Source organism: Microbacterium xanthum (genome assembly GCF_034531355.1).
Lineage (GTDB): Bacteria > Actinomycetota > Actinomycetes > Actinomycetales > Microbacteriaceae > Microbacterium > Microbacterium xanthum.
This window is the reverse complement of record NZ_JAWHUE010000002.1, coordinates 345873-403543: the sequence shown is the minus strand read 5'-3', so window position 1 is coordinate 403543 and position 57671 is coordinate 345873. Positions and strand designations below refer to the sequence as shown.

49 protein-coding genes (2 of these 49 cut by a window edge) are annotated in these 57671 nt (G+C 68.7%); 16 read left to right on the top strand and 33 right to left on the bottom strand.

From position 1 onward, the window contains the following. Positions 1 to 6389, bottom strand: partial view of a DUF5979 domain-containing protein gene (locus RZO50_RS07490; protein WP_322599091.1) — the 5' portion only. It extends 1543 nt beyond the left edge of the window; the window shows 6389 of its 7932 coding nt (coding positions 1-6389); it begins with the start codon at positions 6387 to 6389; the stop codon falls past the left edge of the window. Positions 6390 to 6632: 243 nt separating this feature from the next. Then, entirely contained in the window at positions 6633 to 12212 is a 5580-nt protein-coding gene (locus tag RZO50_RS07485) for an SdrD B-like domain-containing protein (RefSeq protein ID WP_322599090.1), read from the bottom strand. Positions 12213 to 12594: 382 nt separating this feature from the next. Here RZO50_RS07485 and RZO50_RS07480 point away from each other — a divergent pair, with 382 nt between their 5' ends. After that, the gene (locus tag RZO50_RS07480) at positions 12595 to 13311 is read left to right on the top strand and encodes a TetR/AcrR family transcriptional regulator (RefSeq protein WP_322599089.1); all 717 of its coding nucleotides are present in this window, start codon (positions 12595 to 12597) and stop codon (positions 13309 to 13311) included. 20 nt (positions 13312 to 13331) lie between these two features. On the opposite strand, the gene glmM is transcribed toward RZO50_RS07480, so the two are convergent. The 6 genes from glmM to RZO50_RS07450 all read right to left on the bottom strand — a co-directional run bounded on the left by glmM (position 13332) and on the right by RZO50_RS07450 (position 18395). Beyond that, on the bottom strand, positions 13332 to 14687 hold the full coding sequence (gene glmM, locus RZO50_RS07475) for a phosphoglucosamine mutase (RefSeq protein ID WP_322599088.1): 1356 nt from the start codon (positions 14685 to 14687) through the stop codon (positions 13332 to 13334). 17 nt (positions 14688 to 14704) lie between these two features. Continuing rightward, a complete protein-coding gene (rpsI, locus tag RZO50_RS07470) occupies positions 14705 to 15187 on the bottom strand; it encodes a 30S ribosomal protein S9 (protein ID WP_322599087.1) in 483 nt (160 codons plus the stop codon). Positions 15188 to 15213: 26 nt separating this feature from the next. Beyond that, positions 15214 to 15660 carry a 50S ribosomal protein L13 gene (gene rplM, locus RZO50_RS07465; protein ID WP_322599086.1) on the bottom strand — a complete coding sequence of 149 codons (447 nt, stop codon included), beginning with the start codon at positions 15658 to 15660 and terminating at the stop codon, positions 15214 to 15216. Positions 15661 to 16074: 414 nt separating this feature from the next. Then, positions 16075 to 16815: a CPBP family intramembrane glutamic endopeptidase gene (locus RZO50_RS07460; RefSeq protein WP_322599085.1), complete on the bottom strand. Its 741-nt coding sequence runs from the start codon at positions 16813 to 16815 to the stop codon at positions 16075 to 16077. A 27-nt stretch (positions 16816 to 16842) separates the two neighbouring features. After that, the gene (locus tag RZO50_RS07455) at positions 16843 to 17367 is read right to left on the bottom strand and encodes an LPXTG cell wall anchor domain-containing protein (RefSeq protein ID WP_322599084.1); all 525 of its coding nucleotides are present in this window, start codon (positions 17365 to 17367) and stop codon (positions 16843 to 16845) included. A 221-nt stretch (positions 17368 to 17588) separates the two neighbouring features. Then, complete coding sequence (locus tag RZO50_RS07450) at positions 17589 to 18395, bottom strand: CPBP family intramembrane glutamic endopeptidase (protein WP_322599083.1); 807 nt, start codon at positions 18393 to 18395, stop codon at positions 17589 to 17591. Positions 18396 to 18447: 52 nt separating this feature from the next. On the opposite strand from RZO50_RS07450, the gene RZO50_RS07445 reads away from it, so the two are divergent. The 3 genes from RZO50_RS07445 (at position 18448) to RZO50_RS07435 (ending at position 21700) form a co-directional block, all read left to right on the top strand. Next, positions 18448 to 19047 carry a low molecular weight phosphatase family protein gene (locus RZO50_RS07445; RefSeq protein ID WP_322599082.1) on the top strand — a complete coding sequence of 200 codons (600 nt, stop codon included), beginning with the start codon at positions 18448 to 18450 and terminating at the stop codon, positions 19045 to 19047. An 89-nt stretch (positions 19048 to 19136) separates the two neighbouring features. Continuing rightward, positions 19137 to 20780 carry a tyrosine-protein kinase domain-containing protein gene (locus tag RZO50_RS07440; RefSeq protein WP_322599081.1) on the top strand — a complete coding sequence of 548 codons (1644 nt, stop codon included), beginning with the start codon at positions 19137 to 19139 and terminating at the stop codon, positions 20778 to 20780. 5 nt (positions 20781 to 20785) lie between these two features. Then, positions 20786 to 21700 (top strand): hypothetical protein, encoded by a 915-nt coding sequence (locus tag RZO50_RS07435; protein ID WP_322599080.1) that lies wholly within the window; start codon positions 20786 to 20788, stop codon positions 21698 to 21700. A gap of 31 nt (positions 21701 to 21731) precedes the next feature. Here the strand turns inward: RZO50_RS07435 and RZO50_RS07430 are convergent, their stop codons facing one another. Next, positions 21732 to 22730 (bottom strand): NADP-dependent oxidoreductase, encoded by a 999-nt coding sequence (locus RZO50_RS07430; RefSeq protein ID WP_322599079.1) that lies wholly within the window; start codon positions 22728 to 22730, stop codon positions 21732 to 21734. Positions 22731 to 22922: 192 nt separating this feature from the next. On the opposite strand from RZO50_RS07430, the gene RZO50_RS07425 reads away from it, so the two are divergent. Next, complete coding sequence (locus RZO50_RS07425) at positions 22923 to 23927, top strand: TerC family protein (RefSeq protein WP_322599078.1); 1005 nt, start codon at positions 22923 to 22925, stop codon at positions 23925 to 23927. Positions 23928 to 23950: 23 nt separating this feature from the next. On the opposite strand, the gene RZO50_RS07420 is transcribed toward RZO50_RS07425, so the two are convergent. Both RZO50_RS07420 and RZO50_RS07415 read right to left on the bottom strand, forming a co-directional pair. Continuing rightward, on the bottom strand, positions 23951 to 24127 hold the full coding sequence (locus RZO50_RS07420) for a hypothetical protein (RefSeq protein WP_322599077.1): 177 nt from the start codon (positions 24125 to 24127) through the stop codon (positions 23951 to 23953). Further along, on the bottom strand, positions 24124 to 24693 hold the full coding sequence (locus tag RZO50_RS07415) for a MarR family winged helix-turn-helix transcriptional regulator (RefSeq protein WP_322599076.1): 570 nt from the start codon (positions 24691 to 24693) through the stop codon (positions 24124 to 24126). Before RZO50_RS07415 ends, RZO50_RS07420 begins: the two co-directional genes overlap by 4 nt. A gap of 122 nt (positions 24694 to 24815) precedes the next feature. Between RZO50_RS07415 and RZO50_RS07410 the strand changes: the two genes are divergently transcribed. Next, positions 24816 to 25205, top strand: a complete 390-nt coding sequence (locus RZO50_RS07410) for a DUF7882 family protein (RefSeq protein WP_322599075.1) — start codon at positions 24816 to 24818, stop codon at positions 25203 to 25205. 115 nt (positions 25206 to 25320) lie between these two features. Here the strand turns inward: RZO50_RS07410 and RZO50_RS07405 are convergent, their stop codons facing one another. Then, positions 25321 to 26631 (bottom strand): FAD-dependent oxidoreductase, encoded by a 1311-nt coding sequence (locus RZO50_RS07405; protein WP_322599074.1) that lies wholly within the window; start codon positions 26629 to 26631, stop codon positions 25321 to 25323. An 83-nt stretch (positions 26632 to 26714) separates the two neighbouring features. On the opposite strand from RZO50_RS07405, the gene RZO50_RS07400 reads away from it, so the two are divergent. The 3 genes from RZO50_RS07400 (at position 26715) to RZO50_RS07390 (ending at position 28701) form a co-directional block, all read left to right on the top strand. After that, positions 26715 to 27068 (top strand): ArsR/SmtB family transcription factor, encoded by a 354-nt coding sequence (locus RZO50_RS07400; protein ID WP_322599073.1) that lies wholly within the window; start codon positions 26715 to 26717, stop codon positions 27066 to 27068. 365 nt (positions 27069 to 27433) lie between these two features. After that, the gene (locus tag RZO50_RS07395; protein WP_322599072.1) at positions 27434 to 27754 is read left to right on the top strand and encodes an ArsR/SmtB family transcription factor; all 321 of its coding nucleotides are present in this window, start codon (positions 27434 to 27436) and stop codon (positions 27752 to 27754) included. After that, on the top strand, positions 27751 to 28701 hold the full coding sequence (locus tag RZO50_RS07390) for an arsenate reductase ArsC (RefSeq protein ID WP_322599071.1): 951 nt from the start codon (positions 27751 to 27753) through the stop codon (positions 28699 to 28701). Before RZO50_RS07395 ends, RZO50_RS07390 begins: the two co-directional genes overlap by 4 nt. Before the next feature lie 14 nt (positions 28702 to 28715). Here the strand turns inward: RZO50_RS07390 and RZO50_RS07385 are convergent, their stop codons facing one another. The 6 genes from RZO50_RS07385 to RZO50_RS07360 all read right to left on the bottom strand — a co-directional run bounded on the left by RZO50_RS07385 (position 28716) and on the right by RZO50_RS07360 (position 33479). Next, on the bottom strand, positions 28716 to 29438 hold the full coding sequence (locus tag RZO50_RS07385; RefSeq protein ID WP_322599070.1) for a winged helix-turn-helix domain-containing protein: 723 nt from the start codon (positions 29436 to 29438) through the stop codon (positions 28716 to 28718). Beyond that, positions 29435 to 30229, bottom strand: a complete 795-nt coding sequence (gene pstB / locus RZO50_RS07380) for a phosphate ABC transporter ATP-binding protein PstB (RefSeq protein ID WP_416211587.1) — start codon at positions 30227 to 30229, stop codon at positions 29435 to 29437. Before pstB ends, RZO50_RS07385 begins: the two co-directional genes overlap by 4 nt. Positions 30230 to 30300: 71 nt before the next feature. Further along, positions 30301 to 31218 carry a phosphate ABC transporter permease PstA gene (pstA, locus tag RZO50_RS07375; RefSeq protein ID WP_322599069.1) on the bottom strand — a complete coding sequence of 306 codons (918 nt, stop codon included), beginning with the start codon at positions 31216 to 31218 and terminating at the stop codon, positions 30301 to 30303. Further along, entirely contained in the window at positions 31218 to 32174 is a 957-nt protein-coding gene (gene pstC, locus RZO50_RS07370) for a phosphate ABC transporter permease subunit PstC (protein WP_322599068.1), read from the bottom strand. The genes pstA and pstC overlap by 1 nt, the downstream gene beginning before the upstream one ends. A gap of 29 nt (positions 32175 to 32203) precedes the next feature. After that, on the bottom strand, positions 32204 to 33151 hold the full coding sequence (locus RZO50_RS07365) for a PstS family phosphate ABC transporter substrate-binding protein (RefSeq protein WP_322599067.1): 948 nt from the start codon (positions 33149 to 33151) through the stop codon (positions 32204 to 32206). 190 nt (positions 33152 to 33341) lie between these two features. After that, positions 33342 to 33479: a hypothetical protein gene (locus tag RZO50_RS07360; RefSeq protein ID WP_322599066.1), complete on the bottom strand. Its 138-nt coding sequence runs from the start codon at positions 33477 to 33479 to the stop codon at positions 33342 to 33344. Positions 33480 to 33633: 154 nt separating this feature from the next. Here RZO50_RS07360 and RZO50_RS07355 point away from each other — a divergent pair, with 154 nt between their 5' ends. Continuing rightward, the gene (locus RZO50_RS07355) at positions 33634 to 34557 is read left to right on the top strand and encodes an alpha/beta hydrolase (RefSeq protein WP_322599065.1); all 924 of its coding nucleotides are present in this window, start codon (positions 33634 to 33636) and stop codon (positions 34555 to 34557) included. A 9-nt stretch (positions 34558 to 34566) separates the two neighbouring features. Here RZO50_RS07355 and RZO50_RS07350 read toward each other — a convergent pair whose 3' ends face one another. From RZO50_RS07350 to RZO50_RS07305, 10 genes are all read right to left on the bottom strand, one after another. Beyond that, positions 34567 to 34965, bottom strand: a complete 399-nt coding sequence (locus RZO50_RS07350) for an SdpI family protein (RefSeq protein WP_322599064.1) — start codon at positions 34963 to 34965, stop codon at positions 34567 to 34569. 123 nt (positions 34966 to 35088) lie between these two features. Next, on the bottom strand, positions 35089 to 35919 hold the full coding sequence (locus RZO50_RS07345) for an HAD-IIA family hydrolase (protein ID WP_322599063.1): 831 nt from the start codon (positions 35917 to 35919) through the stop codon (positions 35089 to 35091). Beyond that, positions 35900 to 36652 (bottom strand): triose-phosphate isomerase family protein, encoded by a 753-nt coding sequence (locus tag RZO50_RS07340; protein WP_322599062.1) that lies wholly within the window; start codon positions 36650 to 36652, stop codon positions 35900 to 35902. Before RZO50_RS07340 ends, RZO50_RS07345 begins: the two co-directional genes overlap by 20 nt. After that, on the bottom strand, positions 36649 to 37719 hold the full coding sequence (locus RZO50_RS07335; RefSeq protein ID WP_322599061.1) for an ABC transporter permease: 1071 nt from the start codon (positions 37717 to 37719) through the stop codon (positions 36649 to 36651). Before RZO50_RS07335 ends, RZO50_RS07340 begins: the two co-directional genes overlap by 4 nt. An 11-nt stretch (positions 37720 to 37730) precedes the next feature. Beyond that, complete coding sequence (locus tag RZO50_RS07330; protein ID WP_322599060.1) at positions 37731 to 38759, bottom strand: ABC transporter permease; 1029 nt, start codon at positions 38757 to 38759, stop codon at positions 37731 to 37733. Further along, complete coding sequence (locus tag RZO50_RS07325) at positions 38756 to 40318, bottom strand: sugar ABC transporter ATP-binding protein (RefSeq protein WP_322599059.1); 1563 nt, start codon at positions 40316 to 40318, stop codon at positions 38756 to 38758. Before RZO50_RS07325 ends, RZO50_RS07330 begins: the two co-directional genes overlap by 4 nt. A 60-nt stretch (positions 40319 to 40378) precedes the next feature. Continuing rightward, a complete protein-coding gene (locus RZO50_RS07320; protein ID WP_322599058.1) occupies positions 40379 to 41434 on the bottom strand; it encodes a substrate-binding domain-containing protein in 1056 nt (351 codons plus the stop codon). Positions 41435 to 41562: 128 nt separating this feature from the next. Beyond that, the gene (locus RZO50_RS07315; RefSeq protein ID WP_322599057.1) at positions 41563 to 42885 is read right to left on the bottom strand and encodes a dihydrolipoamide acetyltransferase family protein; all 1323 of its coding nucleotides are present in this window, start codon (positions 42883 to 42885) and stop codon (positions 41563 to 41565) included. Continuing rightward, positions 42885 to 45077: an alpha-ketoacid dehydrogenase subunit alpha/beta gene (locus RZO50_RS07310; RefSeq protein ID WP_322599056.1), complete on the bottom strand. Its 2193-nt coding sequence runs from the start codon at positions 45075 to 45077 to the stop codon at positions 42885 to 42887. The genes RZO50_RS07315 and RZO50_RS07310 overlap by 1 nt, the downstream gene beginning before the upstream one ends. Before the next feature lie 137 nt (positions 45078 to 45214). Then, on the bottom strand, positions 45215 to 46207 hold the full coding sequence (locus RZO50_RS07305) for a 6-phosphofructokinase (protein WP_322599055.1): 993 nt from the start codon (positions 46205 to 46207) through the stop codon (positions 45215 to 45217). A gap of 171 nt (positions 46208 to 46378) precedes the next feature. Between RZO50_RS07305 and RZO50_RS07300 the strand changes: the two genes are divergently transcribed. The 6 genes from RZO50_RS07300 to RZO50_RS07275 all read left to right on the top strand — a co-directional run bounded on the left by RZO50_RS07300 (position 46379) and on the right by RZO50_RS07275 (position 53365). Further along, a complete protein-coding gene (locus RZO50_RS07300; protein ID WP_322599054.1) occupies positions 46379 to 48220 on the top strand; it encodes a GAF domain-containing protein in 1842 nt (613 codons plus the stop codon). A 99-nt stretch (positions 48221 to 48319) separates the two neighbouring features. Continuing rightward, a complete protein-coding gene (locus tag RZO50_RS07295; protein ID WP_322599053.1) occupies positions 48320 to 49180 on the top strand; it encodes a class II fructose-bisphosphate aldolase in 861 nt (286 codons plus the stop codon). A gap of 1 nt (position 49181) precedes the next feature. Beyond that, positions 49182 to 49961: an HAD-IA family hydrolase gene (locus RZO50_RS07290; RefSeq protein WP_322599052.1), complete on the top strand. Its 780-nt coding sequence runs from the start codon at positions 49182 to 49184 to the stop codon at positions 49959 to 49961. A gap of 65 nt (positions 49962 to 50026) precedes the next feature. Further along, positions 50027 to 51760 carry a dihydroxyacetone kinase family protein gene (locus RZO50_RS07285; protein WP_322599051.1) on the top strand — a complete coding sequence of 578 codons (1734 nt, stop codon included), beginning with the start codon at positions 50027 to 50029 and terminating at the stop codon, positions 51758 to 51760. A 27-nt stretch (positions 51761 to 51787) separates the two neighbouring features. Continuing rightward, a complete protein-coding gene (locus tag RZO50_RS07280; protein ID WP_322599050.1) occupies positions 51788 to 52342 on the top strand; it encodes a VOC family protein in 555 nt (184 codons plus the stop codon). A 39-nt stretch (positions 52343 to 52381) separates the two neighbouring features. After that, positions 52382 to 53365: a zinc-binding dehydrogenase gene (locus RZO50_RS07275; RefSeq protein WP_322599049.1), complete on the top strand. Its 984-nt coding sequence runs from the start codon at positions 52382 to 52384 to the stop codon at positions 53363 to 53365. On the opposite strand, the gene RZO50_RS07270 is transcribed toward RZO50_RS07275, so the two are convergent. The 5 genes from RZO50_RS07270 to RZO50_RS07250 all read right to left on the bottom strand — a co-directional run. Next, a complete protein-coding gene (locus tag RZO50_RS07270) occupies positions 53349 to 54302 on the bottom strand; it encodes a transketolase family protein (RefSeq protein ID WP_322599048.1) in 954 nt (317 codons plus the stop codon). The two genes, RZO50_RS07275 and RZO50_RS07270, sit on opposite strands and share 17 nt — an antisense overlap. Then, positions 54299 to 55153, bottom strand: a complete 855-nt coding sequence (locus tag RZO50_RS07265; RefSeq protein ID WP_322599047.1) for a transketolase — start codon at positions 55151 to 55153, stop codon at positions 54299 to 54301. The genes RZO50_RS07270 and RZO50_RS07265 overlap by 4 nt, the downstream gene beginning before the upstream one ends. 11 nt (positions 55154 to 55164) lie before the next feature. After that, on the bottom strand, positions 55165 to 55623 hold the full coding sequence (locus RZO50_RS07260; RefSeq protein ID WP_322599046.1) for an RpiB/LacA/LacB family sugar-phosphate isomerase: 459 nt from the start codon (positions 55621 to 55623) through the stop codon (positions 55165 to 55167). A gap of 139 nt (positions 55624 to 55762) precedes the next feature. Continuing rightward, positions 55763 to 57379, bottom strand: a complete 1617-nt coding sequence (locus tag RZO50_RS07255; protein ID WP_322599045.1) for a sensor histidine kinase — start codon at positions 57377 to 57379, stop codon at positions 55763 to 55765. 77 nt (positions 57380 to 57456) lie between these two features. After that, positions 57457 to 57671: the final stretch of an NAD(P)/FAD-dependent oxidoreductase gene (locus RZO50_RS07250; protein WP_322599044.1), read on the bottom strand. Its footprint extends 982 nt past the window's final position; only the last 215 of its 1197 coding nucleotides appear in the window; the start codon falls outside the window, past its right edge — the gene reads right to left on this strand; the stop codon is at positions 57457 to 57459.

Sequence of the window (57671 nt, the reverse complement as noted above, 5' to 3'; positions counted from 1 at the left end):
GCCACCATCACCACGGTGTCGCCCGTCCCCGCGGCGTAGGGCTCGACGGTCAGTTCCGCCTCGGCGCCGTCGACCTGGTCACCGGTGTCGCCGTCGACGATCACGCGGCTCCAGGTGGCATCCGCGCCCCGGTCGTCGGTCTCGGTCACCGTGCACGCCGCACCCGCGGGCAGACCGGTGAACTCCTGCGCCTCGCCCGAGGCGAGCGAGAACGTCGCGTCGAGGACCGTCGAGCCGAGGAACGTGCACTCCGCGTCGAAGCTGTATTCGACCTCGTCGTAGGCGTACGGATCGCCGGGGGCGGGATCGTCTCCGATCACGACGTCCTTTCGGACCGCGAATCCGCCCTCGAGGTAGGTGTTGACCGCCGAGATCGTCGCCTGCGCCGGGTCCGAGGTCTCGGCCGGGTTGACGACGTCGTCGCCGAACGAGAACCGGAGCGCCGCCACCTCACCCGAGGTCTGCGGATCCGATCCGGCCGGGTCGTACGTCACCGCGGCCCCCTGGGACGACGGGTCGCCGGCGTTCTCGGTCAAGGTGCACTCCGCGTAGAGCGGCAGGGTCACGACCCCCCACTCGCCGGTGCCGTCGTTGTACGCCGACGGGGTGCCGTCGGCGGCGATGCGCACCTGGCTCATGTCAGCCCCGTCAGGACCGACGAGCGGGACGTCCTCCCCTCCTGACGTGCACGCGAGAGTGAACACGTACTCGTCCGGGAAGGTCACCCCCCAGTCCGGGTCGGCGTCTTCGACGGTCTTGACGAACGCGAGCTGGCCGGACGCGAGGGCGACGCCGACCTTGCGGGGCTCCACCACGCGACTCTGCACGGAGCCGCCGTCGTAGACGCCGGCCGAACCGGCCGCGAGGCTGTTCCACGCGATCGGGTCCTCGCCGGTGGCCGGGTTCGCGGTCGCCTCGGAGTACCACGGCGTCTGCGTCTGGAAGGTGAGGTTCACCGTCTCGTTCGGCAGGAGCGCATCCCCCTCGCCGAAGGTTCCGACGATCTTCAGAGCGACGACCTCGGAGAGCTCGTCGGGGGTGAGGTCGTCGGTGTACGGCTGCCACAGGTCGCTGTCGCGCGCGGCCACCTCCGCCGCGCAGTCCGCGTTCTCCGGTGCGATGACGCCGGTCAGCGACTCGATCTCCGCGGCGTTGCAGGCCTCGTTCGGAATCTCGGTGGCGAACCACATCTGCCTCGTCGCGTTGCGCTCGGCGAAGTTGCTGGTGATGTTGCCGAGGTAGACCGGGCTCCAGCGGGAGTCGCGCTCCCCCGACAGAATGACGCCCGTGTCGCCGACGTGCGGGAGGACGTCGATGCTGGCGATGGTGGTGACAGGCACGTTGCCGGCGTTGGTGAAGTCCAGACGCCATTCCTCGATGCCGCCGGGTCGCGTGATGGGCACGCAGGGCGTGGCGTAGAAATCCGCGCCCGCGTTGGGGCCGGCGCAGAACGCGTCGGGATCGGCGACGCCCACCGCGATCACGCCGAGGTCGTCGACGTTCGCCTCGCCCGGGGAGGCACCTTCGACGCCGGCGCCCACGCCCCTGACGGCTTTCGACGTCGCGATCGGTCCGACCGCCTGCGGCTCGGCGATCGTGTTCGACGAGCACGTCTCCACGCCCTCCGTGGCGTCCTGCCACGTCGCCTGCACGGTGTACTCGCACGTGTCGAACCAGCGGTCGGAGGACACCGAGGCGATGTTGTCGACGTCCGTGCCGGGATCGATCGTCACCGGTTCCTGCCGGAACATCAGCGCGGCCGTGACGACGAGCTCCGCACCGGGCTCCAGCACGAAATCATCCGGGAAGGTGAAGGTGATCACTCCGGTGCTGGTGTCGAGCGCGCCGGTGAAGGGGTCGATCGGTTCGCCGTCGACGCTCCCGGTGTAGATGGGGGTGTCGTCGTCGTACTCGCGCGGCATCTCGACGAGCATCGCTCCGGCATTGTCGGTCTGCACCTGGTCGACGAGGGTGAACCCCTCGATGGGCCAGTCGCCGGTGTTGACGACCGTGATGGCGTACGGAATCTGCTCACCCGGGTAGAAGGTGTCCTGGTTGGTGGTGGCGTTCTCGCGTCCGTGCACCTTCGTCACCGACACGCCGTTCTCCACGTGCGTGAGGGTCGTGGTGTCCTCCGCGGAGTCCGTGGCGGTCCAGGGTCCACCGGAGGGCCCTTGCTGCCAAGACCCGGTGGCGTCGACGACGACCGTGTCGGTGAAGACTCCCGCGACGGGTTCGCCGGGTGCCGGGTCGAGGCCGGGCCGGGTCGACGGGACGGGAGTGTCGTCGGCGCCCGCGATGCCGTAGACCAGGACCTCGCGCCGGTCGACGGAGAACTCGACATCGACGAGCGGGTTGGACGGACGCTCCCAGTTGAGGCCGTCGAGACGGCGCACGGTGTAGCGGATGCCCTGCACCTCGGCGAGGTCGACACCGGTGACGCTGTCCTCGAGCTGCGCGGCGGTGACGACGCCGCCGCCGGCCGCGGTCAGCCAGACGCCTTCGGTCCAGCAGGCATCGAGGTCCGCCGACCCGCCGCACGTCTGCACCAGGTCGTCGTCACCGTCGACGGCGTACGCGACGCCGGTCAGAAGGTCGACGCGGACCTGCTCGACGGGTTGCGGCAGTGTGAGGCTGTCGAAGCCGGCGAAGGCGAACGCGTTCCAGAAGGTCGCGGTGTCATCGGTGAGCGTCAGTTCCGTGGTGCGCACCGTCCCGGTCGGCTGGCCGGTCAGGCGCACGGTGTAGCCCTCGCGGGACTCCAGCTCGGTCCGGGAGTCCGGGGTGATGCTCTTCGCCGACTCGACGCCGTAGGTCGGCTCGGAGATGGTCAGGTCGTCCTGCGCGGTGGCCGTGGCCTCCTCTGTCACCGGGCCGCTCGCGTCGGCACCGGGGCGGGTCTGATCGACGACGGCGTGGTTGACCAGGGGCGTGCCGCCCGTCGTCGCGAGCGACTGTTCGGTCGTCCGGTTCGTGGCCCGCAGCTGGTACTCCAGCCGCATGCGGGCATGGGCGCCCGGCTCGATCATGCTCGTGTACGTGCCGTCGGCAGCGACCTCACCGGTGTGGAAGACCGAGATCCCCACCACGTCGCGGAGCTCTTCCGGAGCGAGTGCCTCGGCTTGGGCGATGGTGTACTCGGCGCTGCCGCCCCCGTCGAAGAAGACGGTGACGACCGAGGCGGAGTGGTCAGAACCCACCGGGAAGGTGAGGTCCGCGATCCGGTACAGATCGAACTCGTCGGTGATCGTCTCGGCGATGTCGGGATCCGGGTCGGTGATGGTCATCGTGGCGACCTTGGTCACCGAGTCGTTGTTGCCCTGGATGAGAGCGGTCACGCCGGGGTACTCCTCCGCGGGCGTGCCGGCCTGCGGGAGCCCGACGGTGGTGACATCGACGCTGTCGCGCCACGGGTTGTCGAGGTTCGGATCCCAATCGACGAAACGCTTGGTCAGGCGCACGTCCATCACTTGATCGACGATCGTGATGTCGTCGGAGTCCGCCGAGCGGTAGGTCTCGTCTCCCTCGACGCCGACCGCCTCGACCGTGTTCACGACAAGACCGGGTGTGCCGGTGTTGTAGGTGTAGTCATGGTTGGTTCCGAGGACCGGCTGGGTGGGTATCGAGCGCAGGTAGTCGCGCAGGCCGAAACGCAGGGTCAGGTCGCGGTCCTGCCCGACCGTCGCGGCGACGCCCGAGCCGACAGCCGGGTCGTTCGAGGGATCGGTGATCGCCGACGCCCGATCGGGGCTCTCGGCGTACACCGCCCGCAGGCCCACCGTGTCGGCGCGCTCCGCCTCGGTCAGCGAATACCCCGGGTATCCGCCGATCGACGGGTTCGCGGCGGTGAAGCCGTCTCCGAGCGTCACCCAGTCGCCCGCGGCGGTGAGCCGCTCGAAGTACACCTGGTCGAACGGGATGCCCGGGTCGGTGTCGGCGGTGATGGCCGCGATCCCGGTGAGGTCGAACGCGTCGAACACCGAGTCCTCGATCGGCAGCCCCTGCGCGCCCGAGGGGTCGGTGAGGGTCATCGTGTCCATCGGGATGCCGCGTGTGCCCCACGACAGGGTCACGTCGGTCGAGGTTCCCGAGAGGGCGGTGACCTGATCGGGCGACCAGGTCTTGTCGACGAGGTCCGGTCCGTCGCCGTCGATCGGCAGCAGCTCGATGTCGTCGAGGTCGTCGTCGGTGACCACGCCCTGTCCGGTGTCAGGGTTCTCGACCTGGGACTGCGCATCGTTGGCGAGGGTTCCGGTGACGTCGTTGCCCGAGGCGGGCCCGGATCCGTCGCGCAGCTCGTCGCGCAGGCCGACCTGCATGTAGGTGAGCACCGTGAAGCCGGGCTCGAGGACCTCACCGGGCTCGGAGGGCTCGAACGTGTAGCGGATGCCGGAGATGTCGTCGCGCATGTCGGCCGGGACGGAGTAGCTCCAGGTCTCGCCGGGCGGAACCGGCATGCCCGGGAACGCGACCCACTCCTCGGCGTCGGCATCCCAGTACTCGACGGTCATCGTGGCGTTCTGCGGCACGTCGACCGGGCCGACGGCGATGAGGTCGAAGTGGTTCCAGAACGCCGACGGCGTACCGGACGGGTCCACCGGGTCCTGGATCACCAGGTACTCCGACCCCACCGACGAGTCGGGGCGCACGCTCCCCTCGATCTGCACCGTCGAGGAGGCGCCGGGGCGCGAGTAGAGGTCGTCCTGGACGATCTCCTTGTCGACCTCGGTCCACACCCGGACGGGGCGCCGCGTGAGGTCCGCCTCGGCGTCGGCGGTGGCGTCTTCGCCGTTCGGGTCGACGACGGCCGTGTCGACCGTGTTCGTCGTGACGACGTCGTCGTCGCCGGTGACGGGCTCGGCGGTGACCGTGTACGGGAGGGCGGCGTAGGCCGACGAGCGGATGTCGCCGGTGTAGGTGACCTCGAATCCGACGACCTCCGACGCATCGGAAGCGGCCGGGAGGGTGTCGACGGTGTCGGTGGTCAGCGTTTCGGTGGTGCCGTCGGCGTAGGTGTAGGTGATCTCGGCGGAGGTGGCGTCGCGGGGCCACTCGAGGTCGTCGGTGAACCCGCCGAAGACGATGCCCTGGGCCGCGAAGTCCGGCTGGCCCGCGGTCGGGTCGGTGATCGTCATGGACTCCACCGGCGGGCCGGTGTTGTCCACGCGCACGGTCGCCGTGGTCGACTCCCCGCCGATGAGCACGTTCTTGTCGTACCCCTTGGTGATCTCGACGCTCGGCGGCGTGCTGGTGACGGTGGCGGTGGCGTCGGCGGTGTCGCTCGCCGAGCGGTCGTCGACGGTGACCGTCGCCTCGACGACGTTGGTGATCTGCACCGATTCGTTCGGCTCCAGGTCGTCCACGAGCGCGTTGGTCTCGGTCGCGACGCCGATCGACGCGACGTCCCCCTCGTCGTCGGCGGGGGGAAGCTGCCCGCCGTCGGAGGCGGTGAACGTGAAGGAGATCTCGGTGACGGTCCGGGGGTCGACTCCCGCTTCGTCCGGGATCGCGTCGGCGGGGGCGTCGTAGGGGCCCGCCGTGTGCGAACCGGTGTCGTCGGTCCAGCTGAGGGTGAACTGGTCCGCGCCCGCCGGGGGCGTGATCGGCCCGAAGCCGGTGATGTCGAGGTATTCGAGGTTTTCGGTTCCGGCTCCCGGCTCGGTGACCGTGACGGAGTCGACCGGCCGGTTGGAGGTGTTCGCGCCGCCGACGGTGAAATCGACGGGCAGCCCCGCCACCGCGGGGATGGTGTCTGTCGGATCGACGGTCTTCGTCGCCGTCGCCGCGAGCTCCTCGGGCACCTCGACGCGGATGCCGGCGCTGCTGTCGGCTTCGAGCCCGTCGGAGACGAAGGTCGCGGTGTTGGTCACCTCGCCGAGGTCCTGCGCCTCCTGCCACGTGATGTCGTCGGGCACGCGGGCGTTGACGGTGACCGTGACCGTCGACGGAAGGAGCCCCGTCCCGGCCTCATTCGACTGCGTGAAGACGACGTCGACGAGGCCCGCGGCGATATCGCTGTCGTCGCGGGAGACGCCTCCCGGCGAGACGGTGACGCTCTCGAGTTCGAGCGGCTCGGGGACGGAATCCGTGAGGTGCGCGCCGAGGCAGATGCCGAGGCTCAGCGACGAGCACTCCAGGTCGATCTCGTACGTGACCGGATCGCCGGGGGCGAGCGAGGGGACCGCGCCATCCGCCCCGGCCACGGTCTTCTCCACACCGATCGTGTTCTGTCCGTCGGTGTCGGTCTCGGCGTATGCCGGGAGCGGGGCGATGGTGATCGCCAGCAGAAAGGACAGCGACGCGGCGAGCCACCCGTGGCGCCGGCTGAGCCAGCGGGGTCGATCGATCGGTGTTGCAGATGCGCGGTGTGCTGGCGTTCGGCGCGACACGTACTCTCCCCCGGTGTCAGTCGGACGCCTTCAGCGTACTCACCGCCCCGCTTCCCCACCACCTTTCCCCAACCGACCACTCGGTCCACCACCCCGACACCCCACCCCACCCCGCCCTCGGCCGCTCGCCGAAACCACCCGATCGCGACGAATCCACCCCTTCCTGGCGTCCATTCGGGATGGAATCGTCGGGAAGGGGTGGACTCGGGGATGCCGCCGGGGCCGAGGCCTCGGCGGTGCGGATCAGACCTCCGCGCGGCGGCGGTAGACGCCGACGGCGATCAGGCCGAGGCCGATCAGAGCGACACCGCCGAAGAGCAGGCCCAGCGCAGGCTCACCACCGGTGCGCGGGAGGGACCCGAGCGTCGGGGTGGCCGGTTCCGGCGCCGCGGGCAGCTCGATCACACCGGCGTCCCACGTCGGGTCGATGCCCTCGGTGGCGCTGATGACCGCGTACGGGTAGTCCGTCGTCAGCGCGGCGTTGCCCTCGCCGAGCGTGATCGTGGCGGTCAGCCCCGTCGTCTCATCGGCATCGGAGTCGCCGGCGACATCGTCCCCGGAGAGGGACGAGGTGAACGCGTACATCTCCTGCTGTGCGTCGGTCAGCTCGAACTGCACCGTGTAGTCACCGGCCCGCAGGTCGTCGAACAGGTACAGGCCGTTCTCGTCGGTGGTCGTGTAGTCCACCAGCATGCCGTCCCCGTCGAACAGGCGCACGATCACGCCGTCGAGGGTGTGCTCGCTGTCGGCCTGCACGCCGTCCTTGTCGCTGTCGATCCACACGACGTCTCCGACCGCGTAGGTGCGGTGGATGAAGCCGAAGTCGAGCGTCGCGTCACGGGCGTCGTTGTCGACGAGGTCACCGCTGACGGCCACCCATTCGCTCGAGTCGAGTGCGGCGTCGCCACCGGCGTCCACGAGGGTCGGACGCAGTTCGGTCAGGGCCTCGATGGTCGAGGCGTCCTCCTGATCGATGGTGACGGTGTAGCTCTCGCCCTCGGCGAGCGCGGGCAGGCGGGTGAACTCGTAGAACCCGTTCTCGTCGGTGTACACCGGCTCCACGGCGTCGCCGTCGATGTCGGTGACCGCATCGCCGCCGGGCCCGGTCAGCACCAGCTTGACGCCGGCGATCGGGGTCTCGGCGTCGGAGGTGCCCTGCACGCCGTCGCCGTCCTCGTCGAGCCACACGTAGTCACCCACCGACACCTGCTTGCGGATGACTCCGGCGTCCCACGTCGGGTCGACACCCTCGGTCGCCTCGAACGCCTGGTCGGCGTAGTCGAGGTCGAGCTCGGTGTTGCCTTCGCCGAGCGCGATGACACCGGTGATGCCCGTCTCGACGGCCGCGTCGGAATCGGCGCCGAGCGCGCCGGCCGCAGCGTCGGTCGTGGTGAAGGTGTAGAGCGCTTGCTGCTCCTCCGTGAGGGTGAACCGCACGCGGTACTCCCCCGGCGCGAGCTCGTCGAACAGGTAGCGACCATCCGTGCCGGTGATCACCGGAGCGACACCGTCGACGGGGTCACCGTCGGCGTCCAGCAGGGTGACGCTCACGCCCTCCAGCGGCAGCTCGGCGTCGTCCTGCACGCCGTCACGGTTCTCGTCGATCCAGACGATGTCGCCGATCGCGTAGCTCCGCGGCATGAAGCCGAAGTCGAGCGTCGGATCGATCGCGCCGTTCTCGACCAGGTCGCCGCTGACGGCGCTCCAGTCGTTGGAGTCGCGGGTCGGGTCGTCCCCTTCGCCGGCGGGGGTGGGCCGCAGCTCCCGCAGCGCCTCGACCGTGGACGGGGCGTCGCGGTCGATCGTGACGGTGTAGGACTCTCCCGCCGGCAGCGCCGGCAGGTTGTCGAACAGGTACAGGCCGTCCTCGTCGGTGACCTGCGGCCCGACGGGCTCACCGTCGAGGTCGGTCACCGCCTGACCGTTCGGGCCGGTGATCACCAGCACGACACCGGGGAGGGGCTTCTCGTCGGGCGAGGAGCCCTGGATGCCGTCACCGTCGACGTCGAGCCACACGTAGTCGCTGACGGCGACCTTCTTGCGCACCACACCGGCGTCCCACGTCGGGTCGATGCCCTCGGTGGCGGTGAACGCCTGGTCGGTGTACGAGGAGGTCAGTTCGGCGTTGTCGGCATCCAGTGAGATCACGCCGGTCACGCCGGTCGCGATCGCCGCATCGGAGTCGGCGCCGGTGGCCCCGGCGTCGACGTCGGCTGCGGTGAAGCCGTAGATGAGCGACTGCTCGGCGGTCAGGGTGAACTGCACGCGGTATTCGCCGGCGACGAGCTCATCGAAGATGTAGCGGCCGTCTGCGCCGGTGACCGCGGGATCGACCCCGGCCACGGGATCACCGTCGGCGTCGAGCAGGGTGACGGTGACGCCTTCCAGCGGCAGCTCGGTGTCGTCCTGCACACCGTCGCGGTTCTCGTCGATCCACACCACATCGCCGATGGCGTAGGTCAGGTCGACGAAGCCGAAGTCGAGCGTCGGGTCACGGTCACCGGGCTCGGTGAGATCGGTCGACTCGGCGGTCCAGTCGCTCGAGTCCGCCGCGGTGTCGTCGCCCGCGCCCGGGGTGGTGGGCATGAGGCCCTCGAGCGCGGCGATCGTTCCGGCATCGTCCCGGTCGATGGCGACCGTGTACGACTGCCCCTCCTCCAGGATCGGCAGGTCGACAAACTCGTAGAAGCCGTTCTCATCGGTCACCGCGGTCAGCGGCGCGCCGTCACCGTCGACGACGGGTGCACCGTCGGGGCCGGTGAGGGTCAGCGTCACGCCGGCGATCGGCTCCTCGTCGCCGGAGGTGCCCTGCACCCCGTCGCCGTCGGCGTCGTACCACACGTAGTCACCGACCGACACGACGGTCGGGACCTCGGACGGGTCGTTGTAGAAGCGCACGGTCTCCACCGCACCGTCCTCGGCCACGACGATGCGCACCGGCTCGTCGTCGCGCAGGTAGCCGAAAGGCGCCCGCATCTCGACGAGGGTGTACGTGCCGGGCTCGGGAACGGTCACGGCCTTGTCGCCGCCGTCCGCGCCCGGAACCATGAGGCGTCCGTCCACGACGTAGGCGTCGTCGACCACGGCGTCGCCGGCGGCATCCCGGATCTCGAACCGCGCGTCGCGGTCGGTGATCGAGACGCTCTGGTCGTCGGTGTCGATCTTGAGGATGCTGATCGGGTAGGCGTTGGTCGGCGTGATGGTGGCGCTGGTGCCACCGATCGCGTTGGTGATGCCGACGTCTTCGGTGAAGGAGTCCACCGAGACCTTGACGTAGAGGTCGATGGCGGCGGAGCTGTTGAGCACCGTGTTCTCACGGTTGTTGATCGTGATCACCTCGCGCCCCTCGACGTCGACCTTCGCCGCGACGAGGTTGCCGGGCAGCGAGAAGGTCGAGCCGGCGGTCACGGTGCCGCTGTCGACGTCGGCGGCCTTGACGAACCCGTCGAAGCTCAGCTCGGCCGGCAGCACATCGCGGATCTCGGCGATCGAGACCCCTGCGGTGCCGTACGAGCCGTGCGGGATGACGCGGATGCGGTAGATGAAGCTGTCGGTGTCCATCTCGCCGCCGTCGACACCGACGCGCAGATTCTGCGTCCAGGTCTCGCTGTCGGCGTTGTAGACGGTCTTGGCGACTTCGAGCTCATCGCCGAAACTCGACGCGGTGATCTCCTGGCTGGAGCTGTAGACCAGGCCGTTCTTCGCACCGATCAGGCGGGCGTTGTTGGTGATCTCCAGGGTCTGCTTGCCGACGACGGGCTTGGTCGTCAGCGGGATCAGCACCTCGAGCTTGCGGTCCTCCGACAGGTTCTGGTCGGAGACGGCCTGCGCGAACTTGTCGGTGAAGGTGAACGCGATCGCGCCGGCGTCGTCACGGGTGAGGTCCCAGAACGAGGGATCGAGCGTGACGGAGCCGAGGGTGTTCTCGGACTTGCTGTCGTAGATCACCCGGATCTCCGCCTCGATCGACGCGAGGTCGGTCACGTCGAAGACGTTGGTGTCGGCGAAGTCGACGATGCGCGTATCGGCGGCGATCGACTGCCCCGCGGCGACGGTGAACACGTACGGGATCGTCACCGTCTCTCCGGGGGCGACCGAGAGCTCGTCGTCGGCGGTGCGCTTGGTGAACACACCGTTGTCCGTGCGGGTCTCGGCGGGGTCGCCCAGATCGACGAACGTCGTCGTCGCGGAGTTGTTGTGGGTGCGCTTCTGGGTGTCGTCGTTCCAGATGAAGGAGGCGGTGTTGCGCACCGTGTAGCGGGTGAACCCGACGCCGTCGGTGGACGGGTTGGTGTTCAGGAGATCCGTGATCCGGGCCTTCACTGCCAGGTTGTAGTACGTGGTGGTGTCCTGGCCGACGTTCACGTAGAGCGTCTGGCCGTCGACGGCGTACTGGTTCACGTAGGCGTCGCCCGCGATGGTCTGCTCGATGTTCCCGGTAAGGCCGGTGGCCTCGGTGAAGACGACGTCGGTGCCGTTCTTCGTCGTGGCGGTGAAGAACGACGCGTCGTCGGTCAGCCAGTCGGCCTGGTTCGGCAGGGTGTCCTTGACGATCACGTTCCCGGTGAGCCCGAAGCGCTCGCCGTCGAAGGCCGCGAACTGCGTGAGGTCGGTTCGCAGGGTGTAGGTCACGTCCTGCGGGGCGCTCAGCTCGGCGCCGGACGAGGTCGGATCCACCGGGGTGAAGGGGTTCACCTGGGAGACGTCGACGGTCTTGCGGAACGCGTTGCCGCGGCTGGGCTGCGCCGGCGCGGCGACCGACTTGCCCATCCAGGTCGACGCCTTCGAGGTGGCACCGGTATCGGAGTACGTCACCGTGTTGGCGAAGGTGGTCCGGTAGTTCCCGCCATCCAGCTCGACGGCGTCGTACGCGTCCTGGAGGGTGTCGCGAATGCTCGCGAGGGCGGCGGCGTCCGCGATGCTCGCGGTGTAGGTGAGCCGCAGCTGGGAGTTCGCGGGCAGGTCGACCACGGTCGAGAAGCCGCCGTCTACGACGGTGGCGCTGATCGGGAAGGCCTCGGTCTTCTTGTTCAGCCCGTTCTCATCCCACGAGGTCAGCTCCGCAGCGAAGGAGTCTGCGTTGATGTTCAGGCGCGGGTCGATCGCGTCGGCGATCGTCATCCCCGAGACGGCGCTGGTGGTGTCGATCGAGACGGTGTAGGGAATGGCGACCTGGAGCGCGCTCGCGGCGACCGCGACGACACCGCCCGACACCGAGATGTTGCTGCTCAAACTGTGGGTGCCGACGCTCTTGCCGCGCGCATCTGCGACGTTCTCGAACGCATCGCCGGGCTTCTTCACGATGACGGTGACGTCGGTCGTCTCGGCGTCGACGCTCCAGGTGAGCTTCTGAATGCTGGAGGACTGCACCTCGTCGAGGCGGAACGTGAGGCCCCACAGCCCCTGGTTGATGCTGGGGTCGCGGGGGTCGTCCACGGTGAGCTTCAGCGAGCCGTCGGGCAGTCGCTCGATCGTGTCGAGCACGGTGTTCCCGGGCGGGATCGTCAGGGCCGAGTCGGGGATGGTCACACCCTCGGGCACGCCGATGACGATCTCCTGCCCGTCCGTGAGCTTGGTGCTGTCGTACTGGATGTTGAGGGTGTAGTCGACCCCGGTGGTGACGACGGTGTTGTCGCCGTACTGGTCGGTTCCCCCCGGGTTCAGCGTGACCTTGATCGCGCCGGGTTCGGCCGCCGTCGCGGGGACGACCCCGGTCAGGGCCAGAAGCGCGGTGAGTAGGCCGGCGACGACGGACATGACCGTGGCGCGGAACGGTCGGTCACTCTGTGCGACCTTCCGGTTCTCGGACCTCGATGACTGCATGGCGTGGTTTTCCCCTCGATGTGGACGACGCAACCGACTCCCCGCGTCGGCGTGCACAGGCACGCCGACAGCACTGACTCGCCGCCGATTCGGGCGACGGCGAATCGCTCGCGCGGGGGTGGGCCCGCAGCGTGTGTTCGGTGTCGAAGCACTCGAAACTTAACTACATAAAGTCCTTATAAGCCAATACAAATGATCGATTCATGCGTGTATCGCGCGATAAATCGCCCACCCTTGAGGCTTTCTTGCGTGACATTCTGCGCGGAATGCTCCCCTAGGCGCTTCTTCGGGCTTTGTTGCGGATCGACGCGGCCCGTTTCCCGTCTCCTGACCGCGACGCCCCGATAGCCTTGCCAGGCAACGTCGGGAGGGGAGCCGAACCTTGTACGAGTCGATCGAGGGCTCGGGCCGCGAAGCGACCCGAGCTCGTCTTCTGCGTGCCGCATATGAGGTCTTCGCGGAGGTGGGGCTGGACAAGGCCACCGTGGAAACCATCTGCGCACGCGCGCGATTCAGCCGCGGGGCGTTCTACTCGAACTTCCGCACCAAAGACGAGCTGTTCCTGGAACTGATCGACCACGTGTCCGGCGCGCAGATCCACAAGGCCGAGGACCTGGTCCGGCGGTGGCGCGCGGCGGCGTCGGCGCCCGGGCTGCCGGAGACCTCGGCGGAGAGTCTCGCAGGGGTCATCCAGCGGATCGCCGTCGATGCGACGCAGAGCCGGACCGGGGTCATCCTCATGGCGGAGGTCCGCATCCGTGCGATGCGCGACCCCGAGACAGCGGAGGCCTACCGCGTGCTCCGCGAGCGGACACTGGCCCAGGTCGCTGAGATCATCACCGTCGCGGCTGACATCCCCGCCGAGACGGCACGCGTCGCGATCCCCGAGCTCGCGCGCATGGCGATGGAGGCGTGGGAGGCAGCCGCCACCGAAGCGGTCATCGCCGGGCTCGATGAAGCCGGTATCGCGCGCGCCGTCAGCGACCGTGTCGAGACGGTGGCTCGCCTCACCCTGGAGGCGTGGCCCTCGCCACCGGGCCGAGGGCACAGCTCAGTGGCTGCGCCGACCTCAGACGCCCACGGACGATCCGACCCCTGACGCCGCGGCTCCTCGCGGGGTCAGAAGCCCAGACGCGTGGCGACCACCGAGGCGAGCGCATCGGCGTGCGCACGGGCGTCGCCCTCGGATGCCGCCTCGACCATCACCCGCACGAGCGCCTCGGTTCCCGAGGCGCGCAGGAGCACGCGGCCGCTGTCACCGAGCGCGCGCTCGGCGTCGACGACGGCCTGCGAGACGACCGGGTCGCCGACGCGGGACCGGTCGACCCCGGTGACGTTCACCAGCACCTGCGGGTAGACCGTCATCACGGCGGCGAGCTCTGCGAGGGTCTTCCCCTGCCGCGCCATCTCGGCCGCGAGGTGAAGACCGGTCAGCAGCCCGTCGCCGGTCGTGGCGTACTCGCTCATGATCACGTGCCCCGACTGCTCTCCGCCGAGGGAGTGACCCCCCTCGTTCATGCGCTCCAGGACGTAGCGGTCGCCGACGGCGGTCTGCTCGACGCGGATGCCGTGCGCGGTCATCGCGCGATGCAGACCCAGGTTGCTCATGACGGTTGCAACGAGGGTGTCGTTCGCGAGGCGCCCGCGCTCCTTCATCGCGACGGCGAGGATCGCCATGATCTGATCGCCGTCGACCACGGTGCCGTTCGCGTCGACGGCGAGGCAGCGGTCGGCGTCGCCGTCGTGGGCGATGCCGATGTCGGCTCCGAGGCGGACCACCTCCGCCTGCAGGGGGCCGAGGTGGGTCGACCCGACACCGTCGTTGATGTTCAGCCCGTCGGGGTCCGCGCCGATCACGGTGACCGTCGCGCCGGCGTCGGCGAACGTCTCAGGCGACACCCCGGCAGCGGCACCGTGCGCACAGTCCAGCACGACGTGCAGACCTTCCAGGCGATGCGGCAGCGAACCCAGCAGGTGCACCACGTAGCGATCTTCCGCGTCGGCGAACCGACGGATGCGCCCGACGTCTCCGCCGGTCGGCTGGAGCTTGGGACCGTCCATCGCCGCTTCGATGCGCTGTTCGACCACGTCGGGGAGCTTCACGCCCCCGCGCGCGAAGATCTTGATGCCGTTGTCGGGCGCCGGATTGTGCGACGCCGACACCATCACACCGAACGCCGCGTCGGTGTCGGCGATGAGGAAGGCCGCGGCCGGGGTCGGGAGCACTCCGGCGTCGTACACATCGACACCCGAAGAGGCCAGGCCGGCTGAGACGGCGGCGGTGAGGAACTCCCCCGACACCCGCGGGTCGCGGGCCACCACGGCCGAGAGCCGCTTGCCGGCGGCACGACGCGCGTCCGCCGTACGACCCTGGCCCAGGACGACCGCGGTCGCCTGGGCCAGGGAGAGAGCGAGATCGGCGGTGAGGGGGCCGTTGGCCAGCCCCCGCACCCCGTCCGTACCGAAGATCGGCATGGAGGACGGTTGCTCGATCAGCGCTTCGAGTACTGAGGCGCCTTGCGGGCCTTCTTGAGTCCGGCCTTCTTGCGCTCCTTGACGCGCGCGTCGCGCGAGAGGAAGCCGGCCTTCTTCAGCGCCGGGCGGTTGTTCTCGACGTCGATCTCGTTCAGCGCGCGGGCGATGCCGAGGCGCAGGGCACCGGCCTGGCCCGAGGGGCCACCGCCGTGGATGCGTGCGACGACGTCGTAGCCGCCCTCGAGGCCGAGGAGGGTGAACGGGTCGGTGATCAGCTGCTGGTGCAGCTTGTTCGGGAAGTAGTCCTCGAACGCACGACCGTTGATCGTGATCGTTCCCGAGCCCGGGATCAGCCGCACGCGGGCGATCGCCTGCTTGCGACGGCCGACGGCTGCGCCGGGAACCGAGAGCACGGGGCGCTCGGTCGCGACGACGGTCTCGTCGGCCCGTGTCTCGGTCGAGAAGTTGGAAAGGTCTGCGGAGTCCTGGATGTTCGCCACGAGTGTGTCCTTGTCTGAGGCGGCGCTTACTGGGCGACCTGGTCGAGGGTGTACGTCTGGGGCTGCTGAGCGGCGTGCGGGTGCTCGGCACCGGCGTAGACCTTCAGCTTCGACAGCTGCTGGCGTCCCAGGCTGTTCTTGGGGAGCATTCCGCGCACGGCCTTCTCGACGGCGCGGACGGGGTTCTTCTCGAGGAGCTCCTCGTACGAGACGGCCTTGAGACCGCCCGGGTACCCGGAGTGGCGGTAGGCCATCTTCTTCTGGAGCTTCTGGCCGGTGAGGGCCACCTTGTCCGCATTGACGATGACGACGAAGTCGCCCATGTCCATGTGCGGCGCGAACGTCGGCTTGTGCTTGCCGCGGAGCAGAGCGGCGGCGTGCGAAGCCAGGCGGCCGAGAACGACGTCGGTGGCGTCGATAACGAGCCACTCGCGCTGGGCTTCGCCAGCCTTGGGGGTGTAAGTGCGCGTCACAGTAGTGCTGCTTTCTTGATCGAACGGAGAGGTTCGTGAATCCCGCTCCGGTGGTCGTTCCGAGGCGGATGCCGCGGGGAACAGGCCGGGTGGAGGGCTCACGTTCGCGGTGCCGGGCCAGCAGGGCACAGGCACCAAAGATCAAGGATACGACACGCCGCCCCGATCACCAAACCCCGGTCGAGGTCGGCAGGGTTGCGGTTGGGCGCAACCCTGCCGCCGTCGACCCCCGGGACAGGTCTGCTCGCGTGCGCCGTGCAGCGCTTCGAATCTCTGTGACCCCGTCACCATCGAGTGGGGTGTCTGTCAGGAGTGCAACCTTCCCCAGCAGCATTCCGACACTCACATTGAACGCCGCGACCGGGTCGTTCTCAAGACGTGTTCCGCAAGCGGTCCGCAGGATTGCGCCATGACTTACGCCAACAACAGGATGACACCGCTCCCATTGAAGGCCACGTGCGCAACGACCGCACCGGTCACCCTCCCCGTCGCCGCGACGAGACTTCCGCAGCCGATACCGACCACGATCGAGGCCACGACGAGCGCCCCCGTCGGGGTCACGCCGATCGGACCGATGTGCACGAGCACGAACATGGCGGTGCTCACGGCGATGGCCGCCGCGCGGGCGAGCCACGAGCACCCGCCGAGCTGCGTGATCGCACCTTGCGTGAGCCCGCGGAAGAAGAGTTCCTCGACGATCGGCGAGACGAGGACGTATCCGATGACCAGCACCACCAGCCCGAGCACGACCGTTGCGGCGTCAGCGTCGAGCAGCGCCCCGCCCAGCCCCCCGCTGGTCGGAACCACGAGCTCGACGATGCCCCGCATCGTGGCCGCGAGCGCGAGGCCGAGGAGCACATCGAGTCCGCGGGCTTCGATCCGGGTGCGACGATCAAGGTCCCGCCGTCGTACGCCGGCGACCCGCCAGGCGGCGATGACGGCGAGCACCATCGGAAGGTTGATCAAGACGATGTCGGCGAGCGTGATGGTCCACGCCGGCGCACCTGAATCGACGAGCGGCGACCGCCACGCCGGCGCGAGTGCGACCATGGCGATCGTCGCGACCAGCCCCACCGCGGCGAGGACGAGCGCGCGGCCCGGGCGTCGGAACGAGAAAAACGGAAGCCCCGGGGATGAACCCGGGGCTTCCGTCACGAAACCGTGGTGTCGATCAGGACAGCGTCAGCTGTTCTGCGCGGCGCGGCGGCGGGCAGCCGCGGCGGTCACGGCGATGCCGCCGAGGCCGACCGCGCCGATGCCGAGCCAGATCGCGCCCATCGGCACGTCGCCACCCGTGGCCGGCAGCTCGCCGGAGCCGGAGCCGCCGTCGGCGGCAACCGTGATCGACGTCGAGGTGATGAAGTTGCCGTCGGTGTCGGTGAGGACGACCTCGTAGGTGCCCGCGCCGCCGCCGGTGAAGGTCGCCGACGCCGACCCGTTGTCGACATCCTTGGTGACCGAGTAGACGGTGTCACCGGACGCGGCGTACGCGATCGAGGTGAGCGAGGCGCCGCTCGGACCGGTGATGACGAACACGACCTGGTCGTAGCCGCCGAGTCCGGTGAAAGTGATGGTCGTCGACTCGCCCGGCGCGATGACCGGGTCGGAGACGGCGCCGCCCGAGGGCGTGTACGCGGTTGCGGCGGTCGAGCCACCGAGGACGAGCGCGCCGGCGATAGCGAGCGCGGCGAAAGACTTTTTGAACACGGGACTCCCAACAGTTCCGAGTAGCGGCAATATTCTCGAGGAAGCGGTCTTCGGACCTCGCCCGACGAGAGGCTGAAGTGACCTGTGTGACTGCTGTGTGTACGAGAGGCTACCCCCCTCACGTTCTCCCAGGCTAGAGCCTGAGGTGCCGCGAACCAAACCCGCGACGTAAACGTCCTGTAAACGGATGCCCTGAGAAAACACCGAACGGGGCCGATGCCTCAGCTCAACGCGGTGCCGACGAGAGCCAACGCCACCCACGCCCCGTTGAAGGCGGCATGGGTGAGGATCGCGGCCCAGATGCGGCCGGTGAGCAGGACGAGGGTTCCGCAGACGAGTCCGAGCAGCCCGACCGAGACGACCTGGTCGAGCGCGAGGTCGCCGATGAGGCCGTGCACGAGCACGAACAGCCCGCTCGAGAACAGCACCGCCGCGACCCCCGCGACGACCGCGCCGCACGGGCGACGCAGGACGGTGTACAGCGCGACGAGGACGACGGCGCGGAAGAAGAATTCCTCGACGGCGGGGGCGATGATCACCGGGGCGACGACATCGGCGAACACCCAGCCGTCGGGAAGCCGGCCGCCGATCCGCTCGAAGGCGGGGAAGTCCGCCCCGCCCCCGGACGCGGCTTCGAGCCAGCCCTGGACGAGACGCAGCATCACGCCGAGAGTGAGGCCGAACAGCACGTCGATCGCACGGACGCGCAGGAGCCCCGCGGGGCGTGAGCGGGTGAAGGCGAACACGACCGGCCCGACCATGCCGGCCCACAGCAGCACCGTCGCCGCCGACGACATCCCCGGCCAGAGCACGGTGACCGCGGTCGCGGCGAGCACCCCCATGCCGAGCCCGCCCAGAGCCACGGCCAGCACCCACTCCCGCCATCGCCGCACGGTCCGCCCGCCCAACCGCCAGTCGGTCCGCCGCGAACGCCGACGGGAGCGATCGCGGCGCACGGGCGACTCCTCGGGCAGGTGCTCGAGGCGCTCGACGGTCGGCGCGACCTCGTCGCTAGAGTGGGCGGGCACGCGAACACGCTACCGGGGCCGGCGACGCCCCACGCACGCGAGGAGTCCACGGTTGGTCGAGCTCATCACCGTCTGCACCGGCAACATCTGCCGTTCCCCGCTGGCGGCGCAGCTGCTGCAGACACGTCTGGCCGATCTCGGCCCGCGGGTGACCAGTGCCGGAACACGCGGATTGGCGGCGGCGCCGATGACCCGGGAGTCCGCCTACCTGGCGCAGCATCTCGGCGTGCCCGCTGAGGTGTCGGCGGCGCACCGCTCGCGGTTCCTGCAGGAGTCCGACCTCCACTCCCCGGACCTGGTCCTCGCGATGGCCCGCGAACACCGTCGCGACATCGCCGAGCTCGCCCCCGCCCGCCTGCGCCACACTTTCACGGCGCGCGAGTTCGCCCGCCTCGCGGTCGCGACACCCGACGCCGACCTCCTCGCGGCCGCCGACGGCGCCGGGGCTGGTGACGGCGATCGACTCCGGGCCGCCGCGGAGGTGCTCGCCGCCCGACGCGGCCTCACCCCTCCCCCGGCCGATCCGGGAGACGACGACGTCGTCGACCCGTTCCGGCGTGAGTGGGAGGTCTATCAGCGGTCGGCAGCGCAACTCGTCCCCGCCGTCGAGGAGGTCGTCCGCGTCGTCCGGCTGGTCTGCGCACCCCGCTGAGCGGCTCTCCGCGGGCGACGGGCCGCTGAACGACCGCCCCACACCGCGTCACCGCCTGACACATCGGCTGTGGCAGGATTGGCGCCAGTATGGAGCTCACCGATTACATCCGCATTCTGCGCAAGAACTGGCTGATCATCGTGGTCGCGACGCTCCTCGGCGTCGGCACCGCCGCCGCGTACTCCCTCACCCGGGTTCCGCAGTACGAGGCGTCCAGCACGGTCTTCGTCTCGACGCAGTCCGGTTTCACCGTCTCGGAGCTGCAGCAGGGGGCGAACTTCACGCAGTCGCGCATGACGACCTACGCCGAGTTGGTGACCAAGCCGATCGTCACCAATCCGGTCATCGCCGAGCTCGGTCTCGGGGTCACCTCGGACTCGCTGTCGACGAAGGTGTCCGCCTCCAACCCCCTCAACACGCAGCTGGTGACGATCACGGTCACCGACCCCGACCCGGTGCAGGCGGCGAACATCGCCAACGCGCTCGGCGCGAGCCTGTCCTCGGCGGTCGAAGCGATCGAGAACACCACCGGTGCCGAGACCAGCCCCGTCCGCCTCACCCGCGTCGAAGACGCCATCCCGCCGCTGAGCCCCTCGAGCCCCAACGTGCCGCTGAACCTCGCGCTGGGCGCTCTGGTCGGCCTCGCCCTCGGCGTGGGCGTTGCCGTCCTGCGATCGGTGGTCGACACCCGCATCCGCACCCCGCGCGATGTCGAGCTGGTCACCGACACACCCCTCATCGGCGCGATCGCGTTCGACCCCAAGGCGAAGGAACGACCGCTGATCGTCCACGCCGATCCGCTGAGCCCACGTGCCGAGTCGTTCCGCACGATGCGCACGAACCTGCAGTTCCTCGACATGGAGGGCCGGTCGAGCTTCGTCGTGACCTCGAGCGTGCCGAGCGAGGGCAAGTCGACGACCACGATCAACCTCGCGATCGCGCTCGCGGACGCCGGAAAGCGCGTGGCTCTTCTGGACACCGATCTGCGCAAGCCGAAGGTCGCCGAGTACCTCGGCATCGAGGGGGGCGCGGGCCTGACCGACGTCCTCATCGGCCGCGCGCGCGTCGGGGATGTCATGCTGCCCTGGGGCCACCGCAGCCTGTATGTGCTCCCGGCCGGGAAGATCCCGCCGAACCCCAGCGAGCTGCTCGGGTCGAAGCAGATGGAGACACTGCTGAACGTGCTCGAGCGCGACTTCGACGTCGTGCTGTGCGACGCTCCGCCGCTGCTGCCGGTGACCGACGGGGCGATCCTGGCGAAGTCCACCTCGGGCGCGATCGTCGTGATCGCAGCAGGACGCACGAACCGCCACCAGCTCTCCGGAGCCATCGACGCCCTCGGCACGGTCGGCGCGAAGATCGCCGGGGTCGCCCTCACGATGGTTCCCACCCGCGGCCCCGACTCCTACTACGCCTACGGCGCCGGGTACGGCTATGGCTACGGCTACCGTGAGCAGCCGGCGAAGAAGCGCGGCACGCGACGCACCGCCGCGCCCGCCCCGGTCGAGCCCGAGACCGAGGCCGCCCCGATGGACGAGAGCTTCTTCGGCCTCGCCGCGCCCGACGACCCCGCGACGGCGCCGGAGACCACCGTCGCGGAAGCCCCGGCGCGGCGTCGCTCGACGGCGACCGCAGATGCGCCGCCGGTGCCCGCCACGCGCGCCGAAGCGTCCGGGACCGCCCCCGAACAGGCCCCGGAGGACGACTCCGCCTGGCGCCCGAACACCCCGTAACCCGGATGGCCGGGGGAAGATCGGGGACACCCGCGAGTGCCCAGTGGGGCGCGATCGCGCTCGTGGTCGTGCTCGCGCTGGCGGTCGGCGCGGTCGCGTACCTCGCATACGACCGCGCCAATCCCGCCGCCGACGGGCAGAGCGCCGCCCCGGTGCCGACCTTCTCGCTGGGGGTCGAGACGGCGTCGCCGACGCCCACGGCCGCCGCGACCGAGACGACCGAGGTGGCACGCGAGGACGACCGCTTCCTCTCGATCGGCAGCGCCGCGTGGTGGCGGTCCACCGCAGGGGCATGCGGGGGCGCGGAACCGCTCGTGGAACGCTCCGACGACCAGGGCCAGACGTGGGTCGACGTGACCGGGCGCTACCGCGACATCGCCGCCGTGGCATCGCTCGATGCCTTCGCCGACACCGAAGCCGAGATGGTGGTGGGTGTCGGCGAGGACTGCACGACCCAGGGGTGGCGCACGTTCACGCAGGGCACCTTCTGGGAGCCCTACGACGATCTCGTGCTGTCGGCGGGGCGATACATCTCACCGGTCGACGCCGCCATCGTCGAGACCCCGTCCGGCGCGGTCGACGCGCCCTGCTCGGAAGCCCGCGGTCTGCGCGCGTCGGGAGATGTCGTCGCGCTCATCTGCGACGCCCAGGCGTGGGTTCTCGGCGCCGATGGGCAGACATGGGCGCCGGTGGCGGACGCCGCGGCCGTTTCGGTCGACGGGGCCGACATCGTCCTCGCCGGCTCCTCCCCCGACTGCGACGGCGTCTCACTCACCCGCTACCTCGGCGCGGATCCCGAGGCTGCGCAGCCCGTGGGATGCGCCGAGGGCACCGCGGCCGACGCACCCACCGCGATCGCCGCGACCGCCGACGGTTTCGTCGTGTGGGCGGGCGAAGACCTCACGCCGGTTTCCCGCTGAGGGGCGCCGCAGCGTCGGTCCGCGGCACGCGTCACGGCATCGACTCGTGCAGCTCGCGCGCGCGGAGCGTGCGAGAGGTGGTCACCGGGTGGGTGGCCAGCACGACCTTGCCTCGCGAGTGCAGCTTCTCCAGGTCGTCGTAGGCTTCGACGATCTCCTCCAGCGGATACAGGCCCGACACGAGCAGCCGGAAGCTCCCGGTGCCGGCAAGTCGCGAGACCTGACGGAGGCGCTCGGTGCCGTGGGCGACCGACTCCGGGTCGTCGCGGAGCAGCGCGAGCTCGATGTCGCGGCGGTCCTCACTGGAGCGATACTTCTCCGCGGGCACCCCGAGGGCGTCGGCGACGTTCTCGGTGTCCTTGCCGAAGTTGTCGATGTACGCGGTCACCGGAGCACCACGGGCTGCTTTCCGGATGCGCTCGACGATCCCGGGGCCGTACTCGACGGGCGTGATGCCGATCTGCCGCAGGTAGTCGAAGTTCCGCGCCCCGCACGTGCCGATGACCCGTGCGCCGCGGTGCGCGGCCAGCTGCACCTGGATGCTTCCGACACCTCCGGCGGCCGCGGTGACGACGAGGGTGTCGTCGGGTCCGATGCGGAGGTTTTCGAGCACCTCCAAGGCCGTGGCTCCGGCGAGGTACAGACCTCCGGCGGTCTCCCAGTCGACACCGCCGGGCTTGGGCACGACATGGGTCTCGGGGACGTTGAGGTGACTGGCGTGCGCCCCGGTCCGCACGTGACCGACCACGTCCGCACCGACCCGCACCGACGAGACGTTCTCGCCCGTCGCGATGACGATGCCGGCGAAATCGCTTCCGGATCCGCGCGGCCACGGGTCATCCGCCCACGTCTCCTCGCGTCCGTTGCGGAGGAAGGCCTCCATGTGGTTGATGCCGGCCGCGATGACCTCGACGCTCACCTCGTCCGGGCCTGGGGGCGGCAGGGGGAACGAGTGCTTGGCGAGCACGTCGGCGTTCCCGTAGTGGGTGTAGCGATAGGCGTATGCGGCAGGGGACTTCTTCGTCTTCATGGCGACCTCCGGAGAGGTATTCCGGATGGAGCGCCCTCCCGGATGCACCCGTATGATGGTCGGACGCAAGGGGAGTACTCCCGTCTGCGGTGGACGCGTCATGACGGACGCGACGAGGCGTTCCGCGTCCACCGGGTCCGCGCGACCGGAAGAGACCTTGGCCCGTCAGCCACCGTCCCTTCAGGAGCCGCCATGTCCGTCACCCCCTTGGTCTGGATCGTCACCCTCGCGATCACGGTCGCGTTCTTCGTCTACGAGTTCTTCGCGCATGTGCGCAAGCCGCACGAGCCCTCGATCGGCGAGGCCGCGCGGTGGTCGGCGTTCTACATCGGCCTCGCGTTGCTGTTCGGCGTCGGCCTCGGTGCGGCGGCGGGGTGGACCTACGGCGGGGAGTATTTCGCCGGCTACCTCACCGAGAAGGCGCTGTCGATCGACAATCTCTTCGTCTTCCTCCTGCTGATGACCGGCTTCGCGGTGCCGAAGATCTATCAGCAGAAGGTGCTCATGATCGGGATCGTGATCGCGTTGGTGCTCCGTGGCATCTTCATCGCGATCGGAGCGGGCCTCATCGCGAACTTCTCGTGGATCTTCTACGTCTTCGGTGCCCTCCTGCTCGTCCTCGCCTATCGCCAGGCGTTCGCGGGAGACGACCACGACCCCGCCCACGGCCGCTTCATGACCTTCGTCCGGCGGCACCTGCCGGTCAGCGACACGTACGACGGCGACCGGCTGACGACGATGAAGGACGGCAGACGTTTCGTCACGCCGATGTTCCTGACGATCGTCGCCATCGGCTTCATCGACCTCATCTTCGCCGTGGATTCGATCCCCGCGATCTACGGACTGACCGAGGAGGCGTACATCGTCTTCACCGCCAACGCCTTCGCCCTGATGGGTCTGCGCCAGCTGTTCTTCCTCATCGGCGGACTGTTGGAGCGCCTGGTCTACTTGGCGCAGGGGCTGGCCGTGATCCTGGGGTTCATCGGGGTCAAGCTCATCCTGCACGCTCTGCACGTGAACGAGCTGCCGTTCATCAACGGTGGGAACGGTGTGGCGTGGGCGCCGGAGATCCCGATCTGGTTCTCGCTGCTGTTCATCGCGGCCACGATCGCCGTGGCGACGATCGCGAGTCTGGCGAAGACCCGCGCCGATCGACGTGCGGACATCGAGGCGGGTGATCGCTCCCCGTCGTCCTGACGGAGCGGCGGCGGCAGCCGCCGTCAGTCGCTGAGCGCCCGGAGCCGCACCGGATCGAACCACACCGCGCGGATCATCTCGAAGCCCTCGATCGCGTCGTAGGGCGAAGTGGACCGCTCGGAGGGGTCCGGCCGGTAGCCGCGCGGGATGTCGTCGACGTACTGCCCGTCACGGGGCCCGCCGACCAGAACATAGATCACGGCGCATCCACCGCCACCGCATCGACGGCGGCCGACATCCGATCGAGAAAGGCGATCACGGCCTCGGCCTCGGCCGCGCTCATCCCCTCGACGGCGGCGTACATCCGGTCGTGCATGCTCCCCAGGGTCTCGCGCACCTCGTCTTCGGTCAAGGCGGTGGCGCGGACGAAGATGCTGCGCCGATCGTCGGGGTTGGCCACCCGCGTGATGTGACCGGATTTCTCCAGGCGATCCAGCAGAGCCGTCATGGAGGCCGTGGAGACCCCGAGGTAGGCCGCGAGCTCGACCGGACGCACGAGGGTGTCGCCGCGTCGGATGAGGTAGCGCAGGACGAGCAGTTCGTTCTCGCCCATCGCCATGGATTCCCGGGTACGTCGCCGCATCGCCATCTCAGCGGCGCGGTACAACCGCAGGGCCTCGAGCACGGCGCGCGATCTCGCGCGGGCATCGGCGAGGTCCGCTTCGTACCAGTAGCCGGCGAGGTCCACGTTCATCGGTGTCGCCGCACCGACATTCGGCCGGACGGGAGCGGACGTGCTCCGCTCGATGTCTTGTGCTGTCTTCACCGCTTCCTCCTCTCCGTGCGACCGATCGATTTTTCCCTTTCTTGCGAAGTAACTAGACAAGCTAGTAAAAATACGTAAGAGTAAGTCACATCGTAATCCACTTGAGCTTGAAGGGGAATCTCATGGGACGCCTTTACTACGCGAACGCCGTCGAACCGATCGAGCTGCCCGACCGGCTCCTGGCGCACGTCAAGGTGATCGTCGGCACGAAGCTGCGCCGCGGCGAGAGCTTCACGCTCTCGTGGAAGCACGCGGCCGATCAGGAGGAGGGGCGGACCACGCTGTGGCTCCAGCCGTCGATCCCCCTGCGCTTCGTCTTCGAATCCGCCGAGCCGGAGAAGCTCAACCAGCCGATCCTGAAGCACATGGCCGAGATGGCCAACTCGTCGGCGGGCCTCACCGTCGACCTCGACGAGGAGATCCCCGAGATGGAGGCGCCCCAGGCGCCCACTCGGATGCGACCGATCACATCGCGCACACCGGTGCGCGCACGAACCACGGTCGCCGCCTGATCGGCCGACCCATCGGGAGCACCCCCCTCAGACCGGGTGCTCCTTCCCCGGCCGGCGCGGCGGAGACCCCCACTCCCCGCGCCGGCCTCCCACCCTCAGGTGGGAATGGCAGACATCAGCTGCAGCAGGTTCCCCCGCCGATGTCGGTGGAGCACACCCCCGTCGCCGGCAGGTCCAGTTGCACCGCCGTCGCGGCGCGCATATCGCCGTCGAGCCACGCGGCGATGGATCGCACCTGCTCGTATCCGGTGGCGAGCAGGAACGTCGGAGCGCGGCCGTAGGACTTCATACCGACGATGAAGAAGCCCTTCTCCGGGTGGGTCAGCTCCCCGAAACCGTGCGGCTCGACCGTGCCGCACGAGTGGAGATTCGGGTCGATGAGCGGCGCGAGTCGCCGGGGCGCTTCGACGACGTCGTCGAGGTCGAAGCGGATCTCGCGCAGCATGTCGAGGTCGGGGCGGAACCCGGTCGCATTGACGACGACGTCGCTGACGTGTGTCGCCGCTTCGCCGTGTCGCGTGCCCGTCAGGCGAACTCCCGCCTCGCAGGCGTCGACGGCCGAGATCTCGAACGAGTCGACCTTCTGCACGCGCCCCTGCGCCACCAGTCGGTCGAGCTTCGACCCGAGCGCCGCACGATACGCCAGGTCATCGTCTTCGGAGGAGGTCACGCGCGCGGCGGCGGCGTTGCGGATGAGCCACGTCACGCGGGTCTCGGGATCGTCGGCAGCCAGGTCGGCCAGCGCGAGCAGGGTGTTGGCCGCGGAGTGCCCGGCACCGACGACCGTGGTGTGGCGGCCGGCGAACAGGGCACGATCGACCCCCGACACGTCAGGCAGGGCGTGCACGATGCGGTCCCCCGCTCCGGACCCGAGCGGTGTCAGGCCGGTCGACGAGAGCGGGTTCGGCGAGGTGTAGGTGCCGGACGCGTCGATCACCGCCCGCGCGACGATCTCGCGAACCTGCCCGTCGCTCTCGCGGACGCGCAGCACGAACGGCGTGGTGTCCCTCCCGGCACTGCGCGTGCGGTCCATGCCGCGTCGGGCGACGGCGGTGACGGTCACCCCCACGCGGATGCGTCCGTCGAGCGCCGCGGTGCGCGAGAGCGGCTCGAGGTAGCGCCCCACGAGGTCGGCGCCGTTGGGCACCCGCCCCAGGCTCGGCTCTTCCCACCCGTCCGCCTCGAGCAGGCGCCGCGCGGCCGGATCGATGAGGTATCGCCACGGGGAGAACAGCCGGGTGTGGCCCCACCGCCGGATCGCGGCGCCGACCCGCTCGCCCGCCTCGAGGACCTCGAACGCGATCCCCCGCTCGGCCAGATGGGCGGCGGCGGCCAGACCCACCGGCCCGGCTCCGATGATCGCGACCGGCAGTCCGGTGAGGGCGTCGGCGACGGACGCACGGGGGGTCAGGTCGAGCAGGGTCACGGGATCCTCCGGAGATATCGAGATCGGTCGATACAGTCTCCGCGCCTATATCGATGTTTGTCAATATCGATTAGTATCGATGGATGCCGACCGCCCTCCCCCTCCTTCCGCGCGAGAGCGACGACGCCGCGTGCGGGCGCCCCGCCCCTGCCGCAGCACTTTCCGACACGGACGCCACCGACCTCGCGCGCGCACTGAAGGCACTCGCGGATCCGACTCGGCTGCGACTGCTGTCGATCGTGGCGGCCTCGCCCGACGGCGAAGCGTGCGTGTGCGATCTCACCGAGCCGGTGGGCCTGTCGCAGCCGACCGTTTCACACCACCTGAAAGTCCTGACCGAAGCCGGATTTCTGATCCGCAGCAAGCGCGGCACGTGGGCGTACTTCCGCGTCGTCCCGGGGGCGGTCGATCGCATCGCCGCCCTCCTGCCCCGGTGACGGGCCGGCGAGGCCGGAGATCGGCGCAGCCCGGATAGCGGCGCAGTCCGCATCGCACAGACACGAAGGGGCCCCTCGCCTACCCGATGGCGAGGGGCCCGGAATCCGTGGTGTCCGCGTGCCTTCCCCAAGGTCGCTGTCCACGTCTTCCCGCAGGCGGCAGATACGTCGCTGACATCCGAGCACTGGGAGAAAATCGGATGCGCTGGCGACGTCCCGAACTGCCGTATGGAGATCGTTTCGTGCCCTGCAGGATCGATCCTCCCGCGTCGCGAGGCTCGACCGGAGGCCCTTGACGGATCGCGCGGAATGGTCTAGTCGCGATACTTGCATAGGTGTCCGTCTATCTGACATAGGATGTCCGGGTGCTCCCCTCACCGACCGACGGGCCCGGCGCGGGCGGGTCGTGGCTCGATCGCGGATCGGCGGAGGACCTCGCTCGCACACTTCGGGCCGTCGCAGACCCGACACGTCTGCAGCTGTTGAGCGTCATCCTGTCGTCGGCCGGCGAGCGCGCGACGGTGTCGCACCTCACCGAGGTTCTCCACCTCACCCAACCGACGGTGACCCATCACGTGCGCATCCTCGTCGAAGACGGTCTGCTCCGGCGGGAACGCGAGGGGAAGTTCATCTGGCTCTCCATCGATCCCGCGCGCCGAGCCGCCGTCGAGGATGTGCTGCGATGAACGCCGCGCCGCACCGCGTCGGGCGGCCGCTCGATGCGGACTCAGCCCGGATGCGCGCGCAGCAGGCCGCGGCGCTCGGCGACTCAGCGGCCCTGCGCGTGCTCAGCGCATTGGCTGCGGGCGTTGCCGCGCCCGACCTGGCCGGCGTGCTCTTCCTTTCTGCGGAACGAGCGGAAGAGGCGCTGCTGCGCCTCGCATCCGTCGGACTGATCCATCCCGACGGGGCCGACGGGTACGCCCTGAACGGAGAGACGTGGGTGCGATTCGGGCGCTTGCTCGTCGAGGCGCCGCCGCAGCACTCGGGGGACGAACCCGCCACCCCGCGGCCCACGGCCCTGCCGGTCGCCATCGCGAGCGTCGCCCGCAATCTGTCCTACCGGTTCAGCTCCACCTTCAGCCCCGAGACCGTGTCGCGATACGTCGCCGAGAGCTACCTGCTCCTCAGCGAGCGAGCCCGGGTGCGCACGCACCTGGCGGCCCTGACCGCACGCTACGCGGCGGACCGGCTCGATGCGCTGGCCTCCGCACAGGGACTGATCCTGCGTGACACGCCGGAGGTCCTCTTCGTCTGCGTGCAGAACGCCGGCCGCTCGCAACTCGCCGCCGCGTTCCTTCGGCATCTGGCCGGCGACCGCGTGCACGTCCGCACGGCGGGATCCGCGCCGGCGGGCGAGGTGCATCCGCGTATCATCGCCGCACTCGATGAGGTGGGGGTGCCGATCAGCGACGAGTACCCCAAGCCTCTGACGGATGAGGTCGTGCAGGCGGCCGATTACGTCGTGACGATGGGATGCGGCGACGCGTGTCCGGTGTATCCGGGGCGCCGCTACAGCGACTGGGATCTGCCGGACCCCCTCGATCTCGACGAGGACGGGATGCGGCTCGTGCGGGACGAGATCCGCACGCGCATCGACGACCTGCTGATCGAGCTCGGCTTCGACCGCTGACGGAGACCGGGCGTTCAGACCGCCAGGCGGTACCCGACGCCGCGCACCGTCTCGATGGCGGTCGCGCCGCGGGCGGCGGTCGCCTCGAGACTGCGCCGCACGCCGGCGACCGCGACGCGGACGGTCGCCAACGGGTCGGCGGTGCCGCCCGCGTGCGCCCGCGCCAGTTCACCGATCGGGGCGACGCGGGGGTGGCACCGCACGAGATCCCACAGCAGGTCGAATTCGCGCGGGGTGACCTCGACCGGTCGCCCCGCCAGTTCGACGCGGTGACGACCTGCGTCGACGGTGAGCTCGCCGACGCTGATGGCGGCGAGGGGATCTGCGGCGATCGGGAGAGCACTGAGTTCCCGTGCCAGCCGGTCGGGTGAAAGCGGTAAGGACACCATCCCCCGCACGCCCACATCGAGTGCGGGGGCCGCCAGCGAAGGCGCCACCCCGACCGGCATTCCCAGCAGCACCCCGGCACCGCTGGTGGCCACGGCCACCTCGAGGGTGCCGACGAGGTCGTCGCACGGGAAGTCGGCGGCGACCACGAGGATCGCGTGCCGGTCGTGCACCACGTCGGTCAGCGCCGGCAGGATCTCCTCCCGCGTGTGCACGGCGATCCCGGCACGGCGATACTCGGCCGGGGTGCCGCGCACCAGGCGCGGCCCCCGACCCAGCACGACGACCTTGGCCGCCCCCGCGATGGGGTCGTCTCCCGCTCGCGACGCCGGTGGCGCGAGGAGGGTCATCCGAATCGCCCGCTGATGTAGTCCTCGGTGCGCTGATCCCGCGGGTTCTCGAAGATCTGCGAAGTCTGCCCGTACTCCACGAGCACGCCGGTGCGGTCGCCCGAGGTCTCATCCGCCAGCGCGGTGAAGAACGCGGTCCGATCGGCGACGCGGGCGGCCTGCTGCATGTTGTGCGTGACGATGACGATCGTGTAGTCGTCGCGCAGTTCGCGCATGAGGTCTTCGATGCGCATCGTGGCGATCGGGTCGAGCGCAGAACACGGCTCGTCCATGAGGATCACGTCGGGCTGAACGGCGATGGTGCGGGCGATGCACAGGCGCTGCTGCTGACCACCCGACAACCCGAACGCGGACTGCTTGAGCTTGTCCTTGACCTCCCCCCACAGCGCCGCGCGGGTGAGGGCCTCTTCGACGAGATCGTCCATGGAGTCGACCTTCATGCCGGTGACCCGCGGACCGTACGCGATGTTGTCGTAGATCGACTTCGGGAACGGGTTCGGCTTCTGGAAGACCATGCCGATGCGGCGGCGGACCTCGATCGGATCCACGCCCTTGGCGTAGATGTCCTGATCGAGGAACATGACCTTGCCGTCGACGCGGGCACCCTCGACGAGATCGTTCATGCGGTTCAGCGAACGCAGCAAGGTGGACTTGCCGCATCCGGACGGACCGATGAGGGCCGTGATCTCGTTCTTGCCGAAGTCGAGGTTGACCCCCGTGACGGCACGGAAATCGCCGTAGGAGATGTCGACGTCCTGGGCGCTGATGAGCGTGCTGGGGTTCTCAGGCAGAGGAGCGTGACCGCCGGCAGCATGGAAGTGCGGGTGCGGCTGGTCCTGGGTCGTGGAGGTGTCGCTCACGGTTACCACCGTTTCTGGTACTTGTTGCGGATGAAGATGGCCAAGGCGTTCATGAGAAGGAGCACGCCGAGCAGCAGCACACTGGTCGCGGCGGCGAGCTGGTGGAACCCCTCCTGCGGGCGCCCGGTCCAGTTGAAGATCTGGATCGGGAGGGTCGTGTACCCGCTCATGAGACCGTTCGGGTCGAAGGTGATGTAGACGAGCGCACCGAGCACGAGCAGCGGAGCGGCCTCACCGAGCGCTCGCGAGAGCGCGAGGATCGAGCCGGTCGCGATGCTCGGCACCGAGGCCGGGAGGACCTGCCGCCACACGGTCTGCCACCGCGTCGCACCGAGCGCGAGCGATCCGTCACGGATCTCGCCGGGAACCGCCCGGAGCCCCTCGCGGGTGGAGATGATGATCACCGGCAGGATCAGCAGCGACAGCGCGAGGGCGCCGCCGATGACGATGTTCTTGTTCGCCACCTGCAGCATCGCGAGGAATCCGAGCGCGAGCAGACCGTAGATGATCGAGGGCACCGCGGCGAGATTCTGCACGTTGAGCTCGATCAGCCGGTTGAACCAGTTCTTCTTGTCGGCGAACTCCTCCATGTGGATGGCAGCGGCGATACCCAGCGGCAACGTCATCACGGCGGTGGTGGCGATCACCCACAGCGAGCCGAGGATCGCCGGGCGCGCTCCGGCCTCGTCGGGGTCGGCGGCGGGGTAGTTCGTGAACAGCGTCGGGGTGAGCTTGGTCCACCCGTCGAGGAGGATCGTCACGAGCAGCGTCGCCAGCACCGCGAAGGCGATGAGCAGCGACAGCCACAGGGCGATGTAGAACAGGAGCGGACCGGGCTTGCGTTCACCGCTGCGCCCGCTGGTGTCCAGCTTGTCGGTGATGCGCACCTCACGGGTGCGGTCCTTCGTCGCGAGGGACATCAGTAGGCCTCCCGGAAGCGGCGGACGAGTCGGATGCTGATGAAGTTGATCAGCAGGGTGATGAGGAACAGCAGCAGGCCGACGGCGAACAAGGTGTTGTACTCCAGGCTCCCCACGCGCGAGTCGCCGAGGGCGGCATTGGCGATGAAGCCGGTCATCGTCTGCCCCTGTTCGAGGGGGTTGGTGACGATCTGCGCCTGGTTTCCGGCGGCGATCGCGACGATCATCGTCTCGCCAACGGCACGGGAGACGCCCAGCACCACGGCGGCGACGATGCCCGACAGCGCCGCAGGGAAGACCACCCGCAACGAGGTCTGCATGCGGTTGGCGCCGAGGGCCGCGCTTCCCTGTCGCATCGCGGTGGGAACGGCCGACATGGCGTCTTCCGAGATCGACGCGATGGTCGGGATGATCATGACACCCATCACAAGCCCGGCCGCGAGGACACTGAAGGCACCCGTCGGCAGGTTCAGCCAGTCCTTCAGCACGACGTTCTGCACGAACTGGAGGGCGAAGAAGCCGTACACGACGGTGGGGACGCCGGCGAGGATCTCCAGTAGCGGCTTGAGGACCTTGCGCGCACGCGGGCTGGCGTACTCGGCGAGCATGATGGCCGCGCCGAGGCCGAACGGCACCGCGACGACCAGTGCGATGAGGGTCGTCCACAGCGTGGCGGTGACCAGCGGCAGCACCCCGAAGGAGGCGTCGGCGAAGCGCGGCGCCCAGCGCGTTCCGAACAGGAAGTCCCACACGGGGACCTCGAGGAAGAAGCTGATCGAGGGCACCAGCAGCGCGATGAGGATGCCGATGGTGGTGACGATCGTGAGGCCGGCGGCAAGGCGCAGGACGGCCCGGATGATCGCCTCGCCGGGTCGCGCACGTCCGGCGAAGGCGGGCAGGACCCGGGGGTCCGAGCCGATGCTCGCACCCCCGGGCTTGTCGGTGACGGTTGTCATCGAAGTGATCTCTCAGACGAAGCCGGGGCTCAGCCGAGGGAGGCGAGCTCCTCCTGCGCGACGGTGATCTGGTCATCCGTCAGCGGGACGAACAGGGCCAGGTCGGCGACCTCGAGCGAGTTCTCGACGTAGAAGTCGACGAACGACTTCACCGCCTCGTTGCCGGTGTAGGAGGCGTTGTTGACGTAGATGAACAGCGGGCGACCCAGCGGGGTGTAGGTGCCGTCCTGCACGGTCTCCACCGAGGGGTACACGCCGTCGACGGAGGCGGCGATGATGACGCCCTCGTTCTCCTCGACGTAGCTGAGGCCGAGGAAGCCGATGCCGCCCTCGTCGCCCGCAACGCCCTGGATGGTGATGTTGTCGTCCTCCGAGGGGCTGTAGTCGGTGCGGATCGCACCGCTCTCACCGTTGACGGCCTCGGTGAAGTAGTCGAAGGTTCCGGAGTCGGTGCCGGCGCCGAACAGGGCGAGCGGCACGTCGGGGAAGCTGGGGTCGACATCGGCCCAGCTGGTGACCTCACCCTCGGACTCGGGCGCCCAGATGGTCTGCAGCTGCTCGACGGTCAGGTCGGTCGCCCAGTCGTTCTCGGGGTTGAGGATGACCGAGAGGCCGTCGTTGGCGGCGATGATCTCGGTGTACTCGACACCGTTGGCGGCACACTCTTCGGCTTCTTCGTCCTTGATCGGACGCGAGGCGTTGGAGATGTCGGTCTCGTCGGCGCAGAACGCCTTGAACCCGCCGCCGGTGCCCGAGGTGGCCACCGAGACGTTCACGCCCGGCTCCTCGTCGCGGTACAGGTCGGCGGCTGCTTCGGTGAGCGGCGCGACGGTCGACGAGCCATCGGTGGTGACCGAGCCCGACAGTCCGCCGTCGGCCGAGGTCGTGGTGCCGGTCTCCTGGCCGCCGCATGCGCTCAGGGCGAGAGCGGCCATGGTCAGTGTCGCGAGCGCGGCGCTTGCTGTGGTCTTCTTCACGGTGATGTTCCTCCGGCCGGGTGGGCCTCTTGGTGGACGACTGTCGGGACAACAGTCAGATAGAAGCTCATCTATCCGAAACAGATAGAAGACCTTCTATGTGAACGCCGGGTGAACGCGACCGCTCGCGGGGACGAAGAACGCCCCCACCGGATCGGCGGGGGCGTTGAAACCGTTGGGCGCGGACCGCTTACTGCGGCCGACGGGTGTCGTAGATGGTGCGGGTCACTCGCGCCCGGTAGCCGTCGCGGACGGTCTCCCGCAGCGTCACAACCCCCAGCGCCGCGATCGCGGCGATCACCACGGCCGCTTCCCATGCGAATTCCATCTCGAGTCACCTTTCTTCGAATCGGTAAGAGTCCTGCTCACTGTACCGGGCGAACCTGAGCAGATCGTCAGCGCAGAGCAGCCTCATCTTGGGCATATTGCCTCCTTCAGCGCGGGATAGCCTGGGCCTGCGCGACTCGAGACAAGGAGTGCCGATGGACATCGACCGCATCGACCCCACCCTGCGCGCCGCGACGCGCCGCGTGCCCCGGTTCCACCTCGAGAACCCGCTGTACCGCCGGGCGATGGCGCGCCTGACGCGGGTCAGCCCCGGAACCCGCGTGCCGGGGGTCGCGCGTCGTACGGTGCGCACGGGCGGCGTCCGACTGCGGGTGTACACGCCGCGGCGACCGGCCGGTGGCGCCCTGCTGTGGCTGCACGGCGGCGGACTGGTCATGGGCGCACCCGCGATGGACGACCGGCTGTGCGGCGTGACGGCCGCGCGAACCGGCGCGGTGGTCGTCTCGGTGGACTATCGGGTCGCGCCACGGCATCCCTTCCCCGCCGCGCTCGACGACGCCGCCGCGGGCTTCACGTGGCTGGACGGTCACGCCGGGGAACTGGGTATCGACCGGGGCCGCATCGCCGTCGGCGGGCAGAGCGCCGGCGGCGGCATCGCCGCGGCCCTCGTGCAGCGCCTTCACGACGAGGGCGCTGTCGTCGCGGCGCAGTGGCTGTGGTGCCCCATGCTCGACGACCGCACCGCCGCCGACCGCCCCCGGGACGCCGTCGACCACCCCGTCTGGAACAACAGGTCCAATCTCGTCGGATGGCGCGCGTACCTCGGCGACGGCTTCGGCCGAGCCGAAGGACCGCCCTATGCCGCGGCGGCACGGCGCGACGACCTTCGCGGCCTCCCACCGGCGTGGGTGTACACGACGGACATCGAGCTGTTCCACGACGAAGACGTCGCCTACGCGGACCGCCTGCGACAGGCGGGGGTCGACGTCACGCTCGATGTGGTGTCGGGGGCACCGCACGGATTCGAATCGTGGGCGTGGCAGACCGACCTGGCATCGGAGCTCGTCGACCGCGCGACGGCGTGGTTGGCCGCACGCCTCGACACCGCGTCCGCGTGACGTCGGCGCTCACGCGCATGTCGCCGGCGCGGCGCACAGCGCCTCCGCGGCGCGGGTACCGCGCCCGGCGCCGATGAGGGTCCATGCGAGACTCCACCCCGCGGCACCCAGGGCGAGGAGCGTCCAGGTGGCCATCGCGAACGGGAAGGACAGGCCCGGGCGACTGGTCTCGACGATCGCCATCACGATCGCCCCGATTCCCCCCAGCAGCGCCCCCCACCCGCCGATGGCGGTCGCCGAGGCCGCAGCCCGCTGAGCGGCGAACCACGCGGCATCGGACTCCATCGTCAGCGGCGTGCGCACGCCGACGGCGCCGTTGCGGCGCAGACGATCGCGTCGGCTCGCCCACGCCACCCACAGCATGAGCAGGCCGGCCGGAACGAGCACGATCCCGGTGATCAACAGCATCGGTTTTCCATCCCCCCGAATGTCCAACCTGCTGACCATATCGGCACACAGCCGCCGGGACCAAGCTTTCCCTCCGTCTATGAGAACGCTCTCACCCCTCCCCACCGAGCGTCCGTCGCAGCGTCAGGTCGCGGACGTGCCGAACAGATCGCGGAGGTCTTCGAAGATGAAATCAGGTTGCCGGTCAACAGGGGCTGCCGCCACATCCCGCCTCGTCGTGATGCCCGTCAGAACCAAAGCCGACCTCAGACCTGCCCGGCGGGCTCCGGCGATATCCGTATCGAGACGATCCCCGACCACCAAGGGCGCCCTCGCGCCGACTCGGGCACATGCGAGGTCGAACATGCCCCGTTCCGGCTTGCCCGCGAAGACAGGATCCCGACCGACAACTACTCGGACCGCCAGGACCAGTGCGCCATTACCCGGCACGTTTCCGCCCTCGACGGGCAACGAAAGGTCGCCGTTCGATGCGACCCACGGAATCTCGCTCGCTCTGCCCCGGGGAGCCAGCGCGAGACAGGCCTCGGCCAAGTCGGGCCAGCACACGGACCGGTCAAACCCCTGAACGACCGCGTCCGGGGATTCGGATGCACGGGAGACCGGGACGAACCCGGCCGAGCGAATGGCATCGACCAGTCCCTGTCCGCCGACGACCAAGATTCTCGCCCCCGTCGGCACCGACGACCGAAGGAGGTCGACGACGACGTGCGGGCTCGCCACAATGTCGTCGGGGCCTGCGGCAAGACCGAACTCCCGGAGACGGCGAGCGACCTCTTCCGGCGTGCGGGAGGCGTTGTTTGTCAGGTAGAGAACGGGCAGGGCTTCCGCAACGCGCCGAATGACCTCCACCGCGTGCGGAATCCGGGCTCGCCCGCGATAGACGACCCCGTCGAGGTCGAGGAACAACGCATCGACGCCCGCCAGCGGCGTCCCGTCACTGCGAAAGACATTCATCGAGAACCGCCGCGACCGCCCTCACATCGTGAGCAGACCGACCGAGGAAGAGCCCATCGACCGCTCCGCCGAGCTCACCGAGCATTCCAGGCCGCGCGCTGCCTCCATAGATCACGCGGGCTGCGTCCGCGTCGACACTGGTACGGAGTGCCGCGCACACATGCCGGATGTGGTCGTTGGAAGCTGGTCGGGATGCGCCGATCGCCCAGACGGGCTCGTAGGCGACCACGAGCTTCTTCCCGGAGGAGCCTCCTCCGGTGATCGCCCTCAGCTGGCGCACGCACTCGTCGGCAGCGGCGTCCGGACCGACCCGCACCTGCTCCCCCACGCAGACGATGGGAACGAGACCGTTTCGCCATGCCGCCCCACACTTGCGCGCGAGCAACTCGTCACCCTCACCGAAGTGACGTCGGCGCTCCGCGTGACCGATCTCGACGAACTCGCACCCGATCTGGCGCAGTTCCACCCCGCTGACCTCGCCGGTGAAAGCCCCGCGATCGTCGGCGGCGACGTTCTGTGCGCCGATCGAGACCGCCTTGTCCGCGATGAGCGTGCGCGCCTCGACCAAGGAAGGGAACGTGGGCAGCACGACCAGAGTCGTCGATCCATCGGCAAGGGCAGGATGCCCCTCGACCGCGCCGCCCAGGCGGTGGGCCCATCGCAACGTGTCGTGATGGTCGAGGTACATCTTGAGTCCGACACCGATGACCCGCCTGCCGAGCGGACGACTCATCGAGCTCCTGCTTTGCTCCGCACTGTCGGGAACGTCCCGGTCGGGGCGACCAGTCCGCCACTCATGTCCCTGGGGTGTCGTCCCCTCGCCCTCGGACGATTGACGTAGTACGTGACGACCATCACCAGCAGGAGCATCAGACCCCAGATGAGATTCTTGGCGTACGGCGAGAAGCCGAAGGCCGTCATCGAGGTCGAAAGGGTCTGGAGCAGCACGAGCGCGAAGCCGAGGCTGACGATCCGCCCTTTGCCGCCAAACGGATTGAACCCCGCGAGGACGACCGCGAGGATCGTCTGAAGCAGATAGGACTCTCCGAAACCGACCCGCATCGAGTTCGCCCGCGCGATGATCACGATCGCGGCGAGCCCGACGATGATGCCGATCAGCATGTAGGTGAAGATGATCGTCCGTTCCGTCCGCGCACCGGAGAACCGCAGCGCGACGTCGTTCTCGCCGAAGAGGTAGATCCGCCGCCCGAAGCGCGTCTTGGTCAGCGTGAGCCCGACAGCGACGAAGACCACGATGAGCATCACGAACACAAGCGGCGCCGGACCGATCGCGAGCGCGGCGATGTCGGAGAATCCCCCCACGAGGATCCCCACGCTGTTTCCCGTGGTGATGGCCATGCCGATCCCGGTGAAGAGGATCATCGTGCCCAGCGTGGCGAGGATCGGCGGGACCGACAGCTTGGCGATGATCAGGCCGTTCAGCAGGCCGGTCAACAACCCGGTCACGAGCGCGACGACGACGCCGAGCACGAACAGCATTCCCGAGTTGTCCTCGGTGACCGGGATGATCTGGCCGCTCATCGCGAGCGAGGCCATCACCCCTGCCAACCCCGCCGCCGCGACGATCGAGAGGTCGATGCCGCCGGTGAGCATCGCCAAGCCCATGGCGATCGCCAGGAGGCCGAACTCGCTCACCTGGATCGACATCGATTGCACGCCGGCGAGCGAGAACACCCGCTGACCCAGAAGCATGTACAGCGCGAAGGTGACGACGATGGTGGTGATCGCCAGTACCGTGAAGTCCTTGTCGCGGGCGAGGAAGGTGGTGAACCTGTTCATGGGTGGGCCCTTCAGTTCGACGAGAAGACCAGAGCGCGTCGGTTCGCCTGGCGTTGCCGGAAATAGATGAACCCGAGGATCGCGACGAGGACCGCACCGAAGAAGAGGTCCTGGAACGACGAGTCGAGCCCGAGATGGATGAGCGTGTTCTGCAGGAGCTGCCAGATCATGACGCCGAGGACGGTGCCGAGGATCGTCCCCTCTCCGCCGGTGAGCTTCGCCCCGCCGATCACGACCGCCGCGATGACCGCGAGTTCCGTTCCGATCAACGCCGCCGGGTTGATATAGGCCAGACCGCTGAAGTACACGATGCCGGCCAGCCCTGACAGGGCACCGACGTACATGTAGATGAACAGCTGTGTCTTGAGGATGCTCATCCCCACCCGCGAGGCCGACTCGGCGTTGCTCCCGAGCGCGTAGACCGAACGCCCGATCCGGGTCCGATACAGCAGGAACCAGGTGAGCACACCGACACCGATCACGAGGGGCAGGAAGATCGACAGGCCCGCCTGTCCGGACTCGCCGCCCACGGTGAACAAACGCGCCGACCCGAAGTCGAGGATCGACTGGGGTACGCCGGAGCGGGTGAAGGTCTCCATGCCCAGGAGGAGCGCCATGGCGCCGTGGAACACACTGGCCGTGCCGAGGGTGACGATCAGCGTCGGGAGGTTGTGGAGATGGATCAGAAGAGCGTTGATCGAGCCGAGGCCGCACCCGATGGCGACGGCGACCACGATGATGAACAGGATGTCATCGACACCGGTCGCCTTGGAGATCAGGACCGCGGAGTACCCGGCGACGATGCCGATCGCGGCGAAGGAGACGTCGATACCCCCGGAGATGAACACGATCAGCACGCCGAAGGCGAAAATCGTCAGGGCGGCGCCCGAGCGGATGAGATCGAAGAGCGTCGAGATGGTGAAGAAGCTCGCGCTCTGTGTGGCGACGAGGATGATGTAGCCCACGATGATGAGCGAGAGCATCTTCTCCATCGTCGTCATCTTGCGGTGAAAGACCGCGGCGAACGGCGAACGGGTCATCGCGCCACCTCCTGCTGCTCGGGCTGATCCTGATCGTCGGGATTGGAGATGATCCCGTCGAGGCGATCCCGGAATCCCTCCGCGCGGATCTCCTCCTCCTCGAAGGTGCGCAGGATGCGACCGTCGTGCATCACGAGGATCCGGTTGCAGTTGGCCACAACTTCTTCCGCTTCATCGGAGATCATGATCACCGCCATGTCCTCTCGGGCGAGCCGGTGGATCTGGTCGTAGATCTCGGACTTGGATCCGATGTCGATGCCCACCGTGGGGCTGTCGAGGATGAACACCTTCGGATCACGGAAGAGCCACTTGCCGATGACGACCTTCTGCTGGTTTCCGCCGGAGAGGTTCGACACCCGGGTGTCGATGTCCCGGTTGTTCACCTTCATCTCGTCGACGACCCGTTGGGCCAGAGCTCTCTCCTTCGCCGGCGACAGCGTGCGCACCGACGTCAGGATTCGTTCGAGCATGGTCGCCGTGGCATTCACCGCCACGGACTGCTTGCCGAAGAGCCCCTGCTCGTGACGGTCTTCCGGGACGAGTGCGATTCCGTGCCGCATCGCGTCCCACGGAGCGCGGATGGTCACAGGCTCGCCGTCGACGACAATGGAGCCTCCGGTGTGATGATTCAGTCCGAACAACGACAGCGCCATCTCGGTGCGGCCCGAACCGAGCAGCCCGATGACACCGAGGATGTCACCGCGGCGCACGTCGAAGGTGACGTCCGTGTAGTGCCCCTCGCGCGCGAGCTCCTTGACTTCGAGGACGGGGCGATCGTCGTCTTGGGTGCGGTGATAACGCTCATAGGTCACGTCGCGACCGGTCATGTGGCGACTCAGCGCGACCTCGTCCAGGTCGGCCGCCGCGAAGTCGCCGACCTTGATCCCGTCTCGGAAGACGCTGATGTTGTCGGCGATGGAGAAGACCTCGTCGAGCTTGTGACTGATGAACACGATCGACAGTCCCCGTCGTTTGAGGTCAAGGACGATCTCGAGCAGTCGTGAAACCTCACGATTGGTCAGCGCCGTGGTTGGTTCGTCCATGAACAACAGGCGCGCGTCCATACTCAGTGCCCGACAGATCGCGACCAGCTGACGATTGGCCATCGACAGCGAGCCCACCGGAGCATCCAGCGGCAGGTCCAGCCCGATCCGCTCCAACTGCTCCTTCGCGATGGTCCGCATCCGCTTGCGGCTGATGATCGGCGAGCGATCCTGCATCATGTGGTTGACGGCGATGTTCTCCGCCACCGAGAGGTGAGGGAACAGCGACAGATCCTGGTAGATGACCTGGATCCCCGCCGCGACCGCGTCGCTCGGATGGTGCCAGTGCGCGGGTTCACCGTTGAAGGCGATCTCACCGGCGTCGGCCTGATAGACGCCCGCGACGATCTTTGTGAAGGTCGACTTACCCGACCCGTTCTCGCCGGCCAGGCAGTGGATCTCTCCGGGTGCGATGTCGAGGTCGACACCGCGAAGGGCTTGGATTCCGCCGAAGGAGATTTCGAGGCCACGTGCTGACAGCAGCGGCGACGATGCGGCGGGGTTCGTCTCGGGCAACGCGACTCCTTTGTGCGGTTTCCGAGCGGGCGGCGCACGGAATGCGCCGCCCGCGAGGGATCAGAACGGGTAGTCGCCGTCGGCGAAGTCACCCGGGTAGTACTGCTGGATGTCGTTGCCGATGATGAGCTGACCGTCGACCACGACCTCTTCGTATCCAGGCCAACCGAGATCCGTCCCGGTGGCGACGTCCTCACCCTTGAGCATCCGGAGGGCGACGTCGTTGAGGGCCCATCCCCACCCGGCGGGGTCCCATCCCTGGCCGGCGAACATGTACCCCTCTTCGAGGTCGGGACCGGCCACGGACGGCAGGGTCAGGGCGACGACCTGGACGTCCTGACGCCCCTTGTCGCGGAGCGCACTGGCCATGCCGGATCCACCCGACGGGGTGGTCGCCAAATACCCGCCGAGATCGGGATACGCGCTGAGGATCTCTTCGGCGAGGTCGCGGCTGACCTGGTCGTCGTTCTCGTTCTCGTACGGCGTCGGCGAGACGTTGACCATGTCGGGGCAGTTCTCGGCGATGTACTCGTTGGCCGCAGCGAGCCACTCCATGTGCGACTCACTGGTGAGCAGGCCCACGCTCGTGGCGTACTCCCCTTCGCAGTTCATCGCCTCGGTGAGCTGCTGACCGAATCCGGCGCCGAACTCGGCGTTGTAGAAGGCCTCCACGTCGTAGTCGATGGAGTCGGTGCCCACGAGCTGCGTGGCCTCGGTGACCCCGACGATGATGCCCGCTTCGCGTGCGCGTTCCAGCACCGGGGCGATTCCCAGCACGTCGTTGGGGACGACGATGATGGCGTCGACCTGCTGGGCGATGAGGTCTTCGACGATCTGGACCTGCTGAGCGGGGTCGCCCGAGTCCGGGCCGGTCTGGTAGGCCTCGACCTCGTCCGAATACTCGTCGTTGAACATGTCGACGCCTTCGGACATCCGCTGGAACCAGGTGATCCCCTCGACCTTCGAGACGGTGACGATACGGTACTTGCCGTCGTCGTCACCGGATCCGGCGTCGCCGCCGTCGCCGGCGCCGACGGTGGTGCATCCTGCGGCGGCGAGCGCCGCGATGCCGATCGTTGCAGCGGCGACCGAGCGCCGGGTGTGCTTGATTTTCATGCGCGTTCTCCCTTGAACTTGCGACAGGACATCGCTTGTCGTTTCTCACGCTTCCAGGTGCCCTCCGACCCCGTAATTGGGGCTTTCCCTATCGGCGGGTAGGGACTCCCCCACCCGCCGAGAGGGCGTCAGGCCAGGAGCGTGTAGGGGTTCTCCAGGGCGGCGGCGAACGCCGCGAGCCACCGGGCACCCAGCACCCCGTCGATCGGACGGTGATCGAACGACGCCGTCACCTTCATCACGCGGGCGGGCACGATGCCGCCGTCTTCGACCACGGGCGTCTCGACGATGGCCCCGACGGCGAGGATGCCGACCTGCGGCGGGTTGATGATCGCGGAGAACTCCTCCACACCGAACATGCCGAGATTGGACACCGTGAACGACCCTCCCTCGAGGTCCTCCTGTCGGAGGCGTCCCTCGTCGGCACGTGCGACATAGTCCCGCACACGTTTGGAGACCTCCGTCAGTCGTAGCCGATCGACGTCGCGGACAACGGGTGTCACCAGGCCCTTCTCGCTGCCGATGGCCACGGAGACATCGATCGAGGGAAGGGGTCTGACCGCGTCGGGGAGCCACATGACGTTGGCCTCGGGGACCGACACGAACGCCTCCGCGATCGCTTTGACGATGAAATCGTTGACCGATACACGTGTGGTCGACGCGGCGTTGATGGTCTCGCGCAGGTCGAGCAGGGCGTCCATGCGCACGCTTCGAGACAGGTAGAAGTGCGGGGACTGCTGCTTGCTCGCCGCCAGCGCGGTCGCGATGGCGCGCCGCATGCGGGTGTGGGGGATGTCGCCCTCCGCCGCGGGGGTGGCCTCGGTCACGGGTGCCGAAGCCGGGGTCGGCGCAGCCGGGGGTGGCGTGGACGGGAGCGAGGTTTCCGGGGCTGCCAGAACCTTCTCGAGGTCACGTTTGACGACACGGCCGTGCGGACCGCTTCCGGGCACGCTTTCCAGCGACACGCCTGCGTCGTGAGCCAACCGGCGCACCAGGGGTGAGGCGAACAGTCGTCGCCCCTCTCCCGCGGGGCTCGGCGCGACGGCACTCGACGCCGCGGCCGCGGCCGGTTCGCCGGCGGGTGCGGTGTCGAGGGCACGCTCGGGCGCTGGTGCGCGCTCGGGGTCGGAGGCTTCGGAGTCGGATCCCGCGTCGTCGCCATCACCCAGTCCGAGGCTCGTCAGCAGCGCTTCTCCCGCGTCGTCGCCCTCCCCCGCCGCCAGGACGACGGCGATGGGGTTTCCCACCACGACCGATTCGCCGGGTTCGGCGAGCAGTCGCCATACGGTTCCGGCGGCGTCCGCGACGATGTCGACATTGGCCTTCTCGGTCTCAACAACCGCGAGGGCGTCGCCTTCACCGATGCTCGCTCCGCTCGAGACGGACCATTCGACGAGCACCGCCTCCTCGGAATCGGCCGAGACACCGGGCATCCGCAGCGCACTGGCCATCAGTCGGCCCCTTCCGTGTCGAAGGCGAGTCTGGTCAGGCCCGCCGCGACGTCGTCCGCGTTCGCGAGAGCCGCCTCTTCGAGGACCTTGCTGATGCTCGGCGACGACTCACTTCCGGAGACCCGCGCGACGGGTGCGTCCAGCCAATCGAAGTACCGGCGCTGGATCTCATCGGCCAAGAGCGCCCCGTAGGAGGTCTGGCGAGATCCCTGCTCGACGATCATCACCCGGTTCGTCTTCGTGATGCTCTGCTCGATGGTCGCCCAGTCGACACTGGCCATGTCGAGCCACCGAAGGTCGATGACCTCCGCGTCGACGCCGCTCCTCTCCGCCGCCTCCACGCTCGGCGCGACCATCGACAGGTAGGTCAGTACCGTCACGGCCTCGCCCGTGCGGCGCACGGCGGCGGATCCGACGGGCAGCAGGTAGTCCAGATCGCCCTCGGGAATCTCGCCTTCGGCGCGGTACAGGTCGGCGTCGTGCTCGAGCACCGCGACCGGATCCTCGCACAGCAGAGCGGCGTTCATAGCTCCGACGTAGTCGTGGGGTGTCGAAGGCGCCACGATGCGCCACCCGGCGGAAGAGGCCATCACCCCGGCGGGGTCCATCGAATGCTGGGATCCGTAACCGGTGCGAGTGCCCACCTTGATGCGCATCACCAACGGCATGCTGTGATGGCCGCCGAACATGTGACGCGCTTTGCCGATCTGGTTGAACAGCTGATCAGCGGCGACCCACACAAAGTCGGCGTACATGAGCTCGATTACCGGACGATAGCGCCCGTCCAGCGCCATACCTCCGGCCAGACCGCTGAAGGCCGCCTCGCTGATCGGCGTTCCCAGCACGCGGTCGGGATACGCCGTTTTCAAACCCTTCGTCGCTCCACGCGGTCCTCCGCTGAGCTTGTGGACGTCCTCCCCGAGGACGACGATGCGCTCATCCTCGGCCATGCGCCGCGACATCACCTCGGCGACCGCGTCGACGAACCGCACGGAGGTCGTGGCGCCGGTGACCTCGTCGGCTTCGAGGTAGCGAGCCCCGTCCAGTTCCGACAGGTCGCCCCGGATACCCTCATCGATCGCCCCGGGATCCGGCCACAGCTCGAGCCGGAAGCGTTGCTGACCCTTGCGGTCCGGGTCGGGTTCGAGCAGGTCGTCGCAGACCGAGGACATGATCGCCTTGCACCGTGCACGCAGGTCGGCGATATCGTCCGCGCTGGCGATACCGCGCCGGATCAGGTGTCCACCGATGGCCTCGAGCGGGTCGCGACCACGCCAGGATGCCTCTTCGTCGCGGTCGCGATAGCCGAACGCGCTGCCCGGGAAGGGGCCGTTCTGGTGGAAGTAACGGTAGACGTCGGCCTCGATCATCGTCGGGCCCTTGCCCGCACGCATGTGCGCGAGCGCCTCCTCCATGGCCAGGTGCACCGCGAGGGGGTCCATGCCGTCCACACGCCAGCTCGGGATGTTGAACCCGAGTGCACGAGCCGACAGGCGCGGTTCACCCGTCGCCTCCTCGACCGTGGTCGAGACCGCGTACTGGTTGTTCTCGACGAAGAAGCACACCGGCAACGACCAGGCCGACGCGAGGTTCAGGCTCTCCAGCACCGAGCCGATGTTCATCGCGCCGTCACCGAAGTAGGTCACCGAGACGGCGTCCGTGCCGGCGTGCCGGTCCGACCATGCGAAGCCCGCCGCGAACGGGACGGCTCCACCGACGATGGCGTTCGTGCCCATGGCCCCGATCTCTTTCCACTGCAGGTGCATCGACCCACCTCGGCCACCGCAGTAGCCGGCGGCGAGTCCGCAGATCTCCGACAGGCTGCGCGAGAGCACCTCTCGAACGGTGTCGGAGAACCCCGCCGTCATGTCGAACCCGTCAGGTTGCACGGCGGTGAGCGCCTTCGCGAGGAACTGGTGGTGCCCACGATGGGAGCCGTTGATCTGGTCGGCGACCGTCAGGGGAAGGATCGATCCCACCGCCCCGCCCTCCTGCCCGATGCTGGAGTGTGCCGGGCCGTTGATGAGCTTCTGCCCTGCCAGGTCGAGCACGCTCTCCTCGAACGCGCGGATCAGGTGGAGCTGCGTGGCCATCGTGGTCAGCACGGCCGGGTCTGCGGCGTCCCAGTCCTTCGTGGTGGTGCGAAGTTCCACCCACGGGGAAGCGGGAGCAAGCTTCTTCTTCGTCGTCATCTAGGTCATCCTCGATCTCTGAGTCGGCATCCGCGGCGATGCAACCCTCGTCCTGATGCTAGGGACGGCATGACACCGCCGGTATGCGGGCTTTCCCGCCGTCGCGGTAGGGATGACCCCACCGACGCCCACCCCGGTCACCCGAGGAGTGACTGGAAGCGTCGATACTGCTCGAGGGAGACGCTGCGAGATCGGCCCCGCTCCTCCAATGTCGACAGCCTCACGTCGTGGCCGGCCACGGTGGCCATCGCGCCGTGCCGACCGCGCACGAGCGCATCCGCGGCGGCATAGCCCAGCTGCGCGGCCAGCACTCGGTCGGCCGCGGTGGGTGCAGCCCCGCGCTGAACCGGCGCGAGGCCGCTGACGAGCGGCTCGACACCCGTGTGCGATTCGATGATCTGGCGGAGCCGGCGACCGGCTCCCTCCTCCTGCGACGATTCGGCGGCGAGGGCGAAGCCCTCGGCGACCACGACCAGGTGGCCACGTCGGGCGGTGATCCCGAGCCGCTCCCGGATCTGCTCGCTGGTCTGCGGCCATTCCGGGATCAGCACCACGTCGGCGGACGCCGCCAGAGCCGCGTACAAGGCGATCCAGCCGGCATCGCGCCCGATGACTTCGGCGACCACACACCGTTGCTGGGCGTCTCCGACGGCGCGGAGCCGGCTCATCGCCTCCGCCCCCACACCGACCACGGTGTCGAAACCGAGCGCCTGCTCCGTGCACCCGAGTGCATTCTCGACCGACGTCGGAACCGCGAGCACCGGGACACCGGCCCGCGAGAGCGATTCGGCCACCGACATGGTCTGCTCCCCACCCACCATGAGCAGCCCGTCGAGGTTCGACATGCGCACGCCCGCCACGAGGGCATCGAGATCCGGTGGCGCCACAGCGTCGCTGTGGGGCGACGCCCCGAGGACGGTCCCCGGGGCCGCTGCGGCCCCGCGGACCGCGCGCCAGCCGAGCTCGATGGTCTGCACGTCGAGCACACCACGCCATCCGTCCACGAAGCCGACGAAGTCGGCCTCGTGCGCTTGCGCTCCCCGAAGGACGGCAGCCCGGATCACGCCGTTGAGTCCGGGATAGTCATCGCCGCCCGCGAGAACGCCGAATCGGCGTCGTGCGGTGCCCACGACGACGACGCTAGCCTGCTGAGCCAGCCACCCCCATACGGGATTCCCCCGATGCCGCGTAGGGAATACACCCCGCTCTCGGCGGAATCCGGCGACGGTGGCGCGCATACCCGCGAGGTGTACACTCCGGATCAGTCGTCGCACTCCGATGACGGTCGAGGAGGACCGCTCATGTCACAGGAATTCGCGTACGTAGAGACCGCCCCCGAGGTCTTGACACCCTCCGGGCACCTTCGTGCGATCACCGAGTCAGCCGCCGAGCTGGCGGGCCAGTTCGAACTCCAACCGCTGCTGGAGCGCATCCTCAGGAGCGCCACGCGATTGCTGGGGTGCCATTCCGGATCGATCAGCCTGGTCGACGAGGTCGCGGGCACGTACACCAAACGCGTCGACGTCGGCGTCGGCTGCTCCGAAGGGCAGACCTTCTCCCTCGACCAGGGCGTGACGGGGGAGATCGTGCGCACGCGCAGCGCCGTGGTGCTGCACTCCTACTCGGCCATCAGCGCCGGACACATCTCCGCCGACGACCCGCGCTGGAGCTGCGCCGTCCTCGGCGTGCCCATCCGATGGGGCGACCGCATCATCGGCAGCTGCGTCATCTTCGGCGACGAGCCGCATCGGCTGTTCACCACGACCGACGCCGAACTGGCGGAGCTGTTCGCCAGCCACGCTGCGATCGCGCTGGCCAACGCTGAGATGCACACGCGACTGTCCAAGCGCGACCGCGAGATCGCCGTCGCGCACGAACGCGAGGGCGTCGTGCGCGACGTGCAATCCACCGTCGGCCACGCTTTGCGGTCGATGGTCATCGACCTGCACCAGGCCAACGAGCTCCTCTCCCCCTCGCACCCGGCGCGCGAGCACATCGACGAGGCCCGGCAACGCGCCGAGGCCGCGCTCATGGAAGCCCGCCGCACGGCCGCCGGCATCGGACCGACCGCCCTCGAGGGTGGGACGCTGGAGCAGGCGCTGTCCGACGAGCTGAATTGGGTGTCATCGGTCGCGCCGCTGCAGACGGCACTGTCGGTGTCGGGCTCACGGCGCGAGGTGTCGGCCGAAGTCTCCCACCAACTGCTGCGGATCGCGCAGGAGGCTCTGACGAACGTGGTCAACCACGCGCGCGCCGCGACGGTGCGGGTGGGGCTCCTCTACAGCTCGCACTCGGTCACGCTCCTCGTCGAAGACGACGGTCGCGGGTTCGTCCCGGCCTCCCACGGGTACACCGGCCCCCGCTCCCCCGCGGGCGGACTCGGACTGCACGGTATCTCTTCCCGAGTGACCCATCTCGGCGGTGAGCTCGACATCGAATCAATCGAGGGATGGGGCACGAAAGTCCGCGTGGTGCTGCCGGAGATGCCGGACGCGATCGCCACGCCCACGACGGCCCCGTGGAGGGTGCTGATCTCCAGCACCCAACCCCTCGTCTCGGCGGGCTTGGTTCGGGTGCTGCAGCTGCACGAGCCGTCGATGCAGATCGTCACCGAGGGTCACGACTCGGACGACCTGCTCGCGAGTATCGATCAGGTGGCCCCCGACGTGGTCGTCGTCGATCTCGACACCCACGAGCGTGCGCTCCCGCAGATCGCAGAGCGTCTGAAAGCCGTCAACAGCCGGGCCGCGATCGTCGCGTACATGGAGTCACCCAACGTCGACCAGATCCGCCTGACCCGCGATGTGGGGGTGCGCGGATACCTCACCAAGCGTTCCTCCCCCGACGCCATCGCCCGGAGCATCGTCGCGGCAGGCGAAGGCGTCGCGATGATCGATGCGGGGTTGTACGAGCACCTGCTCGACAACGGCGGCAGTGCCACATCGCCGGGCGAGCGCCTCACCGCCCGTGAGGTCGAAGTCAGAGGTCTCGTGGCCAAGGGGATGGCCGACAAGCAGATCGCCACCGAGCTGGGGATCTCGGTCAAGACCGTCGAGAAGCACGTCGGGTCACTGCTACGCAAGTGCGGGGCACACAACCGCACCATGCTCGCCGGGATGGGCGAGACCGCTCCGACCTTCTGAGCACCCTACGTGATTCCCCTACTCCCGAGGGGGGACACCCCTCATGGCCGCTCTTCCGCGCCCCGAATAGCGTGAGAGCAACCTGATGGGAGCGAATACATGGGCGTGGTTTCTCTCGAGAAGATCCTCGGAACGGCATTCACCGAGCGGTACGGCGTGCCGGCGGTGAACATCTTCAACGACCTCACGATGGAGGGGGTCCTCGCCGGCGCCGTCGAAGCGCGATCGCCGGTCATCGTGCAGACCTCGGTCAAGACGGTACGGAGCATCGGCGCGCCGGTCCTCGCCGCGATGTGGCGGACGATGACCGACGGGATCGAGGTTCCGGTGTGCCTTCACCTGGACCACTGCCCCGATCGCGAGGTGGTCACGGAGTGCCTCCGCAACGGCTGGAACTCGGTGCTGTTCGATGCGTCCGAGATGCCGGTCGCCGAGAATCTGCGGCAGACGATCGAGGTGGTCGCGGAAGCTCGCGAGTACGGGGCGCACGTCGAGGGGGAGATCGAGTCGATCACCGGCGTCGAGGACGGGCACGGTTCCGACGAGGAGGCGGCGCGACAGGCCCTCGATGTGTGCCTCGATTTCATCGACCGCTCAGGCGTCGACGTGTTCGCACCGTCGATCGGAAACGCCCACGGCTCGTACAAGGCTGCGCCGGTGCTGGACTATCAGCGGGTGGAGGACATCGTCACGGCCCGGTCCATCCCGATCGCGCTGCACGGCGGCAGCGGCTTGAGCCTGGAACAATTCCACGCACTCATCGCCCGGGGGTGCGCCAAGGTGAACATCTCCACGGCATTGAAGGAGACGTACATGAAGTCGTCTCTGCAGTTCCTCGAAGGTGCACGCGAGCGCGACAAGTGGGATCCGCCTTCGCTGTTCTCCGCCACCCGCGAGGAGGTCGTCGATCTGGTCGTCGGGCTCGCCAAGGACTTCGGTTCCGCGGGGAAGGCGGCCTGAGGTGCCCGCACTCATCTTCGACTGCGACGGAGTCCTGGCCGACACCGAACGCGACGGACACCTCCCCGCCTTCAACGCCACCTTCGCGCACTTCGGGGTCCCTTTGGAGTGGGATGTCCCCACCTACGCCGAGAAGGTGAAAATCGGCGGCGGCAAGGAGCGCATGCGGTCGGTGCTCACCCCGGCGTTCGTGGCCGCCGCGGGGCTTCCCTCCGAGGAGCCCGCGCAGTCGACGCTGCTCGCAGACTGGCATCGTGAGAAGACCACACGGTACACGCGCCTGATCGAAAACGGTGCTGTACCGGCCCGCCCCGGCGTCGCACGGCTCGTCCGCGAAGCCCACGAGGCGGGGTGGAAGCTCGCGGTCGCCTCGACATCGGCGCAGCCCTCGGTGGAAGCGGTGCTCCGGCACGCCGTCGGCGACGAGATGGCCCGGGTGTTCCGCGTCTTCGCGGGGGACGTGGTTCCGAAGAAGAAGCCCGCCCCGGACATCTACCAGCTGGCCGTGCGCGAACTCGCCGTCAGCCCGGACGACGCCGTGGTCGTCGAAGACAGCGGCATCGGGTTGCGCGCGGCCCGCGCTGCCGGGCTCCGGACCATCGTCACCATCAGTGGCTTCACCGCGGGGGACGACTTCTCCGGCGCGTCACTCGTCGTCGACTCGCTCGGTTGCGATCGCACCCCGACCCACGTGATCGACGATCCTCTGGACGTGTTCCACGGCGATCGCGTCGACCTGCACACCCTCGACCGTGTCTTGACCCACCCCACCCACCCCTGAGCGCCAGCGGCTCCGACACCCGAGCCACCGGCACCCGACCTTTCAACGAAGGAGTTGAATCCACAATGACAACACTGCTCAACGACCCGAAAGACTTCCCCCGGCAACTGGCCGAGGGATTCGTCGAGGCAAACCCGCAGTACGTGCGCGCGGTCTTCGGCGGCGTGGTCCGGGCGACGCGATCGCGTCCCGGGAAGGTCGCCGTGATCTCCGGCGGTGGCACGGGGCACTACCCCGCATTCACCGGTTGGGTGGGTCAGGGCCTCTTGGACGGCGTGGTGACCGGGAACATCTTCTCGTCACCGAGCGCATCGCAGGCGGTCAGCGTCGCACGTGCCGCCGATCAGGGCGGGGGCGTGTTCATCGCCCACCTGAACTACGCCGGCGACGTCCTCCACTTCGGCCAGGCGGCCGAGCGTCTCCGCGCGGAAGACGTCGAAGTCGCCACCGCGGTCGTCACCGACGACGTCGCGTCGGCGCCGGCGGCCACTCCGCAGATGCGCCGCGGGATCGCCGGGGGCCTGCCGGTGTTCAAGATAACCAGCGCAGCGGCCGAAGCGGGCCTGTCTCTCGACGAGGTCGTCGAGGTGTTCCACCATGCGAACAACCGCGTGATGACCTTCGGCGTCGCCTTCTCTGGATGCACCCTGCCGGGCGCAGACCACCCGCTGTTCGAGGTCCCGAAAGGACAGATCGGCGTGGGGTTGGGCGTGCACGGCGAGCCGGGTATCTACGAGACCGAGCTCGGGACAGCGGATGACGTCGCCGCACTCCTGGTCGATCGGCTCCTCGAGGAGCGACCCACCGACGGCTCCCGGGTGGTGGCGATGCTCAACGGCCTGGGCTCGGCGAAGTACGAGGAGCTGTTCGTCACCTACACAGCCGTGGCCAATCGACTGCGTGATGCCGGTGTCGACATCGCCGAAGGCGAAGTGGGCGAATTCATGACATCTCTGGACATGGGTGGGGTCTCGCTCACGCTGGTCTGGCTCGATGAGACGCTGGAGCCCTACTACTTCGCCGAGTGCGACACACCCGCGTACAGGCGACGCACACCGATGGCCGAGCCCCTCCCCAGCGATGTGGTGTTCAACACCGAGGCGGAGCAACTGGTGGTCAGCCGCGTCGCGAGCGAGGAGTCACGTGTGACGGCGGGGATCGTCACCGAGGGACTGACCTTGATCAGCCAAGCGATCGAGGCGAACGCGATCGCCTTGGGTGACCTCGACGCGATCGCCGGCGACGGCGACCACGGCATCGGCATGACGCGCGGTTCCGCTGCGGCAGCCAAAGCCGCGCGTGAGCTCTTCGAGCAGGGAGCGGGTGCCCAGACCGTGCTGGTCGGCGCCGGTGACCGCTGGTCGGAGAACGCCGGAGGTGCGTCCGGCGCGCTGTGGGGTGCCGCACTGACCGCGGCCGGCAACGTGCTCGGCGACACCGCACGGGTCGACCGCGACCGTCAGGCCCAGGCTCTCGCTGCACTCGTCGAGGCGATCAAGCGCCTCGGCGGCGGAAGCGTCGGAGACAAGACGATGCTCGACGCGATGGTCCCGTTCGCCGACGCGTTCGCCGCGGCCGTCGCCGACGGCGCATCCACCGCCGAGGCATGGACGACGGCGGCCGACGTCGCGGAAGCCGCCGCCACCGCCACGGCTGACCTGTCGCCGCGCCTCGGTCGCGCGCGGGTGCTGTCGGATCGCTCCGTCGGCCACCCCGACCCCGGTGCGGTGTCGTTCGCCTTGGCGGCGAAGACCATGGCCGGCGTCGTGCAGGCATCCCGTACCGAACAGACCGTCTGAGCTTTCGCTCGCAAGGAGGAAGACACCATGGCAATCCCCGGAATCCGCGGCATGGAGCACATCGGCTTCACCGTCCCCGACATCGATGAAGCGTGCGATTTCTTCATCGACGTGCTCGGCGCGGAAGAGCTGTTCGTCGCCGCCACCGACTTCCGAAACGACGACACCGATTGGATGACCGAGCACCTGCGGGTGCATCCGCGCTCGGTCATCAAGGAGTTCCGCTATCTGCGCCTCGGCAACGGCAGCAACCTGGAGATCTTCCAGTACGACGCACCGGACCAGGCCGCGACACCGCCGAAGAACAGTGACATCGGCGGACACCACCTCGCCTTCTATGTCGACGACATCGACGAAGCGATCGCCTACCTGCGCGAGCAGGGTGTCGAAGTCCTCGGGGAACCGACCAGCTACACCGAGGGGCCCAACCTGGGCTTGACCTGGTGCTACTTCATGGCCCCGTGGGGGATGCAGCTCGAGGTGGTCTCGGCGCCGAACGGCACCGTCGTGGACGATGAGGCGAAGGCGGCCGGGACGACACGACTGTTCCACCCGGCGAAGGTCGACGAGACCAAGCAGTGATCGGCCTGCCCGAACCGTTCGACGCGTGAGAGCGTCGGCATGGCGCTGATCGCGCGAATCGTGCCCGGCGGGCACCTGACGGTCGTTCCTCGTGAACGTCCCGTCCCGGTGCCCACCGGGCACGACCTCGTGGTGCGAGTCGATGCGATGGGCCTCAATCCTGTCGATCTCAAGCGCGCAGCGGCAGAACCCGCCGGCGTCGTACCCGGGTTCGATGCGACCGGGCAGGTTGTCGGCCGAGGTCCGAACGCGGGTTCCTTCGATCTCGGTGATCGCGTCTTCTATGCCGGCACCCTCGACCGTGACGGCGCCGCTCAACCTCACCACCTCGTCGATGAGCGCCTTTGCGGGCGCGCACCACGAGGCTGGTCGGCCGTGGACACCGCGGGGCTGCCCTTGACGATGATCACGGCGTGGGAAGCACTGCACGACCAGCTCCGGTGGGATTCATCCACGCGCGGCACGCTGCTGATGGTCGGCGGTGCGGGAGGTGTCGGCACGGCTGTGATCCAGCTCGCGCGCGCGACCCTCCCCCACGTGCGAGTGATCGCGACCGCCGCACGACGGGAGTCGTCCGCGTGGGCTCGGCGCTTCGGTGCACACGACATCGTCGATCATGCGTCTGCGCTGGCCCCGCAGGTTCGCCGGATCGCCCCGAAAGGCGTGGACGCCGTCATCTCGACGGCCTCCCGCGGACGCGTCGACGACCTCGCCGTGTGCCTCGCGCCGTTCGGTCACGTCGTCGGCGTCGATCGGGGCCCCATCGACGTGACACCGCTGAAGCCCTTGAGCGGGACGTGGCACTGGGTCTTCATGTTCACCAAGGCGGTCCCGGACTGGAACGGCCCCGGCACCCCTCACGCCGAGATCCTCGCCCGGGTCGCCGCGCTCGCGGAAACCGGTGCGTTGCGTTCACCCACGCGGCACGTCTACCCGCGCCTGTCGCCGGACACTCTCTCGGCCGCACTCACCCGAGTCGGCGCCGGCCACGGGGTCGGCAAGACCGTCATCCGGGGATCGTGACCGGCGCAGTCGTCCGGACGAACTCCGCCGCACGGTCGGCGATCGACTGCGCATCCAGATTGCACCCCACGATGACGTCGCGGTACGGACCGCTCGAGATGAAACGGTGCGGTGCGCCGATGACCTGCAGCGGCACGGGACACCGCTCGGCGAGCAGTTCGGCGACCGCGCCACCCAACCCCCCACGCACATAGTGCTCCTCGACGGTGACGACCCGCCGGGTGCGGCGCGCCGCCTCGACGACGAGGTCATGGTCGAGAGGTTCCAACATGGACAGCGCGAGGTGTTCCACGTCGATGCCCTGCTTCTGCAAAGAGAGAACGGCGTCGATGACCTCGGCGGTGATGTGCCCGGAGCTGATCACGGTGAGGTCGTCCCCCCGCGAGAGCGTCCGCCCCCGCCCCCACCGGAAGCTGCCCGCCTCGTAGAGATCGGGGACGGTCCCGGCGCCCAATCGAAGATAGACCGGTCCTTCATGAGCGATCATCGCCGCGACCGCATCTTCGATCTCCCCGCAATCGGCGGGTGTGATCACGGCGATACCAGGGATCAGGCGCGCGAGCGCGCAGTCCTCCAGGGAGTGGTGGGTCGGTCCGAGCGGCGAATAGCTCAGTCCCGCGTTGCGGCCGACGATCTTCACGTTCTGGCGCATGTACCCGATGTCGTTCCGGAACATCTCGAAGTTCCTCGCGGTGACGAACGGCGCGATCGCGCAGAGCACCGGAATCCTGCCGGCCGTGGCAAGGCCGGCAGCGAGGCCCGTCGCGGCCTGCTCCATGATTCCGACTTCGAGGTAACGTTCCGGAAATTCATCCCGCATACCCCCCAACCCGGAACTCAGACCGGAGTCGACCGAGATCGCCACGACGTCGTCGTTCTCCCGTGCGATGCGGTGGACGGCGGCTCCGAAAGCCTTGCGCGGGTCACGGCCGGTCATGCGACACGCTCACGTCCGAGCGAGACCAGGCGTCGGTCGAGTTCCAGGAAGGCCTCCCCCAGCTCCTCCCGGCTCGGTGTCCAATAGTGAGAGCCCACCGTGCCCGCCAGCCGAGCCAGGCCTTCACCCTTGACGGTGTGTGCGACGATGGCGGTCGGGGCGGAGTCGTCGACACGGGCGCGACCGAGCGCGTCGAGGATCTGTCGATGGTCGTGGCCGTCGATCTCCTGCACCGCCCATCCGAATGCGCGCATCTTGTCGGCGATGGGTTCCATCCCCATAATGCGCTCAGCCTCCCCGCTGATCTGGAGTCCGTTGACATCGATGATCGCTGTGAGGTTGCCGAGGCGATGATGCGCAGCCATCGCGAACGCCTCCCAGTTCGACCCTTCGGCCAGCTCACCGTCGCCGAGCAGGACGAATGTGCGCCAGGGCTCGACCGCTGTCCGAGCTGCCACGGCCATCCCCGCGGCGATGGCGGTGCCGTGTCCGAGCGCCCCGGTGTTCGCTTCGACACCCGGCAGCTTCTTCATGTCGGGATGCCCCGGCAAGACGGTTCCGAATGCCCCGTAGGTGTCGAGCACTTCTGCCGGGAAGTAGTCGAACAGGGCCAGGACCGCGTACTGGGCGAGTGCCTTGTGGCCGGCGGACAAGAGGAATCGATCCCGTCCCGTCCACCCCGGATTCGCCGGGTCGTGACGAAGCACCCTCGCATACAGCGCCGTAACGATGTCGATGCACGAGTAAGCGCCGCCGAGATGTCCGGAGCCGCCGGCATCGAGCATCCGCAGCACGTTCCGACGCGCTCGCGTCGCGAGGATCCTCAACTCGATGTCCTCGGCAGTGCTCACGTCGACCGTGTTCACGCCGATGCCGACCGTCGTTCGAACGCCGCGATGGCCGAGACCTTCGGACCGCTCCGACTCTCGGGATCGAATTCGCACTCGAGGTACCGCGCCAACAGGGCCTTCGCGACTTCCACCCCCAACGTCTGCGCGCCCATGGAGATCAGGTTGGCGTTGTTGCTGAGCTGCGCACGTTCCGCCGAGTAGATATCCGAAACGAGCGCACAGTAAGCACCGGGTACCTTGTTGGCCGCGATCGAGACGCCGATACCGGTTCCGCACAGGAGCACCCCGCGGTCGTAGTCGCCCGCGGCAACGGCGGTGGCGACGTCGGTGGCGACGTGTGCGTAGACGGGGTCCGTGGCGCCGAGGTCGGCGGCGGTGTGGCCGCGGGCCTCGGCGACGGCCATGAGAGCTTCCTTGAGGTCTGTCGCGTTCGGATCCGAACCGAAGGCGATGCGCATCGTGCCAGGCATGGGGCTCCCTCTCTGTCGCCTCATCGCGACCCGTTATGGTCACCTCAGTCAAGCGTCGGACGCGGTGGCCGACCATTGGAGGATTCCCGTATCGCCGTGGGGAATGCCCCTACCCCCCTTCCCGGGCGTCGCGCGAAGCTTAGGCGAAGACCGGGGCGCGGGGGATGTCGATCGTGAAGGTGGTGGTTCCGTCGCCGCTGTCGACGAGGACTTCGCCACCGTGCGCGTCGGCGGTCGCGGCCACCACGGTCAGGCCGAGACCGAAGCCCTGGATCGCCCGCGACATCGCGCCTGGCGCGCGGTAGAAGCGGTCGTACAGCCGAGCCTGCTCGGCTGCGGCGATGTCGGGCCCCCGGTTGGAGACCTCCACCCGCACGCGTTCGTCGTCGACGGCGACGTTCACCTCGATCGGCGCGTCCGGGTCGCCGAACTTGACCGCATTCACGATGAGTTCGCGCACCGCCTGGCTCATGCGCGCACCGTCGATCTCGGCGGACGCCTCGTGCGGCGCCGACACCGCGATGCGGCCGCCCGCATCCGGCATCTTCTCCTCGACGGCGTGCACCGCCCGCGCGACGAGCCCTGCCACGTCGACCCCGCCGACGTGGAGCGGCGTGTCGGATTCGGCGGCGGCGAGCATCTCGCGGACGCGGTCCATCAGGTCGGCGCTTCGCCGGCGCACCACGTCGAGGTACTCGCGCTGCTTCACCGCCCCGGGGTCGGTCTCCTCTTCGAGCAGGTCGAGGAACCCGAGGATGCCGGTCATCGGCGTCTTCAGCTCGTGCGAAACCGTCTCGAGGAACTGTTCTCGCAGCTCTGCGGCCTGGGCGATCTCGGTGACGTCGTAGACGACGAGCACGGTTCCGAGCAGCTCGCCGTCGTCGCGGCGCACCTGCCGCGACGACGCGACGAGGGCCACCTGGCGTCCGGGCGGGCCGATCCAGGCGATACCGTCGTCGAGTTCTTCGCCGCGCAGGGCTCGGGGCACGATCTGGTCGTCGGGTGGAATGGGGGTCACCCGGTCGGCGGCGAGGATCGCGGGGCCGTGGTACGGGGGCCGGGAGATGTCGATGCCGGCGAGGTCCGCGAAGCGCCCGGCGTGGGCGTTGGAGGCCACGAGCGACCCGCTCGCATCGAAGTGGACGATGCCGGCGTTGACGGTGTTGAGCACATTCGCGAGCAGGATCTCACCGTCGCGCGAGGCTTGCAGCGCTTCGCGCGTGGCTCGCGCGGTCCCCCGCAGGCGCTGCGCGGCGAGCATCGTCACAACCCCGATGCCGACGCTGAGGACCGGAAGCCCCAGAACGTTGAACCATTGCAGCGCGGTCTCGGGCGGGGCCTGATCGAGCAGGTACGGCAACAGCGTGATGAACGCCGAACCGAGCACGGCGGCGAAGATCGCGTACCAGGCGAACCCGTACGAGAACCAGAGGATCGGGAACAGGGAGAGACCCCCGACCCACCCGAAGGTCGAGAGCATCTCGACCCGGAGGCAGGCGACGGCGACCATGTCGATCGCCGGCACGAGCGCGAGCCACCCCGTGGGCAGACGCTCCCACGGCACGGCCACCGCCGCGACGCTCGCGACGACGACCAGCGCGAACCCGGCGACGACCAGGCCGAGCGAGAACAGGGCCGGGGCCGCGACGCCGGCCGCGACGACGAGGTAGAGCACCGCGAGGAGGAACGGCAGCTGCCCGCGGAGCGCCGCCCGCATGCGCCATCGCACGTCACGGTCGTCGGGAGCCCACGGCATGGGATAACTCTGTCGTGAAACATCTCGTTTTCACAGCGCCGACAGGCCGAACCGGCGAACCCCGTCGAATCGAGCGATCAGCGGATGCGGTCGCGCAGCGCCTGCTCCGACGTCTCGCGGTCGACGAGCACGGCGCGAGCACGATCGCGTGCGTCGGCGACGTTCCACAGCAGGACGCCGATCGGTGCGCCGGTCTCGTCGCGGTAGTAGACCACGGCCCGATCGTCGCCGAGGTCGACGGTCAACGGGTCCTTCGTCGCATCGACGGTGCCCACCGCCTCCCACCGGGTGC

Bases quoted from the DNA above. Each gene is read 5' to 3' on its own strand.
- pstA (WP_322599069.1), bottom strand. From the start codon at position 31,218: ATGTCCCTCGCGACGAAGGACCGCACCCGTGAGGTGCGCATCACCGAC.
- RZO50_RS07255 (WP_322599045.1), bottom strand. From the start codon at position 57,379: ATGCCGTGGGCTCCCGACGACCGTGACGTGCGATGGCGCATGCGGGCG.
- RZO50_RS07315 (WP_322599057.1), bottom strand. From the start codon at position 42,885: ATGGCCAGTGCGCTGCGGATGCCCGGTGTCTCGGCCGATTCCGAGGAG.
- RZO50_RS07295 (WP_322599053.1), top strand. From the start codon at position 48,320: ATGGGCGTGGTTTCTCTCGAGAAGATCCTCGGAACGGCATTCACCGAG.
- RZO50_RS07485 (WP_322599090.1), bottom strand. From the start codon at position 12,212: ATGCAGTCATCGAGGTCCGAGAACCGGAAGGTCGCACAGAGTGACCGA.
- RZO50_RS07360 (WP_322599066.1), bottom strand. From the start codon at position 33,479: ATGGAATTCGCATGGGAAGCGGCCGTGGTGATCGCCGCGATCGCGGCG.
- RZO50_RS07440 (WP_322599081.1), top strand. From the start codon at position 19,137: ATGGAGCTCACCGATTACATCCGCATTCTGCGCAAGAACTGGCTGATC.
- RZO50_RS07270 (WP_322599048.1), bottom strand. From the start codon at position 54,302: ATGACCGGCCGTGACCCGCGCAAGGCTTTCGGAGCCGCCGTCCACCGC.
- RZO50_RS07425 (WP_322599078.1), top strand. From the start codon at position 22,923: ATGTCCGTCACCCCCTTGGTCTGGATCGTCACCCTCGCGATCACGGTC.
- RZO50_RS07280 (WP_322599050.1), top strand. From the start codon at position 51,788: ATGGCAATCCCCGGAATCCGCGGCATGGAGCACATCGGCTTCACCGTC.
- RZO50_RS07435 (WP_322599080.1), top strand. From the start codon at position 20,786: ATGGCCGGGGGAAGATCGGGGACACCCGCGAGTGCCCAGTGGGGCGCG.
- RZO50_RS07355 (WP_322599065.1), top strand. From the start codon at position 33,634: ATGGACATCGACCGCATCGACCCCACCCTGCGCGCCGCGACGCGCCGC.
- pstC (WP_322599068.1), bottom strand. From the start codon at position 32,174: ATGACAACCGTCACCGACAAGCCCGGGGGTGCGAGCATCGGCTCGGAC.
- glmM (WP_322599088.1), bottom strand. From the start codon at position 14,687: ATGCCGATCTTCGGTACGGACGGGGTGCGGGGGCTGGCCAACGGCCCC.
- RZO50_RS07345 (WP_322599063.1), bottom strand. From the start codon at position 35,919: ATGAATGTCTTTCGCAGTGACGGGACGCCGCTGGCGGGCGTCGATGCG.
- RZO50_RS07330 (WP_322599060.1), bottom strand. From the start codon at position 38,759: ATGACCCGTTCGCCGTTCGCCGCGGTCTTTCACCGCAAGATGACGACG.
- RZO50_RS07275 (WP_322599049.1), top strand. From the start codon at position 52,382: ATGGCGCTGATCGCGCGAATCGTGCCCGGCGGGCACCTGACGGTCGTT.
- RZO50_RS07320 (WP_322599058.1), bottom strand. From the start codon at position 41,434: ATGAAAATCAAGCACACCCGGCGCTCGGTCGCCGCTGCAACGATCGGC.
- RZO50_RS07340 (WP_322599062.1), bottom strand. From the start codon at position 36,652: ATGAGTCGTCCGCTCGGCAGGCGGGTCATCGGTGTCGGACTCAAGATG.
- RZO50_RS07430 (WP_322599079.1), bottom strand. From the start codon at position 22,730: ATGAAGACGAAGAAGTCCCCTGCCGCATACGCCTATCGCTACACCCAC.
- RZO50_RS07350 (WP_322599064.1), bottom strand. From the start codon at position 34,965: ATGCTGTTGATCACCGGGATCGTGCTCGTTCCGGCCGGCCTGCTCATG.
- RZO50_RS07385 (WP_322599070.1), bottom strand. From the start codon at position 29,438: ATGACCCTCCTCGCGCCACCGGCGTCGCGAGCGGGAGACGACCCCATC.
- RZO50_RS07400 (WP_322599073.1), top strand. From the start codon at position 26,715: ATGCCGACCGCCCTCCCCCTCCTTCCGCGCGAGAGCGACGACGCCGCG.
- RZO50_RS07285 (WP_322599051.1), top strand. From the start codon at position 50,027: ATGACAACACTGCTCAACGACCCGAAAGACTTCCCCCGGCAACTGGCC.
- RZO50_RS07410 (WP_322599075.1), top strand. From the start codon at position 24,816: ATGGGACGCCTTTACTACGCGAACGCCGTCGAACCGATCGAGCTGCCC.
- RZO50_RS07260 (WP_322599046.1), bottom strand. From the start codon at position 55,623: ATGCCTGGCACGATGCGCATCGCCTTCGGTTCGGATCCGAACGCGACA.
- RZO50_RS07335 (WP_322599061.1), bottom strand. From the start codon at position 37,719: ATGAACAGGTTCACCACCTTCCTCGCCCGCGACAAGGACTTCACGGTA.
- RZO50_RS07300 (WP_322599054.1), top strand. From the start codon at position 46,379: ATGTCACAGGAATTCGCGTACGTAGAGACCGCCCCCGAGGTCTTGACA.
- RZO50_RS07390 (WP_322599071.1), top strand. From the start codon at position 27,751: ATGAACGCCGCGCCGCACCGCGTCGGGCGGCCGCTCGATGCGGACTCA.
- RZO50_RS07310 (WP_322599056.1), bottom strand. From the start codon at position 45,077: ATGACGACGAAGAAGAAGCTTGCTCCCGCTTCCCCGTGGGTGGAACTT.